The organism is Streptomyces sp. NPDC039423 (assembly GCF_055598725.1).
The window spans coordinates 225,518-281,152 of record NZ_JBVKAH010000004.1 but is presented as its reverse complement, the minus strand read 5'-3'; the positions used below and the strand labels follow the sequence as shown (position 1 = coordinate 281,152).

52 protein-coding genes, 1 pseudogene and 1 riboswitch (2 of these 54 only partly in view) are annotated in these 55,635 nt (G+C 74.6%); of the genes and pseudogenes, 19 read left to right on the top strand and 34 right to left on the bottom strand.

The genetic code is table 11. The features are described 5' to 3' along the window. Positions 1-3 carry the 5' end (the start) of a DeoR/GlpR family DNA-binding transcription regulator gene (locus tag ACZ7LK_RS15475; protein WP_392273620.1) on the bottom strand. Its footprint begins 780 nt before the window's first position, so only the first 3 of its 783 coding nucleotides appear in the window; its start codon is at positions 1-3; its stop codon lies off the left edge, out of view. A gap of 249 nt (positions 4-252) precedes the next feature. On the opposite strand from ACZ7LK_RS15475, the gene ACZ7LK_RS15470 reads away from it, so the two are divergent. Genes ACZ7LK_RS15470 through ACZ7LK_RS15455 form a run of 4 tightly spaced genes read left to right on the top strand, consistent with a single transcriptional unit; the run spans position 253 to position 4,919 of the window. Beyond that, a complete protein-coding gene (locus ACZ7LK_RS15470; RefSeq protein WP_471141025.1) occupies positions 253-1,764 on the top strand; it encodes an FGGY family carbohydrate kinase in 1,512 nt (503 codons plus the stop codon). Further along, positions 1,757-3,241, top strand: a complete 1,485-nt coding sequence (locus ACZ7LK_RS15465) for an FGGY-family carbohydrate kinase (protein ID WP_471141022.1) — start codon at positions 1,757-1,759, stop codon at positions 3,239-3,241. The genes ACZ7LK_RS15470 and ACZ7LK_RS15465 overlap by 8 nt, the downstream gene beginning before the upstream one ends. Next, a complete protein-coding gene (locus ACZ7LK_RS15460) occupies positions 3,238-3,858 on the top strand; it encodes a histidine phosphatase family protein (RefSeq protein ID WP_469464380.1) in 621 nt (206 codons plus the stop codon). The genes ACZ7LK_RS15465 and ACZ7LK_RS15460 overlap by 4 nt, the downstream gene beginning before the upstream one ends. Before the next feature lie 17 nt (positions 3,859-3,875). Continuing rightward, positions 3,876-4,919: a 2-hydroxyacid dehydrogenase gene (locus ACZ7LK_RS15455; protein ID WP_469464381.1), complete on the top strand. Its 1,044-nt coding sequence runs from the start codon at positions 3,876-3,878 to the stop codon at positions 4,917-4,919. Between the two features lie 41 nt (positions 4,920-4,960). On the opposite strand, the gene ACZ7LK_RS15450 is transcribed toward ACZ7LK_RS15455, so the two are convergent. Beyond that, positions 4,961-5,752, bottom strand: coding sequence for an SDR family NAD(P)-dependent oxidoreductase (locus ACZ7LK_RS15450; protein ID WP_471141017.1), 792 nt, complete (start codon positions 5,750-5,752; stop codon positions 4,961-4,963). A gap of 87 nt (positions 5,753-5,839) precedes the next feature. On the opposite strand from ACZ7LK_RS15450, the gene ACZ7LK_RS15445 reads away from it, so the two are divergent. From ACZ7LK_RS15445 to ACZ7LK_RS15430, 4 genes are all read left to right on the top strand, one after another. Beyond that, positions 5,840-7,390 carry an MFS transporter gene (locus tag ACZ7LK_RS15445; RefSeq protein WP_471141014.1) on the top strand — a complete coding sequence of 517 codons (1,551 nt, stop codon included), beginning with the start codon at positions 5,840-5,842 and terminating at the stop codon, positions 7,388-7,390. 332 nt (positions 7,391-7,722) lie between these two features. Further along, positions 7,723-8,136, top strand: a complete 414-nt coding sequence (locus tag ACZ7LK_RS15440; protein WP_392273627.1) for an SRPBCC family protein — start codon at positions 7,723-7,725, stop codon at positions 8,134-8,136. Between the two features lie 7 nt (positions 8,137-8,143). Next, positions 8,144-8,452 carry a hypothetical protein gene (locus ACZ7LK_RS15435; RefSeq protein WP_392273628.1) on the top strand — a complete coding sequence of 103 codons (309 nt, stop codon included), beginning with the start codon at positions 8,144-8,146 and terminating at the stop codon, positions 8,450-8,452. A gap of 98 nt (positions 8,453-8,550) precedes the next feature. Beyond that, complete coding sequence (locus ACZ7LK_RS15430) at positions 8,551-10,017, top strand: aminotransferase class I/II-fold pyridoxal phosphate-dependent enzyme (protein ID WP_471141011.1); 1,467 nt, start codon at positions 8,551-8,553, stop codon at positions 10,015-10,017. A 138-nt stretch (positions 10,018-10,155) separates the two neighbouring features. Here ACZ7LK_RS15430 and ACZ7LK_RS15425 read toward each other — a convergent pair whose 3' ends face one another. Both ACZ7LK_RS15425 and ACZ7LK_RS15420 read right to left on the bottom strand, forming a co-directional pair. After that, positions 10,156-11,349 (bottom strand): amidohydrolase, encoded by a 1,194-nt coding sequence (locus ACZ7LK_RS15425; protein WP_469464385.1) that lies wholly within the window; start codon positions 11,347-11,349, stop codon positions 10,156-10,158. Positions 11,350-11,471: 122 nt separating this feature from the next. Next, entirely contained in the window at positions 11,472-12,710 is a 1,239-nt protein-coding gene (locus tag ACZ7LK_RS15420; RefSeq protein ID WP_392273859.1) for an FUSC family protein, read from the bottom strand. Positions 12,711-12,859: 149 nt separating this feature from the next. Between ACZ7LK_RS15420 and ACZ7LK_RS15415 the strand changes: the two genes are divergently transcribed. Next, positions 12,860-13,669, top strand: coding sequence for an SDR family oxidoreductase (locus tag ACZ7LK_RS15415; RefSeq protein WP_392273631.1), 810 nt, complete (start codon positions 12,860-12,862; stop codon positions 13,667-13,669). Positions 13,670-14,007: 338 nt separating this feature from the next. Here the strand turns inward: ACZ7LK_RS15415 and ACZ7LK_RS15410 are convergent, their stop codons facing one another. The 5 genes and pseudogenes from ACZ7LK_RS15410 to ACZ7LK_RS15390 form a co-directional block, all read right to left on the bottom strand. Next, positions 14,008-15,666, bottom strand: coding sequence for a catalase (locus ACZ7LK_RS15410; RefSeq protein ID WP_471141007.1), 1,659 nt, complete (start codon positions 15,664-15,666; stop codon positions 14,008-14,010). 147 nt (positions 15,667-15,813) lie between these two features. Beyond that, entirely contained in the window at positions 15,814-16,602 is a 789-nt protein-coding gene (locus tag ACZ7LK_RS15405) for a metallophosphoesterase family protein (RefSeq protein ID WP_392273633.1), read from the bottom strand. Then, positions 16,599-16,853: a hypothetical protein gene (locus tag ACZ7LK_RS15400; RefSeq protein WP_392273634.1), complete on the bottom strand. Its 255-nt coding sequence runs from the start codon at positions 16,851-16,853 to the stop codon at positions 16,599-16,601. The genes ACZ7LK_RS15405 and ACZ7LK_RS15400 overlap by 4 nt, the downstream gene beginning before the upstream one ends. Continuing rightward, positions 16,850-17,419, bottom strand: a pseudogene (locus tag ACZ7LK_RS15395) (nucleotidyltransferase family protein); the annotation flags it as partial. The gene ACZ7LK_RS15400 and the pseudogene ACZ7LK_RS15395, both read right to left, overlap by 4 nt. A gap of 440 nt (positions 17,420-17,859) precedes the next feature. Continuing rightward, positions 17,860-19,614, bottom strand: a complete 1,755-nt coding sequence (locus tag ACZ7LK_RS15390; RefSeq protein WP_471141005.1) for a collagen-binding domain-containing protein — start codon at positions 19,612-19,614, stop codon at positions 17,860-17,862. Positions 19,615-19,749: 135 nt separating this feature from the next. Between ACZ7LK_RS15390 and ACZ7LK_RS15385 the strand changes: the two genes are divergently transcribed. After that, positions 19,750-21,690, top strand: a complete 1,941-nt coding sequence (locus ACZ7LK_RS15385) for an ABC transporter ATP-binding protein (protein ID WP_471141002.1) — start codon at positions 19,750-19,752, stop codon at positions 21,688-21,690. A gap of 1 nt (position 21,691) precedes the next feature. On the opposite strand, the gene ACZ7LK_RS15380 is transcribed toward ACZ7LK_RS15385, so the two are convergent. Next, positions 21,692-22,543, bottom strand: a complete 852-nt coding sequence (locus ACZ7LK_RS15380) for a GNAT family N-acetyltransferase (RefSeq protein ID WP_471141000.1) — start codon at positions 22,541-22,543, stop codon at positions 21,692-21,694. A gap of 48 nt (positions 22,544-22,591) precedes the next feature. On the opposite strand from ACZ7LK_RS15380, the gene ACZ7LK_RS15375 reads away from it, so the two are divergent. Next, entirely contained in the window at positions 22,592-23,206 is a 615-nt protein-coding gene (locus ACZ7LK_RS15375) for a DUF6629 family protein (protein WP_469464389.1), read from the top strand. Here ACZ7LK_RS15375 and ACZ7LK_RS15370 read toward each other — a convergent pair. The 5 genes from ACZ7LK_RS15370 to ACZ7LK_RS15350 form a co-directional block, all read right to left on the bottom strand. Beyond that, the gene (locus ACZ7LK_RS15370; RefSeq protein WP_392273639.1) at positions 23,203-23,979 is read right to left on the bottom strand and encodes an amino acid ABC transporter ATP-binding protein; all 777 of its coding nucleotides are present in this window, start codon (positions 23,977-23,979) and stop codon (positions 23,203-23,205) included. The two genes, ACZ7LK_RS15375 and ACZ7LK_RS15370, sit on opposite strands and share 4 nt — an antisense overlap. 8 nt (positions 23,980-23,987) lie before the next feature. Then, entirely contained in the window at positions 23,988-24,788 is an 801-nt protein-coding gene (locus ACZ7LK_RS15365) for an amino acid ABC transporter permease (RefSeq protein WP_392273640.1), read from the bottom strand. Further along, the gene (locus tag ACZ7LK_RS15360) at positions 24,785-25,633 is read right to left on the bottom strand and encodes an ABC transporter substrate-binding protein (protein ID WP_471140995.1); all 849 of its coding nucleotides are present in this window, start codon (positions 25,631-25,633) and stop codon (positions 24,785-24,787) included. The genes ACZ7LK_RS15365 and ACZ7LK_RS15360 overlap by 4 nt, the downstream gene beginning before the upstream one ends. 274 nt (positions 25,634-25,907) lie before the next feature. Then, complete coding sequence (locus ACZ7LK_RS15355; RefSeq protein WP_471140992.1) at positions 25,908-26,417, bottom strand: GNAT family N-acetyltransferase; 510 nt, start codon at positions 26,415-26,417, stop codon at positions 25,908-25,910. A 1-nt stretch (position 26,418) separates the two neighbouring features. Beyond that, the gene (locus ACZ7LK_RS15350) at positions 26,419-27,357 is read right to left on the bottom strand and encodes a LysR family transcriptional regulator (protein WP_471140990.1); all 939 of its coding nucleotides are present in this window, start codon (positions 27,355-27,357) and stop codon (positions 26,419-26,421) included. 199 nt (positions 27,358-27,556) lie between these two features. Between ACZ7LK_RS15350 and ACZ7LK_RS15345 the strand changes: the two genes are divergently transcribed. From ACZ7LK_RS15345 to ACZ7LK_RS15335, 3 genes are all read left to right on the top strand, one after another. Then, positions 27,557-27,979 (top strand): DUF4345 domain-containing protein, encoded by a 423-nt coding sequence (locus tag ACZ7LK_RS15345; protein WP_471140987.1) that lies wholly within the window; start codon positions 27,557-27,559, stop codon positions 27,977-27,979. An 82-nt stretch (positions 27,980-28,061) separates the two neighbouring features. Continuing rightward, on the top strand, positions 28,062-28,472 hold the full coding sequence (locus ACZ7LK_RS15340) for a cold-shock protein (protein ID WP_471140985.1): 411 nt from the start codon (positions 28,062-28,064) through the stop codon (positions 28,470-28,472). A 117-nt stretch (positions 28,473-28,589) separates the two neighbouring features. Further along, positions 28,590-29,843, top strand: a complete 1,254-nt coding sequence (locus ACZ7LK_RS15335; protein WP_471140982.1) for a cytochrome P450 family protein — start codon at positions 28,590-28,592, stop codon at positions 29,841-29,843. On the opposite strand, the gene ACZ7LK_RS15330 is transcribed toward ACZ7LK_RS15335, so the two are convergent. Then, the gene (locus tag ACZ7LK_RS15330) at positions 29,817-30,056 is read right to left on the bottom strand and encodes a hypothetical protein (protein ID WP_392273647.1); all 240 of its coding nucleotides are present in this window, start codon (positions 30,054-30,056) and stop codon (positions 29,817-29,819) included. The two genes, ACZ7LK_RS15335 and ACZ7LK_RS15330, sit on opposite strands and share 27 nt — an antisense overlap. Positions 30,057-30,121: 65 nt before the next feature. Continuing rightward, a complete protein-coding gene (locus tag ACZ7LK_RS15325) occupies positions 30,122-30,601 on the bottom strand; it encodes an NUDIX hydrolase (RefSeq protein WP_392273648.1) in 480 nt (159 codons plus the stop codon). A gap of 80 nt (positions 30,602-30,681) precedes the next feature. Between ACZ7LK_RS15325 and ACZ7LK_RS15320 the strand changes: the two genes are divergently transcribed. Further along, a complete protein-coding gene (locus tag ACZ7LK_RS15320; protein ID WP_471140978.1) occupies positions 30,682-31,461 on the top strand; it encodes a uracil-DNA glycosylase in 780 nt (259 codons plus the stop codon). Here the strand turns inward: ACZ7LK_RS15320 and ACZ7LK_RS15315 are convergent. Genes ACZ7LK_RS15315 through ACZ7LK_RS15305 form a run of 3 tightly spaced genes read right to left on the bottom strand, consistent with a single transcriptional unit; the run spans position 31,448 to position 35,453 of the window. Next, entirely contained in the window at positions 31,448-32,617 is a 1,170-nt protein-coding gene (locus ACZ7LK_RS15315) for an FAD-dependent oxidoreductase (protein ID WP_392273860.1), read from the bottom strand. The genes ACZ7LK_RS15320 and ACZ7LK_RS15315 overlap by 14 nt on opposite strands. A gap of 20 nt (positions 32,618-32,637) precedes the next feature. Beyond that, entirely contained in the window at positions 32,638-34,020 is a 1,383-nt protein-coding gene (locus tag ACZ7LK_RS15310; RefSeq protein WP_471140975.1) for an FAD-dependent oxidoreductase, read from the bottom strand. Then, a complete protein-coding gene (locus tag ACZ7LK_RS15305) occupies positions 34,017-35,453 on the bottom strand; it encodes an FGGY family carbohydrate kinase (RefSeq protein ID WP_469464395.1) in 1,437 nt (478 codons plus the stop codon). The genes ACZ7LK_RS15310 and ACZ7LK_RS15305 overlap by 4 nt, the downstream gene beginning before the upstream one ends. A 420-nt stretch (positions 35,454-35,873) precedes the next feature. Between ACZ7LK_RS15305 and ACZ7LK_RS15300 the strand changes: the two genes are divergently transcribed. Both ACZ7LK_RS15300 and ACZ7LK_RS15295 read left to right on the top strand, forming a co-directional pair. Further along, positions 35,874-36,869 (top strand): hypothetical protein, encoded by a 996-nt coding sequence (locus tag ACZ7LK_RS15300; protein WP_469464396.1) that lies wholly within the window; start codon positions 35,874-35,876, stop codon positions 36,867-36,869. Between the two features lie 38 nt (positions 36,870-36,907). After that, complete coding sequence (locus tag ACZ7LK_RS15295) at positions 36,908-38,443, top strand: amino acid permease (protein WP_471140971.1); 1,536 nt, start codon at positions 36,908-36,910, stop codon at positions 38,441-38,443. An 11-nt stretch (positions 38,444-38,454) separates the two neighbouring features. Here ACZ7LK_RS15295 and ACZ7LK_RS15290 read toward each other — a convergent pair whose 3' ends face one another. Beyond that, complete coding sequence (locus tag ACZ7LK_RS15290) at positions 38,455-39,204, bottom strand: GntR family transcriptional regulator (protein WP_471140968.1); 750 nt, start codon at positions 39,202-39,204, stop codon at positions 38,455-38,457. A 195-nt stretch (positions 39,205-39,399) separates the two neighbouring features. On the opposite strand from ACZ7LK_RS15290, the gene ACZ7LK_RS15285 reads away from it, so the two are divergent. Further along, a complete protein-coding gene (locus ACZ7LK_RS15285) occupies positions 39,400-40,590 on the top strand; it encodes a zinc-dependent alcohol dehydrogenase (protein ID WP_392273655.1) in 1,191 nt (396 codons plus the stop codon). A gap of 30 nt (positions 40,591-40,620) precedes the next feature. On the opposite strand, the gene ACZ7LK_RS15280 is transcribed toward ACZ7LK_RS15285, so the two are convergent. Next, positions 40,621-42,027, bottom strand: coding sequence for an FAD-dependent oxidoreductase (locus ACZ7LK_RS15280; RefSeq protein ID WP_471140965.1), 1,407 nt, complete (start codon positions 42,025-42,027; stop codon positions 40,621-40,623). Between the two features lie 23 nt (positions 42,028-42,050). Further along, a complete protein-coding gene (locus tag ACZ7LK_RS15275) occupies positions 42,051-42,428 on the bottom strand; it encodes an ArsR/SmtB family transcription factor (RefSeq protein ID WP_469464400.1) in 378 nt (125 codons plus the stop codon). A 103-nt stretch (positions 42,429-42,531) separates the two neighbouring features. Between ACZ7LK_RS15275 and ACZ7LK_RS15270 the strand changes: the two genes are divergently transcribed. Beyond that, positions 42,532-44,544, top strand: a complete 2,013-nt coding sequence (locus tag ACZ7LK_RS15270; protein ID WP_471140961.1) for a heavy metal translocating P-type ATPase — start codon at positions 42,532-42,534, stop codon at positions 44,542-44,544. Positions 44,545-44,664: 120 nt separating this feature from the next. Here ACZ7LK_RS15270 and ACZ7LK_RS15265 read toward each other — a convergent pair whose 3' ends face one another. The 11 genes from ACZ7LK_RS15265 to ACZ7LK_RS15215 form a co-directional block, all read right to left on the bottom strand. Beyond that, positions 44,665-45,201, bottom strand: coding sequence for a PadR family transcriptional regulator (locus ACZ7LK_RS15265; RefSeq protein ID WP_392273659.1), 537 nt, complete (start codon positions 45,199-45,201; stop codon positions 44,665-44,667). A gap of 26 nt (positions 45,202-45,227) precedes the next feature. Beyond that, entirely contained in the window at positions 45,228-47,261 is a 2,034-nt protein-coding gene (locus tag ACZ7LK_RS15260) for an NADPH-dependent 2,4-dienoyl-CoA reductase (protein WP_471140958.1), read from the bottom strand. A gap of 142 nt (positions 47,262-47,403) precedes the next feature. Then, positions 47,404-48,255, bottom strand: coding sequence for an energy-coupling factor ABC transporter ATP-binding protein (locus tag ACZ7LK_RS15255; RefSeq protein ID WP_392273661.1), 852 nt, complete (start codon positions 48,253-48,255; stop codon positions 47,404-47,406). Further along, on the bottom strand, positions 48,252-49,001 hold the full coding sequence (gene cbiQ / locus ACZ7LK_RS15250; RefSeq protein ID WP_471140956.1) for a cobalt ECF transporter T component CbiQ: 750 nt from the start codon (positions 48,999-49,001) through the stop codon (positions 48,252-48,254). Before cbiQ ends, ACZ7LK_RS15255 begins: the two co-directional genes overlap by 4 nt. Before the next feature lie 6 nt (positions 49,002-49,007). Further along, positions 49,008-49,460 (bottom strand): energy-coupling factor ABC transporter substrate-binding protein, encoded by a 453-nt coding sequence (locus ACZ7LK_RS15245; RefSeq protein WP_392273663.1) that lies wholly within the window; start codon positions 49,458-49,460, stop codon positions 49,008-49,010. Beyond that, positions 49,457-50,140, bottom strand: a complete 684-nt coding sequence (locus ACZ7LK_RS15240; RefSeq protein ID WP_392273861.1) for an energy-coupling factor ABC transporter permease — start codon at positions 50,138-50,140, stop codon at positions 49,457-49,459. Before ACZ7LK_RS15240 ends, ACZ7LK_RS15245 begins: the two co-directional genes overlap by 4 nt. 30 nt (positions 50,141-50,170) lie before the next feature. Then, positions 50,171-50,375, bottom strand: a riboswitch (cobalamin riboswitch). Between the two features lie 67 nt (positions 50,376-50,442). Beyond that, entirely contained in the window at positions 50,443-50,844 is a 402-nt protein-coding gene (gene dhaM / locus ACZ7LK_RS15235) for a dihydroxyacetone kinase phosphoryl donor subunit DhaM (protein ID WP_392273664.1), read from the bottom strand. Beyond that, positions 50,841-51,464, bottom strand: coding sequence for a dihydroxyacetone kinase subunit DhaL (gene dhaL / locus ACZ7LK_RS15230; RefSeq protein WP_392273665.1), 624 nt, complete (start codon positions 51,462-51,464; stop codon positions 50,841-50,843). The genes dhaM and dhaL overlap by 4 nt, the downstream gene beginning before the upstream one ends. 5 nt (positions 51,465-51,469) lie before the next feature. Continuing rightward, positions 51,470-52,456, bottom strand: a complete 987-nt coding sequence (gene dhaK / locus ACZ7LK_RS15225) for a dihydroxyacetone kinase subunit DhaK (protein WP_392273666.1) — start codon at positions 52,454-52,456, stop codon at positions 51,470-51,472. Between the two features lie 257 nt (positions 52,457-52,713). Then, positions 52,714-53,223, bottom strand: a complete 510-nt coding sequence (locus tag ACZ7LK_RS15220) for a mycothiol transferase (protein ID WP_392273862.1) — start codon at positions 53,221-53,223, stop codon at positions 52,714-52,716. A 15-nt stretch (positions 53,224-53,238) separates the two neighbouring features. Next, positions 53,239-55,635, bottom strand: partial view of a SpoIIE family protein phosphatase gene (locus ACZ7LK_RS15215; protein ID WP_469464420.1) — the 3' portion only. It continues 369 nt past the right edge of the window; the window shows 2,397 of its 2,766 coding nt (coding positions 370-2,766); its start codon lies off the right edge, out of view; it ends in the stop codon at positions 53,239-53,241.

Below are 55,635 nucleotides of genomic sequence, written 5' to 3'. Positions count from 1 at the left end.
CACGGCGTCCGGCTCCTTCCCGGTTCGCCCCGTCCGCGGGTGGGAACGTCTCCAGCGGTGTGCCGCAACCGTGTGCGAACCTCACGCGAACTTAACACGACCGTGGCCCGCCGCCGCCCGGCGGAGCGGCGCAGCGCCGTGTCCTCACACGGCGCCCGCCGCCCGCCGCGGGATAATCCCGGGGCCGATTGACGCCCGGTCCGGCCGCACGTTTACCTGGCGACCGCGAGTGAAGGGGCAGGTATTCCAGTCATGGCGGTTCTCACCATCGACGTCGGCACGTCCGTCATCAAATCCGTCGTCTTCGACGACGAGGGGCAGGAAACAGCGCTTTCCCGCATCGGCACCGAAGTGCTCCGGCCCCGTCACGGCTGGGCCGAACAGGACATGGACGCCGTGTGGAACGGGGTTGTCCGCACCGTCCGCAGCGCGCTGTCCCAGCTCGGCCCCGGCCACGAGCCCGTCCGGCTGGTGAGCTTCACCGCCCAGGGCGACGGCTGCTGGCTCGTCGACGCCGAGGGCCGCCCCACCGGGCCCGCCGTCCTCTGGTCCGACGGCCGCGCCGGTGACCTGCTCACCCGGTGGGCGGCCGACGGCGTCCTGGAGGAGGCCTACCGCCGCAACGGCTCCCTCACGTGCAGCGGGATGCCCAACGCGGTGATCGGCTGGCTCGCCGCCCACGACCCCGGGCGCCTGGCGCGCTCCCGTACCGCGCTGACGGCGGCCGGCTGGCTGTTCCTCAAGTTCACCGGTGTGACGGCCATCGACGAGTCCGACGCCTCCGCCCCGTTCCTCGACCACACCACCGGTGACTACGACCCCGGCATCATCGACCTGTTCGGCTTCGGCCCGCACGCCCGGCTCCTGCCGAGGGTGCTCGGCGAGGACGAGCGCATCGCCGGGATCACCCACCGCACCGCCGGCGAACTGGGCCTGCCTGCCGGGCTCCCCGTCGTCATGGCCCCCTACGACATCGCGGCCACCGCCCGCGGCGCCGGCGTCGTCGAGCCCGGCCAGGCGTGCGCCATCCTCGGGACGACCCTGTGCACCGAGATCGTCACCCGCCGGGTGGACGCCTCGGGCGAACCGTGCGGCATCAGCATCGCCTACGGCGCCCGGGACCGCGTGCTGCGCGCCTTCCCCACCCTGTCCGGCACCGAGGTCCTCGACTGGGCCGCCCGCCTCCTCGCCGTCGACGGGCCCGCCGCCCTCGGCGATCTGGCGTTCTCCACCGCACCCGAACCGGGCGGACCGGCGTTCCTCCCGTACCTCTCGCCCGCCGGGGAACGCGCGCCCTTCCTCGACCCGCGCGCCCGCGGCGCCTTCTGGGGCCTGTCCCTCGACCACACCCCCGCCCAGGTGGCGCGCGCCGTCTTCGAGGGGCTGTCCCTCGTCTTCCGCGACTGCCTCCGGGCGTCCGGCACCGACGTCCACGAACTGCGCCTGTGCGGCGGCGGCTCCGCCAGCGACGCCTGGTGCCGGCTCATCGCCGACGTCACCGGCGTCCCCACCGCCCGCAGCGCCGACACCGAACTCGGCGCCAAGGGCGCCTTCCTCACCGGACTCGTCCTCAGCGGCGCCGAGAAGAGCATGCGCGACGCCGCCGCGAAGTACGTCCGCATGCGCACCCGCTGGGAGCCCGACCCCGGACGCGGCGCGTTCTACGACGGGCTCCACGAGTCGTTCCTGACCTGGCGCGCCGCCGCCCGCTCCCTGGGCTGGTCGCCCGCCGCCACCGACGTACGGGAAGCACCCCATGTCTGACGCCCTGACCACCGACGCCGTCCACCTCGGCCTCGACCTCGGCACCCAGAGCGCCCGGGCCGTCGCCGTCGACGGCACCGGCCGACTGCTCGCCGCCGCGTCCCGCCCGCTCACCGGCCGGCGCGACGGCGTACGCCACGAACAGGACCCCGCGCAGTGGTGGTCCGCCCTCGCCGCGGCCTGCCGCGAAGCGCTCACCGGGATCGCGCCCGAGCGGATCAGAGGGCTGGCCGTCGACGCCACCTCCGGCACCGTCCTGCTGGCCGACCCGCAGGGCCACCCCCTGACACCCGGCCTCATGTACGACGACGGGCGCGCACGCGCCTACACCGCCCGCGCCAACCGGGCGGGCGGCGAGGTGTGGCGGGAGCTCGGCTACCGCGCGATGCAGCCCACCTGGGCCCTGCCCAAGCTCCTGTGGCTGCTGGACAACACCGACTTCCCCGACGCCCGGCTGCTGCACCAGGCCGACCTGATCACCTGGCGACTGGCCGGCCACCAGGTCGCCGCCGACACCGGACACGCTCTCAAGACCGGCTACGACCTGGTCCACGAGCGCTGGCCGGACGCCGAACTCGCCAGGATGGGCGTCCCGGCCGGACTGCTGCCCGACGTCGTCCGGCCCGGCACCGTCCTCGGCACGGTGTGCGCCGACGCCGCCGACGCCACGTCCGTCCCCGCCGGCACCCCGATCGTCGCGGGCATGACCGACGGCTGCGCCGCGCAGATCGGCGCCGGGGCCCTGACACCCGGCGCCTGGAACTCCGTCCTCGGCACCACCCTCGTCCTCAAGGGCGCCAGCCCCCACCTCGTACGCGACCCCGGGGGAGTGGTCTACTGCCACCGCGGCCCCGGCGGCACCTGGCTGCCCGGCGGTGCGTCCAGCAGCGGCGCCGGTGCCGTCGCCCGGCGCTTCCCCGGCGCCGACCTGGACGCCCTCACCGCCCGGGCCCAGGCCACCGGCTCCACCGCCGTCGCCTACCCCCTCACCGGCGGGGGCGGCGAACGCTTCCCCTTCCGGGCCCCCGACGCCACCCCCTTCGTCCTCGGCGACCCACGCGGCGACGCCGAGGAGTTCCACGCCCTGCTGCTCGGCACCGCCTGCGTCGAGCGGCTCTGCTTCGACTACCTCGACCACCTCGGCGCCCCCGTCGACGGCCCGCTCACCCTCACCGGCGGCGGCGCCCGCAACCGCTACTGGTCCCGGCTGCGCGCCGACGTCCTGGGCCGTCCGGTGACCCTGCCCGAGCACGCCGAGAGCGCCACCGGCATGGCGGTCCTCGCCGCGACCGCGTCCGGCGTCACGCTGGAGGAGGCGGCCGCGGCCATGGTGCGGACCGGTGAACGCCTGGACCCCGACCCGTCCCGCACGGCCCGGCTGACGCCCGTGTACCTCGACTTCGTCGACGAACTGACCCGGCGCGGCTGGCTGGAGCCCGCCGTGGCGACGCACGCCCGCGGGAAGGCCGAGCAGTGACCGACTTCATCCTCGTCCGCCACGGCGAGACCGCCTGGCACGCGGACAACCGCTACGCCGGCCGCAGCGACGTGCCGCTCACCGCGCTCGGCCACGAGCAGGCCGCCGCGCTCGGCGCGTGGGCCGCGAAGCAGCGCCTCGACGCCGTCCTGTGCTCGCCGCTGTCCCGCGCCCGCCTCACCGCCGCGCCCGCCGCGGCCGCGCTCGGCCTCACCCCGCGCGTCGACGAGCGGCTGTACGAGGTGGACTTCGGGCGCGGCGACGGCCTGACGCGCGCCGAGATGGCCGAACGGTTCCCCGAGGAGCTGGCCGCCTTCCTCGACGACCCGGTGGCCCATCACCTGCCCGGCGGCGAGGACCCGGTGAAGGCGGCCGGCCGGGGGGTGGCCTGTCTGGAGGAGGCCGCCCGGGAACTCCCCGACGGCCGCGTCCTGGTGGTCGCCCACTCCACCCTCGTACGCCTGGTGCTGTGCGAGCTCCTCGGCATCCCGCTCGCCCGCTACCGCCGGGTCTTCCCCGCGCTGGAGAACGGCGCCCTGACCGAACTACGGCTCCTGCCCGGCGGGCAGGCCTCCCTGCTGCGGCTGAACGCCCCCACCGTCCCCACCACCCACTGACCCCCGGGAGCACCCCCGTGACCCTCACCGTCCTCGCCGCCGGCGACCACTTCGTCCTGCCCCGGCTCCTCCACGAGGAGCTGCGCGCCGCCGCACCCGACGGGGCCGCGCTGGACGTACGGGAGATCCGGCTGCCCTGGCCGCACACCCCCTTCGGCCCGGTCGCCGAGGTCGACGAGGCCTCCGGCACCGAGGACGAGCTGATCGAGGCACTGCGCGGCGCACGCGTCTGCCTCACCCAGCTCGCCCCGCTCACCGAACGGGTCCTCAAGGCCTGTCCCGACCTGGAGCTGTTCTGCGTCAGCCGGGGCGGACCGGTCAACGCCAACCTGGCGGCCGCGACCCGGCACGGCGTCGCCGTCGCCTACGCCCCCGGCCGCAACGCGGTGGCCACCGCCGAGCACACCCTGGCGATGATCCTCGCCGCCGCCCGCCGGATCGGCGACGTGCACTACGACCTCCGGCACGCCGTCTGGCGCGGCGACTACTACGACTACGACAACTGCGGCTTCGAGATCGAGGGTTCGGTCGTCGGCCTGGTCGGCTTCGGCGCGATCGGCTCCCGCGTGGCGCGGGTGCTGGCCGCCATGGGCGCCGAGGTGCTGGTGCACGACCCGTACGTGAAGCCCGAGGCGGTGGAGGGCGTCGCCGAACTGGTCCCGCTGGAGGTGCTGCTGGGCCGGTCCCGGATCGTGTCGCTGCACGCGCGCGTGACCGAGGAGACCACCGGCATGATCGGCGCCGACCGGATCGCGGCGATGCCCCCCGGCTCGGTGCTCGTCAATTGCGCGCGCGGCGCCCTCGTCGACTACGACGCCGTGTGCGACGCCCTGGACTCCGGGCACCTCGCGGGCGCCGCCTTCGACGTGTTCCCGGCCGAACCGGTCCCCGCCGGGGCGAGGCTGCTGTCCACGCCCGGTGTCGTCCTCACCCCGCACATCGCGGGCGCCAGCCGGGAAGTGGCCCACAAGGCGGCCCGCATCGTGGCGGCCGAGGCGGCCCGCTTCCTGCGCGGCGAACCCCTCGCCCACTGCGCCAACCCGGAAGTCCTGGGGCGCTGAGGCAAGTCCTGGGGCGCTGAGGCGAGTCCTGGGGCACCGTCCTAGCCGCCGGGGCGCGGCTCCGACAGGAAGCGCTGCCCGAGGGCCTTCAGGCGGTCGGGCAGCAGCATGGTGGCCGCGCCCAGGGCCTTGCTGGGCACCGAACCGGCGGCCACCCGGCCCCGGCCGCGCATGAGGGCGTCGAACGCGTCCCGGGCCACCTTCGCGGGGTCGTCCTTCCGCATCCGGCCCAGACGGGTGTCGCCCATGCCGGCGCGGCGGAAGAAGTCCGTCTCCGTGGCGCCCGGCATCAGCGCCGTCACCGTCACCCCGGTGCCCCGCAGCTCCTCCCGCAGCGCCTGGGCGAAGGACTGGAGGAACGACTTGGAGGCGTTGTACACGGACTGGAAGGAGCCCGGTGCCGTCGACGCCACCGAGGAGGTGACCAGGAGCCGCCCCTCACCGGCCGCGACCATGGCCGGCAGCAGCCGGTGCGCGAGGTGGACCGTCGAGCTGACGTTGAGGTCGATGACCCGGGCGTGGTCCGCGAGAGCGACCTCGGTGAACGCCCCGCCCGCGCCCACCCCGGCGTTCAGCGCGGCGGCCGCGACCGGGCGACCGGTGGCGAGCACCTCGGCGTACAGCCGCTCGACCCCGTCGTACATGGCCAGGTCGGCCCGGACGGCCACGACGTCGGCGCCCCGGCCGCGCAGCTCCTCCGCGGCGGTGGTCACCGCGGCGTCCTCGGCGCAGACCACCAGGTCGAACCCGTGGCCGGCGAACTCCCGGGCCAGCGCCAGCCCGATGCCGCGGGAGGCGCCGGTGACGACGGCGAGGCGCTTTCCGTTTCCCATGGCCCGGCGGGTACCACGGACCGGCCCCGTTTCACCGGATCGAGCGTGGGGTACCCGCCCGCCCTGTTCACGCCTCGGAGGTGATCCATGACTGAGCCGGAGCTCGGGAAAGCGTCCACCGGGTCCGGGACCGGGACCCGAACCGGGACCGGAACCGTGACGACCCAGGTGCCGGCGCGACTGGACAGATTGCCGTGGTCGCGCTGGCACTGGATGGTCGTCATCGGGCTCGGCACCGTCTGGATCCTCGACGGTCTCGAGGTCACCATCGTCGGCAGCATGGCCGGCCGGCTCTCCGAGGAGGGCAGCGGACTCGCCATCAGCAGCGCCCAGGTCACCGGCATCGCCGCCGCGTTGTATGTCGCCGGGGCGTGCGCGGGAGCGTTGTTCTTCGGCTGGCTCACGGACCGCTTCGGCCGCAAGAAGCTGTTCCTCATCACCCTGGCGGTCTACCTCGCGGCGACCGCGCTGACGGCGCTGTCCTTCTCCTCGTGGTGGTTCTTCGTCTTCCGCTTCCTGACCGGCTTCGGCATCGGCGGCGAATACGCCGCCATCAACTCCGCCATCGACGAGCTGATCCCGAGCAAGTACCGCGGCCGGGTGGACCTGATCATCAACGGCAGCTTCTGGCTCGGGGCCATGGGTGGCGCCCTGCTGTCGGTCGTCGCCCTCGACACCGACATCCTCCCCAAGGACCTGGGCTGGCGGATCTCCTTCGGTCTGGGCGTCGTCCTGGGCCTGGTCATCCTGCTCGTCCGCCGTCATGTGCCCGAGAGCCCCCGCTGGATGTTCATCCACGGCCGTGAGGAGGGGGCCGAGCGCCTGGTGGCGGACATCGAGCGCGAGGTGGAGGCGGAGACGGGCCGGCCGCTGCCCGAGCCGGCCGGGGCGATCACCATCAAGCAGCGGCACAGCGTCGGCTTCGTCGAGATCGCCCGTACGCTCTGCCGCGCCTATCCCCGGCGGGCGGTGCTGGGCCTGGCCCTGTTCATCGGCCAGGCCTTCCTCTACAACGCCATCACCTTCGGGTTCGGATCGATCCTGGTGACGTTCTTCGACGTCGGTACCGGCTCGACCGGCTACTTCTTCGCGGTCATCGCCTTCGGCAACTTCCTCGGCCCGCTGCTGCTCGGCCACCTGTTCGACACCTGGGGCCGGCGTCCGATGATCGCCGGCACGTACCTGCTGTCCGGGGCGCTGCTGTTCGTCACGGCCTGGATGTTCTCCCACGGCTGGCTGACGGCCCTGACCATGACCCTCAGTTGGTGCGTGGTCCTGTTCTTCGCCTCCGCCGGGGCGAGTTCCGCCTACCTGACGGTGAGCGAGATCTTCCCGATGGAGACCCGCGCCATGGCCATCGCGTTCTTCTATGCCGTGGGCACGGCCGCCGGTGGCATCTCCGGGCCGCTTATCTTCGCCAAGCTCACGGAGAGCGGTGTGGTGGCCGACACGGTGCTCGCGTTCTGCATCGGCGCCACGCTGATGGTGCTGGGCGGACTGGTGGCGCTGTTCTTCGCGGTGGCGGCCGAGCAGAAGTCGCTGGAGGACATCGCGACCCCGCTGTCCGCGGAGGCGGCCGCCGCGTCCGGCACTCCGGTCGGGCCGGGCGAAGCGGCGACCGCTTCCACGGCGACCTGAGCCGCGGCAGCCGGTCTCCGGGCCTCCGGTCCGGCCGCCGCGGGGCGCCGGTCGCCTCGCGTCGCATCGCACGGCGGCCGATTGGATCGAACGCCGCTCAATGGTTTATCGTTCATTCAGTCGGGTTGTGAAGACGCCTTCACGACCCCCACACACTGCCCCGGCTGGTTCCCCCGTCCAGCCGGGGCTTTCCCGTTCCCGCCCGGCTTCGAATCCGCCGGCCCGGGCACTCGTCCTCCCGGTGGACCGGAGCGGACGGCCCCGAAGGACCTGACGGCCCCGAAGGACCTGACGGACCCGACGGACCCCGACGGACAAGGAACGGTAGAGCGATGACCGAGTACGAGCGTTCCCGTACCATGCCGGCGCTGCCCGAACACGTCTTCGACCAGGCCGCGAACATCGACCAGCTCGACAACTGGCTGCCGGAGGCCCTGCACGTGCGCCCGGAAGGGCTGCCCGCCGTCACCGTGCACGAGGACCGCACCGACGAGGACACCTCGGCGCTGCTGCGCGCCGAGAAGGACCAGATGCGCCTCGAATGGGGCACCAGGGAACAGGGGTCCTACGCGGGATGGCTCCAGGTCGCCGGCATCGGCAGCGGGGCCAGCGAGGTCACGGTGCACCTGTCGTTCTTCGACGAGAGCCACGACCCCGGTGAGGCCCCCGTGCACGACGCCCTCGACCACAGCCTCCAGCGCCTGGAGGACCAGGTCCGTCTGCGCGTCGACAACGCCGCGGGCTGACCGGCCCATGGCCTCGGCGCAGCGGTACGCGGTCGCCGCCTCCGGGCAGTGGACAGACGAGGACGAGGGCCGCCGGCGGCTCCCGGCCGGGGAGGTCCACGCCTGGCGACCCGGCATGAACCAGACCGTCTGCGGACTCTCCCTCAGCAGATCCCGGCTCGGCCGCTTCCCGCACGTCCCGTGGCAGGACGCGCTGCCCGAGTCCGGCGGTGCCGCCGACCGCGTCCGGCGCGTCTGCCCGCGCTGCGCCTCCGTCGCCGGCCGCCGGGGCGCCGACGCCCGGCCCCGCTGGCAGCGCGTCGACCCCCGGCCGTGATCCCGGACACGGCCGGGGCCGCCCAGCCACCCCGGGGCCGCCCAGCCACCCCGGGGCCGGGCTCGTTTTTGTCCCGTTTCGCGGGGCACTGGGGTGCCATGGACCACTCACAGGCACCCGTGCTCGACGCGCTCGCCGCGTACCACTCCGAGAACCAGACGCCCTTCACCCCGCCCGGCCACAAGCAGGGCCGCGGCGCCGACCCCCGTGTACGGGCCGTCCTCGGTGACGCCGTCTTCCGGTCGGACGTGCTGGCCACCAGCGGGCTGGACGACCGGACCTCCTCCCACGGCGTCATCGCCAGGGCCCAGGAGCTGATGGCCGACGCGGTCGGGGCCGAGCACACCTTCTTCTCCACCTGCGGCAGCTCCCTGTCGATCAAGGCGGCCATGCTGTCCGTCGCCGGGCCGCACGAGAAGCTGCTGGTCGGGCGGGACGCGCACAAGGCGGTCGTGTCCGGGCTCGTGCTGGCCGGGATCGTGCCGATCTGGGTGGACCCCCAGTGGGACGCCGAACGCCACCTGGCCCACCCCCCGTCGGCCGACGCCTTCCGCGCCGCCCTCGCCGAACACCCCGACGCCCGGGGCGCCCTGGTGACGACCCCGACCCCGTACGGCACCTGCTCCGACCTGCCCGCCATCGCCGAGGCGTGCCACGAGCACGGCGTACCGCTCATCGTCGACGAGGCGTGGGGCGCGCACCTGCCGTTCCACCCCGACCTGCCCACCTGGGCCATGGACGCGGGGGCCGACGTCTGCGTGACCTCGGTGCACAAGATGGGCTCCGGCCTGGAGCAGAGCTCGGTCTTCCACCTCCAGGGCGACCTGATCGAACCGGAGGTCCTCAAGAACCGCGAGGACCTCCTCGGCACCACCAGCCCCTCCGTCCTCGTGTACGCCGCCCTCGACGGCTGGCGCCGCCAGATGGTCCAGCACGGCCACGCCCTCTACGACGACGCGCTCGCCCTGGCCAAGACGGTACGGGCGCGGATCGCCGAGATCGACGGCATGCGGGTGCACGGACGCGACGACTTCTGCGGGCCCGGCCGCGCCGCCGACCTGGACCCGCTCCAGGTCATCGTGGACATCACCGGACTCGGCACCACCGGGTACCGCATCGCCGACTGGATCCGCGAGCACCACCACATCAACCTGCACCTGTCCGACCACCGCCGCACCAGCGCCCAGCTCACCCACGCCGACGACGAACGCAGCGCCCACGCCCTGCTGACCGCCTTCCGCGACGTCGCCGCCCACGCGGACGAGCTGCGCCCGGCCCGCCGGGTGGAGGTCCCCGACCCCGCCGCCCTGCGGCTGGAGCAGGTCATGCTGCCGCGCGACGCGTTCTTCGGCCGGGTCGAGCAGGTGCCGTGGGACAAGGCGGCCGGCCGCGTCAGCGCCGAGATGCTCACGCCCTACCCGCCCGGCATCCCCGCCGCGCTCCCCGGCGAGAAGCTCACCTCCGAGGTCCTGCACTACCTCCGCAGCGGCGTGGAGGCCGGCATGGTCGTCCCGGACGCCGCCGACACGGAGGTCAAGACGGTACGGGTCAGCACCGAGGACTGACCGGCCCCGGCGCGCCCCGCCCCCGCTGCCCCCGCCCCCTTCCCCGGCGCGCACCAGGGCCCCGCTGCCCCGCTGCCCCCGGGCACGCGACCGGGGCCGTACCGGCGGTACGGCCCCGGCTCGGGGGACGCATCGGGGTCAGAGGCCGGCCGCGGCCTTCTCCCGGTGGGAGGTCCAGGCGCGTTCGGGGACATCGGTGCGCAGCAGGACGTCGGCCGCCGTGCAGGCCAGGGCCTCCGCCGCGGCCAGCATCACCTGCCGTCCGCGCGGGCCCGCCGCGGCCTCGGCGAACTCGGGGGTGTGGTCGGACGCCTCCGGGCCCATGATCGCGACGAACGGGTGGATCGCCGGCACCCTGGTGCTCACGTTGCCGATGTCGGACGACCCCAGGTACACCCCCGGGAGCGGCTCCGACAGGGTGATCCCCGCCCGGTCGAGATGGTGGGCGAACAGCCCGGACAGCACGTCGTTGTCGCGGAAGTGCTCGTACCGCCCGCCCACGCCCGTCACCTCCACGCGGGTGCGCGTGGCGAGCGCCACCCCCTGGGCGCACGAGCGCAGCTCCTCCACCAGGTCCTCCAGCGCGGCCGTGGTGCCCCCGCGCAGCCCGAACAGGCCCTCCGCGTAGTCCGGGACGATATTGGTGGCCCGTCCGCCCTCCGTGATGATGCCCTGCACGTGCGACCCGGCCGGCAGCCGCCGGTCCAGGACGCCCAAGGTGTTGAAGAGCTGGATCAGCGCGCCGAGCGCGTCGACGCCCTCCGTCGGGTTGCCCGTCGGGTGCGCGGCCCGCCCGTGGAACGCCACCCGGATCTGCGCGCTGGCCGTCAGCGGGGCCCGCGCCCAGCCGTAGACGCCCGGGTGGAACATCAGCGCCGCGTCGACCCCGTCGAACAGCCCCGCCTCCACCTCCACGACCTTGCCGCCGCCGCGCTCCTCCGCGGGGGTGCCGACCGCCAGCAGGGAGCCCGGCACCTCGCCGAGCGCCCCCCGCACCGCGAGCGCCGCGCCGAGACCGGCCGCCGCGATCAGGTTGTGCCCGCACGCGTGCCCGATCAGCGGCAGCGCGTCGTACTCCATCAGCAGCGCCACGCACGACCCGTCGCCGCTGCCGGTCCGGCCGGTGAACGCGGTCGGCAGGCCCGCCACACCCCGCTCCACCGCGAATCCCTCCCGCTCCAGCTCGCCGCTCAGCAGCCGCGCCGCCTCCCGCTCCTCGAACGCCGTCTCCGGCGCGCGGTGCAGCGCGAGGCTCACCTCCCACAGCCGCTCCGCCCGCGCGGCGACCTCCTCCCTGATCCGGTCGTACACGGGCTCCGGGCTCTCCGACAACGTGGGCCTCCTTCGTCGGTGGACGGGACACTGGCACGTGTTCCACGCCCCCGACAGCCGATGCGTACGGAAGACGTACCGGGTGAAGGCGTCCGGTTGCAGGCGGTACCGGGTACCGGGGCTCAGGCCTCCACGCCCGGCCGCCGCTCGGTACCGCCCTCGCCGCGCAGCCGGCGGCGCAGCTCCGCCAGCCGGGGGTGGCGCTCGCTGAGCTCCGCCGAGCGGCGGTCCAGCTCCTGCATCAGGCGTTCGCTGCGCTTGTCGAGGTCCAGCTCGTCGAGGATCCGGTCGATCTCGGCGAGCAGCGCGCCGTGGAGCTGCCACTGCCGGGGGTGCTCCTGCACGTCCTCCAGCAGCATGTCGGCCACCCGGTCGCGGGTGGCGCGGCTCGCGGCCAGCGCGGCGGTCAGCCGCTCCTCCGCCTCCTCCGCGTTGGCGGCCACCTGGGTGGTGATCAGCAGCGCGAAGCTCTCGATGGCGTCGGCCATCTGGTCGAAGAGCTCCTTGAGCCCGGCCGAGACGTCGTCGGGGAACAGCGACTCCTCCGTACGGAACTTGGCCAGATCGGTCATGCTCCGGGTCAGCACCCGGAGCACCACCGCGCAGATCTCCAGGGTGTCCAGCCCCGTCCGCAGCACCACGCGGGACAGCAGGCCCTCCCGCACGCGCGGGTTCATCCGGAGGCTCTCCTCGGCCTGCCGCAGCGAGGCGTCGACCTCGACGATGTCATGGTCCAGCCGCCGCGCCTCGTGCAGCCGGGCGGCCGCGTGCGGGAACGGGATGTGGCCCTCGGCGATCTCGGCGCCCATGCTGCGGAACATCCGGCCCATCCCGCGCGCCAGCCCGTCGATCGACGCCCCCGCCGACTGGGTCCACACCGGCGGAGCGAACAGCAGGTTGAACAGCAGCCCCACTCCGGCACCGATCAGTGTCTCCAGCACCCGGTGCCACGCGGCCGACGCCGCCTGCGAGACGCCCAGGACCAGCATGGCGCTGATCGCCACCTCGGGGACGAACTCGTCCACCCGTACGTAGCGGCCGATGATCAGCGAGGTGAAGATCGTCAGACCGAGACTCCACCACGTCAGCCCCACCAGGGCGGTGAAGCCGATGGCGATGAGGACGCCGACCACCACCGAGTTGACACGCCGGATCCCGGTGGTGAGCGTCGCGTACAGCGTCACCTGCACCACCAGCAGGGCGGTCAGGGGGGCGGTCAGCGGGGCGGGTTGTGCGGGCAGGACCATCAGGGCGACGACGAAGGAGATGACGGCGGCGGCCGTGGAGCGCAGCGTCTGCGCCGCGACGGGTTCGGTGGTCCGCCGCACCAGTTTGATCACGGGTGCTGATACGTCGGGCATCCCCTTCACGTGCCCGATCATGAGCCACTCAGCACACTTCAGTCCCAGGAACCCCTCGTACGCCGTTTTGCCTCACCCGTCACGTGGTACCGCCAAAGTCCCCGATGACGTTCCGACCGGACGGCCGATCCGTCCGCCGAGGAGGCACGATGAACCCGCCCGTGGACCGGGGTACCCCCGTCGCCGTCGTCACCGGCTCCGACTCCGGCATCGGCCGCGCCACCGCGGTCCGGCTCGCCGAACGGGGCATGGACGTCGGCATCACGTGGCACACCGACGAGGAGGGCGCCCGGCGCACCGCCGAGGAGGTCCGCGGCCACGGCCGCCGCGCGGCCGTCGCCCACCTCGATCTGACCCGGCTGCCGGACGCCGCGGGCGTCGTCGACGACCTTGCCGGCGAACTGGGCCGCATCGACGTCCTGGTGAACAACGCCGGCACCGGCACCGCCACGCCCTTCCTGGACCTGTCGTACGACACCGTCCGGGACGTGCTGGACGTCGACCTCGTCGGGCCGTTCCTCTGCTCCCAGATCGCCGCCCGCCGCATGATCGAGCAGGGCGACGGCGGGCGGATCGTCAACGTGACGTCCGTGCACGAGCACCAGCCCCGCGTCGGGGCGGCGCCCTACTGCGCGGCCAAGGGCGGGCTCGGGCTGCTCACCCAGGTCATGGCGCTGGAGCTGGCCGAGTACGGCATCACCGTGAACGCCGTCGCACCCGGTGAGATCGCCACCCCGATGACCGGCCAGGAAGACGAGGACGTGCGCAAGCAGTCCCGGCCGGGCGTGCCGCTGGGACGGCCGGGCGACGCCCGTGAGGTCGCGTCCGTCATCGCGTTCCTGGCGGGGGAGGAGGCCTCGTACGTCACGGGCGCCTCGTGGGTGGTGGACGGCGGCATGCTCCGCATGGGTCCGCAGGCCGGCTCCCACCTGGAGAGCGACGCCTGGCGCCGCCCCTGAACGGGCGCGCGAGTGAGCCGAAGGGGCGCGACGGTGTCGAAAGGGAGAACGCGCGGAGGCCCCGAGGAACGAGGGGTCGAGCACGATCGACCGTCGACACCGGCTGAGGCGCCCCGGAGGCGAACCGAGCCCCGGAAAAGCGGTCGAGCACGATCGACCGTCGACACTGGCTGAAGCGCCCCGGAGGCGAACCGAGCCCCGGAAAAGCGGTCGAGCACGATCGACCGTCGACACTGGCTGAAGCGCCCCGGAGGCGAACCGAGCCCCAAGAAGAGACGCGGGAAGGCCCCCGCCCGGCCGGGCGGGGGCCTTCCCGCGTGCGTCCTCGCGCGACGGCCTCAGCGCGTCACGACGTGCCGCTCGTCGGGCACGCAGTGCGTCATCGTCAGCCCCTCGACGTCCCGGGGCGGGTTCTCCCCGAGGTTGGCCAGCCGCTTGCGGTCCTCCTCGGTGAGGTCCTGGCTCGCCAGGGGTTCGAGGTGGGCCACGTCCCGCGGGCTGATGCCCAGACCCTCGCCGACGCGCAGGCCCAGGTCGTTCTCGACCAGCAGGAAGTGCCAGACCATGCGCTCCTGCACCGGCCGGTCGCACTGCCCGAGCAGGTGGACGAAGTTGTGCACCAGGTCGTCCCGCTCCCACTGCTCCATCAGGAGGTAGCGCTGGCCGGCCTGGAGGTAGTCGTTGGTGCGGGGGATCCGCTTGCGGGTGAGCCTGCCCCGGATCTCCGGGCCCTGCTCGTCGTGCGTGGGGTACTCGCCCTCGCGCAGCCCGCCCCGGATCGACGGCTCGTAGTTGACGTCCGGGTTCTCGCCGTGGCCGTCCTGGTGGTACGTCATGAACCCGTCGCGCTGGTTGGTCCGCACGTCCGCGTTCTTCGCCTGGTTGACCGGGAGCTGGAGGTAGTTCGGCCCGACCCGGTAGCGCTGGGTGTCGCTGTACGAGAAGGTCCGGCCCACCAGCATCTTGTCGTCCGAGAAGTCCAGGCCGTCCACCAGCACGCCGGTGCCGAAGGAGATCTGCTCGTTCTCGGCGAAGAAGTTCTCCGGCATCCGGTCGAGCACCATCCTGCCGACCGGCTTGGGCGGGAAGTCCTGCTCCGGCCAGGTCTTGGTGTCGTCCAGCGGATCGAAGTCCAGCTCCGGGTGGTCGTGGTCGTCCATCATCTGGACCAGCAGTTCCCACTCGGGGTGGTCGCCGCGCGCGACCGCCTCGTACAGATCCTTGGTGGCGTGGCCCAGACCCTGGGCCTGCACGTTCGCCGCGTCCTCCTCGGTCATGCTCCGCACGCCCTGCTTGGGCATCCAGTGGTACTTGACCAGCTTGGTCTCGCCCTGGGCGTTCACCCACTTGTACGTGTTGACGCCGAAGCCCTGCATGTGGCGGTAGTCGGCCGGGATGCCGCGCGGGCTGAACAGGTTGACCAGCATGTGCATCGCCTCGGGGGTCTGCGACATGAAGTCGAAGATCCGGCGCGGCTGCTGCTCGAAGGTGACCGGGTTCGGCTTGAGCGCGTGGATCACGTCGGGGAACTTGATCGCGTCCCGGATGAAGAACACGCCCAGGTTGTTCCCGACGAGGTCCCAGTTGCCGTCCTCGGTGTAGAACTTCACCGCGAACCCGCGCGGGTCGCGCGCCGCCTCGGAGGAGTCACGCCCGCCGATCACCGTGGAGAACCGCACGGCCAGGTCGGTGCGCTTGCCGCGCTTCTGGAAGAGCTTGGCACGGGTGTAGCGGCTGATCGGTTCGTCGCCCCACGCCCCGTACGCCTCGAAGTAGCCGTAGGCCGTCACCCCGCGGGCGTGGACGACCCGCTCGGGGATGCGCTCCCGGTCGAAGTGGCTGATCTTCTCCAGGAACTGGTAGTTCTCCAGCGTCGCCGGGCCCCGGGCCCCGACCGTGCGCTGGTTCTGGTTGTCGTAGACAGGGTGGCCCTGCCGGTTGGTGAGTACCTTCCGGTCGTCGCCGGGTGCGGGACCCTGGCTCGAAACGTCCGTCACGATCCTCGACTCCTCTGCTGTGTCTTGCTGGTGTATGTCCTACTTCGTCCCTATGTGTCGCAGTATGCCCCGTTACGCGCCTCGCGGGGATGCCCAAGCGCCCCGGCCGTCCACCGGACCGCCGGGGCGTGACTGTCCGGACACTCCCTAGTGGGCCGCCACCCTGCCGGCCCCGGCGGCCACCCCGCCGTCGCCCACCGCCGCGCCGCCGGCGTGCACGGCCAGGTGGTAGACGGCGAAGGCCCGGCCGATCACCGGCTGGGCGACATTGCGCACCCGTACGCCCCCGCTGGTCATCCCGTGCTCGGTGCCCATGTGCGCGTGGCCGTGCACCGCGAGATCGGCGCCGCCCTCGTCGACCGCCTCCGCCAGCAGGTAGCTGCCCAGGAACGGATAGATCTCCAGGGGCTCGCCCGCCAGCGTGTCCGGCACGGGCGCGTAGTGCGTCAGCGCGATCCGTACGGCGCAGTCCGCGTCGCCCAGCATGGACAGCGACCCGCGCAGCCCCTCCGCGCAGCGGCGGGTGTAGCGGATGAAGTCCTTCATCTCCGGCTCGCCGAACTCACCCCCGCTGCGCCCCGCGAAACCGCCGCCGAACCCCTTCGTGCCGGCGACGCCCACCCGGACGCCGCCGATGTTCAGCACCGTGCCCTCGCCCTCCAGCACGGTCACTCCGGCCCGGTCGAGCGCGGCCGACACCTCGGCCTCCTGGTCGCTCTGGTAGTCGTGGTTGCCCAGGACGGCCACCACGGGCACGCCGAGGCCGGCCACCTCACCGGCCACGATCTCGCCCTCCTCGGCCGTGCCGTGCCGGGTCAGGTCACCGGCGAGCAGCAGCAGGTCCGCCTGCTCGTGGAGGGTCTCGAAGGCGGGCCGCAAGGTGCCCGCGCTGCCCGGGCCCAGATGGATGTCACCGACCGCTGCTACTCGGATCACGTCAGCTCCTCGGGGTGGTCGGGGGCGTCCGCGCAGACGACGACCAGGTCCTCGCGCAGCGGGAGCCCCGCCAGTTCCTCCTGGGCGATGCGCAGGATCTCGGCCCGGCAGTCGGCGCTGGCGACGGTGCCGTACAGCATCACGCCGGTCCCGCGCTGCTCGATCCGGATGCCCAGTTCGGCGATGTCCTCGCTCGCCAGCCGGTCGCGCAGGTGGGCGATGCGGTACTCGGCGGTGTCGGCGGCGCTCATGGCGTTGCCTCCCGTGGTTCGATCACGTTCAGGCGCTCCAGCAGGTACAGGAACGCCTCGGGCATCGGTGAGCCTTCGTTCTCCCGGCGCAGCAGGTCCCAGTCGATCTTCTCCCGCAGGGTGCGGGCGATCGGCAGGACCGCGCCGAAGTCGCAGTGGTGCTCCGAGAAGGCCGCCAGCAGGCTGCCCACCAGATCGGTCGGCGCCAGCACCGGCATCCGCACCGAGTCCACCGGCAGGATGTGGGCCCGGTCCAGCAGGTCATGGGTCACCGGGTGCCGGGCCAGCTCGAAGATCAGGTCGATCTCCTCGCCATGGCTCCGCGCCTTGATCAGCCAGTCCTCCGGCGGCACCCGCACCGGGATGCCGGCGGCCTCCAGGTCCCGGGTGATCGCCTCGGCGTCCTCGCGGAGGATGGCGAAGTCCGTGTCGTGCTGGAGGCTCTGCGGCACCCCGTGCGCGTACGCCGCCACGCTCCCGGCCAGCGCGAACGGGTGCCCGGCGCCCTTCAGCAGCGCGGCCACCTGCTTGGTCGCCTCCAGGATGGCCTGCGTACGGTCCGGGGGATGCGTGCCGCCGGGCCCGCCGGGCCCGCCGGGCCCCCCGGGTCCCTCGGGGTGACCCGCCGGGCCGCGTCCCTCGGGGTGACCCGCCGGGCCGCCGGTGCCGCCCGGGCCGCCCGCGGTGCCGCCGTGCGGGCCGGGGGCGCCGGGCGTACCGGAGTCGTCGTGGCCGCCGTGAGCACCGGCCGGCGCCCCGCCGTCGGTGGGCGCGCCGGGGAGCGGTCCCTTCGGGTCGCCCTCCACGGCTCTGCCCCCGGCCAGCCGCAAGCCGGCCGGCACGGTCGGCGTCGGCTCGGTCGGTTCGGCGGGGCCAAGCGGCCCGCCGGGCTGGGTGGCGTCTTGCGAGTGGTTCCTCACGGGTGCTCAGCCCTCCTCGTCGGCCTGCGGGAGGCGGTTCGGGTACCCGGGGCCGTTCCCTTTATGGCTGGGTCCGCCGGGCGCGTTCACTCCCCGGCGTCCCGGCGGCCGCGGCGGGACGCCCTGGTCAGGGCGGTGCCGACCACGACGAGCAGGGCGGCGCAGGTACCGAGCGGCCACAGCCGCGGTCCGGCGCCGGTCTCGGCCATGCCGGCGGCCGACTCGCCGTCCTCCACGACGGGTTCCTCCGCGTCCTCCGGTCCGGCTTCCGTCTCCGGTCCGGCTTCCGTCTCCGGTCCGGCTTCCGTCTCCGGGTGGGCCTCCGGCTCGGGCGCGGGCCCGGTCCCGGGCGAGGGGTCGGGCTCGCGCCCCGGGGCCGGTCCCGGCTCCGCGTCGGAGACGGCTTCCTCTTCGGCCGCGGTGGCGGCCCTGCCCTCGGGCGCGTCGACCGCGGCCGTCACCGCGGCCTCGCCCCCGGCACCGGCGGCCGGGGACGGCGGGGACGACGTGGACGGCAGGGACGAAGCACGGGCGGGAGCCGCCGGGGCGTGGGCGCACGACGGAGCCGCCGCGAACGGGGCACCGCGGATCGCGCCCGCGCGGGGGCCGGCCTCCAGGGACCGGACGACGACGTCGCCCTCGATGTCGGCCGCGCTCCGGTCCGTCAGCTTCGCGCGGGGCGCGAAGACCGACCCCCGCAAGGTGTCGCCCGCCGTAAGGGCCAGTTCCGCCGTGTCGGCGAAGGCCCACATGATGTACGGGGAGTCCCCGGTGCCGACACCGGTCATCCGTGGCGTACGCCAGGACAGCTCGCCGCCGTCGGCCGTCGTGTCGACGGCGATCACCAGTGGCGCCGCCGCCGTGGGGCGGTTCTCGAACGCGAGGGTCCGTACGGCGGTGAGCTGCGCGCCGGTCAGCCGGAGCACGTTCGTGCGGTCGGCGGCGAGCCGGACCCGCACCGTGGCGCCGGGGGTGAGCCGGGCGGGGAGCGCCACCGTGCCCGGGCAGCGGGCCAGGCCGTCGGCGCGCCGCCGGTGGTCCGCGAAGAGCGCGTCGAAGTCGACCAGGCCCCGCGCGGGCCCCACCGACGCCTCGGGCTGGGCGGTGGTCAGCTCCACGCGCGGGGTCGTGCCGTACCCCGCGCCGGACCCGACCAGCCGGGTCTTGACCGGCGCGCCGTCCATGCCGGTGGCCCGGGTGGCGCTGCCGGACAGGTCGCCGATCTTGACAAAGGCGTCGCCCGTGACCCGCAGGACCCCGTCCGCCGCGCTGTCGGCGAAGTCGACGGCAGCGCCGACCAGGAGCGCGGTGGGCCGGGCGTCGCCGGGTGCGGTGAAGCCGCCCGCGCGGCCGGGGACGATGGAGTACCGCGACCCGAACGCCAGGTCGCCGCCCACCGCGACGGCGGTCTCGGCCTTGGTGCCGGCCAGCAGCGCGTCGCGCCGCGTCACCACCCCGAACCCGAGGTTCCCGGCCATGGGGTTGCCCACCCCGTCGGCCGCACGCCCACCGGCCCCGCCCGACGGGCTCCCGGCGAGCGCGGCAGAACCCCCGGCCCCGTCCGGCGAACCGCCGGCCGACGCTGCGGGGCTGCCGGCCCCTGCCGGGGGACTCCCGGCCGGGGCGCCCGAACCACCGGCCCCGGCGGACGGACCACCGGTCCGGGCCGGGGGTTCGGCGGCCGGTGGTGGGACCTGCCGGGCGTCCGGGGCGTGCCGGGCGCCCCGGGCCTCCAGGGCGGCCGTCGCTCCGGCACGCGCCGTCGGCACGGCGGCGGGCGGGGCCATCGCGCAGAGCCCGCACACCACCGCCGGGATCACGGCCAGTCCAGTCATTCGCATAAGGTCGAAAATAGGATCATCCGATCCCCGCCGGTCGCGACGCGCCCACCCCTCACGGCGACGTTTCACCCGGTCGGCGGTGGGGGAGCGGTTGCAGCGACGGCAATGGCGCCGCGGCGGCCGGGGGTGGGGATCGTGCGTCCGAAGAAGCTGTTCCGACGAACCGGTGAGGCCGAGCCCCGGGTGTCCCGCAGCGAGCGCGAACTCTTCGGCGGCGCCCTGCGCTACGACTTCGGCTGGGTGACCCACGAGTACGCCCTGCTCGACCTCAAGGCCCTCGCCGCCGTCCGCGCCCTGCCCCGTCTCATCGGCGGCACCCTGCGCCTCGCCCGGGAGTCCGACCGCCGTGCCCTGCTCACCGTCGGCCTCACCGAGACCGGCCAGGGCCTCGCCCAGGCGGGGGGCCTGCTCCTGACCAACCAGGTGCTCCACGCCCTGTTCGCCACCGGCACCACCCCCGAGCGCCTCCGGGCCGCCCTGCCCGCACTGATCGCCGCCGCCGTCCTCGCCGTCCTGAACGCGGTGTTCGCCAGCCTGTCCACCGCCGCCACCGGCCGGCTGGAACCCAAGGTCGAACGGCTCGCCACCGAGAAGTACCTGCACCGCGCGGCGGCCGTGGAGCTGGAGGCCATCGAGGACGGGGCCTTCCGCAAACTGCTGGACTCCGCCCAGTTCGGCGCCCTGGCCGCGCGGAACATGATCGGCGCCTGCGTCGGCGCCCTCAACGGCGTCTTCACCATCGTCGCCGCCGCCGGCGTCCTCACCGTGCTGCACCCCGCGCTCCTGCCCCTGCTGGTGCTCATCACCGTGCCGCGCGGCTGGGGGGCCATGCACGTGGCGCAGCGCCGCTACGCATCCCGTATGAACTGGATCGAGCATGAACGCGCCGCCCGTCTGGTCAACAACCTCATCACCAGCCGGGAGTCGGCCCAGGAGGTCCGGGTCCACCAGGTGGGCCGCTACCTCCTGGACAAGTTCCACGACATGGCCGAGACGTCCGAGGCCGAACAGACCCGGCTGGCCGACGGGCGCGCTGCCACCGAGCTGCTCGCCGCCGCGTTCTCCGGCGCCGCCGCCCTCCTCACGTACGCCGCCCTCGGCGTCCTGCTGCTCACCGGCCGCATGGACATCGCCATGGCGGGCACCGCCGCCCTCGCCGTCCGCACCGGCTCCGCCAGCCTCGGCGCCCTGGTCACCCACATCAACGGGCTGCACGAGGAGTCCCTGTACGTACGGGACCTGGACCGCTTCACGGCCGCGGCGGAGGCCCGGGCCATCCCCGCCGGCGGCACGCCCGTCCCCGACTTCCCCGAGAAGATCACCTTCGAGAACGTCGGCTTCCGCTACCCCGACCGGGACGAACCCGCCCTGCGCGGGGTGTCGCTGACCATCGCCGCCGGATCGGTCGTCGCCCTCGTCGGCGCCAACGGGTCCGGCAAGTCCACCCTCGTCAAGCTCCTCTCCGGCCTCTACCAGCCCGCCGACGGCCGGGTGCTGTGGGGCGACACCGACCTCGCCGACGCCGACCGGCTCGATGTCTTCGGCCATGTCGCCGTACTCGACCAGGACTTCCAGCGCTGGCCCTTCACGCTGGGCACCAACATCCGCATCGGCCAGCCCGACCGGGCGCCCCACGACGGCCTCGTCGAGAGCGCCGCCGCCCACTCCGGCGCCGACAAGCTCGCCGCCGGCCTGCCGCGCGGCTACGACACCCTCCTCGCCCGCCAGTTCCGGCACGGATCCGAGCTCTCGGGCGGCCAGTGGCAGACGGTGGGCCAGGCCCGCTTCCGCTACCGCGAGGCGAACCTGGTCATCGCCGACGAGCCGACCTCCGCCCTGGACCCGGAGGCGGAGATCGAGTCCTTCCGCCGCATCCGTGCCCTCACCGACGAGGGCAGGACCGTCGTCCTGGTCAGCCATCGCATGGCCGGCATCCAGTCCGCCGACGTCATCCACGTCCTGCACGAGGGCAGGCTGGTGGAGTCGGGCTCCCACCGGGAACTGATGGACCGGCCCGGTTCCCGCTACCGCCGCATGTACCTGCTCCAGGCCGACCAGTACGGCCCGGGCGCCTGAGTCACCCCAGTTCCAGGGTGGTGATGCCGAACACCCGCTCCCGGGCGAACGGGCGCACCGGCCCGGTGTACATGCGCGCCGTCGCGAACGTCGGCACCAGGCCCCGCGCCTGGGCCAGCCGCACCGCGGCCGCGTTCGACTCCGGTACGTCGACGGCGATCCGGTCCGCCCCGGAGGCCGCCACGAGCGCGTCCAGCAGCACCTCGGCGTCCTGCGCCGAGTCCGCGAACAGCGGCCCCACCCTGGCCTCCGCGTGCGCCGGGCGGATCACCCCGTACCCCGTCACCCGGCCGTCCACGACCCGCGCCAGCGCACGGTGCCCGGGCGCGTCGAGCCACCGCTCCAGGAACCTGGGCCGCGCCGCCGGGTGGCAGCCGCCGTCGTACGCGGCGATCGCGGCCGCCCCCACCTCGGCGGCCGGTACCACGTCCCGCCCCGGCCCCGGAGCGCCCCCCGTCACCGGCCCCGCGTAGCGCGCCGAGCGGTGCTCCAGGACGAAGCCCGACCTGCGGTAGTTGTCCTGCTGGGCGGGCACCCCGTCCAGGCCCACCGTGCGGTCGCCCGCGTGCTCCAGCGCCGCCCGCCAGGTGGCCAGGCCGTACCCGAGGCCGCGCCGGTTGGGGCGCACCAGATAGAAGCCCAGGAAGGCGTACGTGTCGTCGTACCTCACCACGGAGACGGCCGACACCGGCTCCCGCTCGCCGTCGAGCCGGCCCAGGAAGAACCCGTCCGGATCCTGCGCGAAGAAGCTCGCCGCGTCCCCGAGGCCGGGGTTCCAGCCCTCCGCCACGGCCCACTCCCGTACCAGGGACCAGTCCTGAAGCGTCGCCCGCGACACCTGAAGCGCTGACAAGGGATCTCCTCCCGGCCGTCCTGCGGTTGCCCCCGTACGCTACCCACCATGTGCTGGAACGCGACGGCCGATCTCGCGGCCGGCACCGTCATCGCCGCCGTCGGCGCCGTCTGCGTGGCCCGCACCCGCGACGTCCGGGAACTGCCGCTCGCCGCACTGCCGTTGCTGCTCGGGGCGCACCAGATCGTGGAGTCGGCCGTCTGGGACACCGGCGGCGGCAGCGGCCCCGCGACCCTGGCCTGGGCCGTCATCGCACTGCCGCTGCTGCCGCTCTGGGTGCCGCTCGGCGTCCTGCTCGTCACCCCCGCCCCGGCCCGGGCCCGGCTCGCCGTACCGGCCGCCGCCGGGCTCGTCACGGCCGCCGCGCTCGCCCACGCCCTGGCGACCCGGCCCGTCACGGCACACGTCCGGGGCCGCACCATCGGCTACGTGCTCGACCTGCCGTACGCCCCGCCCCTGCTGGCCGGCTACCTCCTGGCCACCGTCGGGGCCCTGCTCCTGGCGGCCGACCCGCTGCTGAGGCTGCTCGGCGCCGTGGTCGCCGCCGGGGCGGCGCTCTGCGTGGTGCTGTGGCGCACCGAGTTCCTCTCCACCTGGTGCGCCTTCGCCGCCGTCGGCTCGCTCGTCCTCCTCGCCCGGACCCGCCGGCCGGACACGACCTAACGCGTGTCCTCCGGGCCGGGCTGTTCGGCGGCGGCCGGGTCGAGGATGCGGGTCAGGAAGTGACGGGTGCGCTCGTGCTGCGGATCGCCCACCACCCGGGCGGCCGGACCCTGCTCGACGATCCGGCCGTCGTCCATGAACACCACCCGGTCGGCGACCTCCCGGGCGAAGCTCATCTCGTGCGTCACGACCATCATGGTCATGCCCTCGGCCGCCAGCATCCGCATCACGGCCAGCACGTCGCCCACCAGCTCCGGGTCGAGCGCCGACGTCGGCTCGTCGAACAGCATCACCTCCGGGCCCATCGCCAGGGCCCGCGCGATGGCCACCCGCTGCTGCTGCCCGCCCGACAACTGCGCCGGATAGGCGTCCGCCTTGTCGGCCAGCCCGACCCGGTCCAGGTTCTGCCGGGCGACCTCCGCCGCGTGCTCCTTGCCCCGGCCCAGCACCCGCCGCTGCGGCAGGGTGAGATTCTCCGTGACCGTGACGTGCGGGAAGAGGTTGAACTGCTGGAACACCATGCCGATCCGGCGGCGTACGGCGTCGATGTCGACGTCCGGGTCCGTCACCTCCGTACCGCCCACGAACACCTGGCCTTTGGTCGGCTCCTCCAGCAGGTTGACGCAGCGCAGCAGCGTCGACTTGCCGGAGCCGGACGGCCCGATGACGCACACCACCTCCCCGGCGGCGACGTCCAGGTCGATGCCGCGCAGCACCTCGTTGTCGCCGAACGACTTGTACAGGCCGCGGATCTCGATCTCGTCGCGTGACATCGGCTTCCTCACCTGGCCCTGGCGGCACGGGCCTCCAGGCGGCGCACCACGAAGCTCAGCGGAATCGTCACCAGCAGGTAGCACAGGCCGGCGACGAGGATGGGCGTGGAGTTGGCGGTCTGGCTGGCGAGGTCCCGGCCGAACTTGGTGAGTTCCCGTTCCTCCAGCGTCACGCCGAGGAACAGCACCAGCGAGGAGTCCTTGAACAGCAGCACCAGTTCGTTGGTGAGCGGCGGGATGATGATCCGGTAGGCCTGGGGGAGGATCACCGACACCATGGCCCGCGCGTGCGAGAAGCCCAGCGAGCGTGCCGCCTCCATCTGCCCCTTGGGCACGGCCTGGATGCCCGCGCGGATCGTCTCCGCCATGTACGCCGCGGCCACCAGCCCCAGGCCCAGGGCGACCTTGCCGTACGTACCGCCGGGGATCTCCGTACCGGGGAAGGCCAGGGGCACGGCCACCCCGACGAAGATGAAGATCAGCAGGGCGGGCAGGCCCCGGAAGATCTCGATGTAGACGCTCGCCGCCCACCGGTAGGGCGCCACCGACGACAGCCGCATCAGGGCGATGACCAGGCCCAGGACGAGCCCGAACACGAACCCGGACACGGTGTAGACCACCGTGTTGCGCAGCGCGGTGGTGATGATGTCGGGAAAGAGCCGCTCCGCCAGGTCCGCCTGCGCGAACTGGTTCTGGAGCCGGTCCCAGTCGGCCAGGACGGCGATCAGGACGACGACGGCGACGAAGACCGCGTACTGGATGCCCTGCGAGATCCGCCGCCGCTGGCGCCGCGTCAGCCGAGAGGTCACGACTGGCCCTTGGGCAGCGGGCCGATCCACTGCTGGTAGAGCTTGTCGTACGTGCCGTCCGCCCTGGCGTCCTTGATCGCCTTGTCGACCGCGGCGCGCAGCTTGTCGTTGCCCTTCTTCACCGAGAACCCGTACTGCTCACCGGTCTCGATGTTCTGTCCCAGGGCGAAGGCGTCGGCGTTCGCCTTGTCCTTGAGCCAGCCCTGCACCACCGGGTAGTCGATGACCACGGCGTCGACCTGCCCGGTGCGCAGGCCGTTCAGCACCGCGTCGGAGCTCTCGAAGGCCACCGGGTCGAAGCCCTGGCTCTTGGCGTAGCTCTCGCCGGTGGTCTCGGCCTGGGCGCCGAGCTTCAGCTTCTTCTCCTTGACCTCGGCGAGGGTGGTGACGCCGCTCTTCTTGCTCGCCAGCAGCGCCTGGGTGGCGTCGAAGTAGGGGACGGAGAAGTCGACGTTCTTCTTGCGGTCGGGGGTGATGGTCATGCCGGCGGCGGCCAGGTCGCATTCCCCGGAGTTGAGGAACGCGCCGGTCTTGAAGTTCTCGAACGGCGTGTCGAGGATCTTCTGTTCGACCTTCAGGTCCTCGGCCACCAGGTCGACCAGCGCCACGTCGAAGCCGACGATCTCGCCGTCCTGCTCGAACTGGAAGGGCGGGTACGGCAGATGGGTGCAGGTCGTCAGCTTGCCCTTCTCGACCACGGGCACCCCGCCCGCCGCCTCACCGGGCCCCTCGTCGCCGTTCCCGCATCCGGCGGCGGCGAACAGCAGCACGGCCGCCGAGGCGCCGGCGGTGAAGACGGTACGGGTGCGGTGGGCGCGTCGCTTGCCGCCGGCAGTCCTCGTCACGGTTGACCTCCATGGGCGCGTGGGCGGCCTCGGACGGCGCCGGGGGTGACGCCGGGTGACGCAGCCGCCGGGCGTGATCGTATGACACCAGGGGCGCGCCGTCGCGGAGATCCGCCATGCGGACGCGGGGCACCCGCTCCCCGCGCGCCGGAGCGGACCGTCGCACACGCGCCCCCCGGCCGTCCGGGGGTCGGCCGGACCCCGGGACGCCCGCGTGCCCCGGCCCGCGTGCCCAGGCGCGCGGGCCCGGCGGTCCGTGGGACGCCGCCCCGCCTCACTCCCGGCCCGGACCGATCCTCCGGCGGAGGCACACCCGGTCCTGGCCCGGCCCGTCGTGGTCGCGGTGCACCGCCACCCCCGCCACCTCGTGGTCCCCCGGTACCACCGCGAATCCCAGGGCCCGGTGGAACGCGATCGCCCCCGCCTCCGCCGGGGCCGTCACCGCCCGCACCTCCCGCCGCCCCGCCTCGGCGGCACGCTCGAAGAAAGCCGTGTACAGGCCCCGGGCCAGCCCCCGCCCCCGCAGCGCGGGTTCCACGCCCACGAAGTGGACGTAGGCGCCCTCCTCGTCGTCGGCGGAATGGAAGCCGATCAGGAACGCCTTCACCCCCGTACTGTCCTCGGCGACCAGGCTCGTCCCCGCGAAGTGCTGGAGGAACAGCCTCGGCAGCAGCAGCGACGGCTCCCGGCCTCCGGCGGGCGCGTCCGGCCCGCCGCACCACCGGTGCACGCACTCCACCAGCGTGCGGTGGTCGGACAGGCGCGCCCGGCGCATCATCGGCATGTCATACCCCTTCGGACTCGGTGTGCCCGGTCTGCCACCAGCGAGGGTTCGGGTCGGTCCCTCCCCTCCCCACCATGCCGCCCGCCGCGCGGCGCAGCGCGGCGACCTCCGGTGTGTCGCGGCGTGCGGAGGACCAGGCGAGCACCGCCGTGCACAGGGGCGCGTCCGCGACGTCGACGTACCGGACGCCCGGACGGGGGAACAGCTCACGGCAGGCGGCCGACACGAAACGGATGCCGCACCGCTGGGCGACCGCCGAGATCCCCGCCTCGAACGTCCTCGTCCCGTGCCCGGTGTACGTGACCGGCGTGCCGTCCGGGCGGGGATCGGCCGCCCAGAAGTCCCGCCACACCGGCGCCACCAGGGGCGACGAACCGACGACGGGCAGGCCCGCCAGCTCCGCCAGCGACACGGACGGCCGCCCCGCCAGCGGATGTCCCTCCCACAGGCACACCACCTGCCGCTCCGTCGCCAGGGTGAGCGCCTGGACGCCGGCCGGCACCGGGGCGTACGCCAGGACGGCGTCCACCCGGCCGTCCAGCAGGGCGGCGGTCTGCTCCACCAGGTCGACCTCCCGCAGCACGACCTCCAGGCCGGGGCGCGCCGCCCGCACCCGTTCCGCCAGGGCGGTGACCACGGGCAGGGCGGTGACGTAGCACCCGAGGACCACCCGGCCCCCGAGCGTCCGCGCCCGCACCCGTGCCTCCGCGCGCAGTTCGTCGGCGGCCGTCACCAGGGACCGGACCCGGGGGAGCAGCGCCTCCCCGGCCCCGGTCAGCCGCACGCGCCGGGTGGAGCGCTCCAGCAGCACCACGCCCAGGTCGTCCTCCAGCCGGCGGATCGCGCGGCTCAGCGCCGGCTGGCTGATGTGGAGCCGCGCGGCCGCCCGGCCGAAGTGCAGCTCCTCGGCGAGGACCAGCAGGCACCGCGACTGACGCACGCTCGGATCGGTTCCGCCCGCCCCACCATCCATACCCTGGACGGTATCAATCCGGGTCCGGGACGCATCACCGGACGCTTCCCGCCGGCCGCGGCCCGGGCCGAGGATGAGGACGGGCCACCCGGGGCGTCCCCGGGCGGCAACGGAACGGCCGGAGCGGTCAGTGGCGCCGGCCACGTCGGGAAGCGGGGAACGGTTCATGTCGGCACATCAGGGTTTCCGGTGGGTGCTCGTCCTGCTCGCGTCCTTCGTGACGGCCACCGGCCTGCTGGAGATCGCCGTCGGGCCCGCGCTGCTGCCGGGCAGCCCCGAGGTGCCGCCCACGGTCGACAGCAACTACCGCTTCTTCGCCGGGGTCTGGTGCGCCCTCGGGATCGTCATGCTGCGCACCGCCCTGCGCCCCGGGGACCACGCCGCCACGCTGCGGGCCGTCTTCGGCGCGGTGTTCCTCGGCGGCCTGGCGCGGGGCGTCTCGTACCTCGACGCGGGCGCGCCGCACCCGGTGCACGCCGCGTTCATCGGCGTCGAGCTCCTGCTGCCGCCCCTGATGCTCCTCTGGTACACCCGGACGCACCCGGCGGTCCCCGCCGGTCCGCTGCGGGGCGCGGGCGAACGCCTGTAGATTCACCGCCGGGCCGGGCGGCCCAGGGCGGCGGGCCCGGGCGGAACAGCAGTGGTGTGGGCGTGGAGGTACGGCTGTGCTGATGGTGGGCAAGATCCTTCGGTTCGACGAGGTCCGGGGGTACGGCTTCATCGTCCCCAGGGAAGGGGGCGAGGACGTCTTCATGCACGCGAACGACCTCGTCGACGACAAATACCTGTACCAGGCGGGCCGCGAGGTCGAGTTCTACCTGGAGATGGGCGACAAGGGCCCCAAGGCGTCGGAGATCCGGCTGGTCCACCAGCCCGCCCGCCGCACGGTGCCCGAGCCCGTACCGGTGCCGAGGGACGACCCGGACGACGACACCCTCGACGTGCTGTCCGCGGCCGAGTTCCAGGCCGAGCTGACCGAACTCCTCGTCGAGGCGGACGGCACCCTGACCACCGCCCAGCTCAAGCGGGTTCGCACCCGGGTGGTCGAACTGGCACGCTCGCACGGCTGGGTGGAAGGCTGACGCCCCGCCCGCGCACCGGACGGGGCGCCGGCGCGCGGCGCCGGCACACATCCGTACGGCACCGGCACCGGCACACGGCACACGGCAGACGACGGCGCGACCGGGAGGAGCCCGATCATGACGGCCGGCGAACCGCACCGCATGGACCCCGCGGGTGGCTGTCCGCACGCGGACAACGCACGTCTCCTCGCCCGGGGCGCCGTCACGCCCGTCGTCCTCCCCGACGGCGTACCGGGAATGGCCGTCCTCAGCCACGAGGCGCTCAGGGAGTTCCTCACCCATCCCGACGTCGCCAAGGGCCCCCAGCACTTCCCGGCCCTCCGGGACGGGCGGGTACCCGCCGGCTGGCCGTTGCGCACCTTCACCACCGTCCCCGGCATGACCACCGCCGACGGCGCCGACCACCGGCGGCTGCGCGCGCTCGCCGGCCAGGCGTTCACCGCCCGGCGGGTGGAGGCGCTCCGGCCCCGCGTCGACGCCCTCACCGCCCGCCTCCTCGACGCGACCGAGGAGGCGGCCGCCTCCGGGGGCGGTGTCGCCGACCTGCGCCGCCACTTCGCGCTGCCCCTGCCCATGGGCGTCATCTGCGAACTGCTCGGCGTGGACGCCGAACACCATGACCGGCTCCACCACCTCTCCAGCCAGGTGGTCTCCACCGACATCGGGCCCGAGCGCGCGGTGGCCGCCAACCGGGAGATGCTCCGGACCCTCCAGGCCGTCGTGGCCGCCCGCCGCGCCGCACCCGGCCACGACCTCACCAGCGCCCTGATCGCCGCCCGCGACGAGGACGGCGACCGGCTCACCGAACCGGAACTGATCGGCACCCTGCTCCTGATGGTCGTCGCCGGGCACGAGACCACGCTGAACCTCATCACCAACGCCGTCCGCGCCCTGTGCGCCCACCGCGACCAACTGCGCCTGGTCCTCGACGGCCGGGCCGCCTGGGCCGACGTCGTCGAGGAGACCCTGCGCTGGGACAGCCCCGTCAGCCAGTTCCCCTTCCGCTACCCCGTCCGCGACCTCACCCTCGGCGGCACCCCCATCCCCCGGGGCACCCCGGTCCTGGCCGGCTACTCGGCCGCCGGCCGGGACACCGCCGCCCATGGCCCCGACGCGGGCCGGTTCGACATCACCCGCGCCGCACGCGGCACCGCGAGCCGCCACCTGTCCCTCGGCCATGGCCCGCACTACTGCCTGGGCGCCCCCCTCGCCCGGCTGGAGGCCACCGTCGCCCTGGAACGGCTCTTCACCCGATTCCCCGGACTGGACCTCGCCGTCCCCGAGTCCCGGCTGCCCCGCGTCCCCAGCTTCGTCGGCAACAGCGTGCGGACCCTGCCCGTACGCCTACGGGGCGGCGCCGTCACCCGCTGACCGGAGCGCGGACACCAGCCGCAGCAGCCGCGCCTCGTTGCCCGTCAGGCCGGCGCGCCGCAGCGCCTCGTCCGCCTCCGCCATCGGCGACGACAGGTACACCCCGGCCATCGGAGCCAGCTCGGGGTCCCCGAGCACGGCCCGCGCCGTCTCCATCAGCCGCAGGTACGCCTGGGCCGCGGCGCGCTCGCGCAGGGTCAGGGTGGTGGTCATCTCTCGCTCCCCGTCGACCGGTTGGTGCCGTCCATACCGTCCACTCTGTCGTACGGCACTGACAATCAGCTTCCGTCCCGCTCGCGCACGTACGCCGCCAGCCGCTCCAGGAACACCTGCTGCCCCGACACGAGCAGCGGCGCCGCCTCCTCCGGGGTCATCCACGCCACCCGGTCGACCTCCGGGAACTCCCGCGTCCGCCCCGAGCCGCGCGGCCACTCCATGGTGAACGTGCCCGGCACCACCGCGGCCGGGTCCAGATCGGCCTCCAGCGCCCAGGCGGTGACGACCTTTCCGCTCGCCTGCCGCGTCTCGCCGAGCGGCACCGGCTCCCCGTCCGGCACCGGGAGACCCAGTTCCTCCACGAACTCGCGCCGCGCGGCCGCCTCGGGCGTCTCGTCCGCCGTGTACTCGCCCTTGGGCAGCGACCACGCGCCGGTGTGCCGCGACGCCCACAGGGGACCGCCCATATGGGCGATGAGCACCTCCAGGACACCGCCCGAGGTACGGAACAGCAGCAGGCCCGCGCTTCGCTTCACCGTCATGCCGGAAAGTCTGCCCGCCACCCGCCGGGTTAGCGTCGGCAGTCGGAACGATCACCCCGAGCGAGGGAGCGAGAGCGCACATGTCCGTCTCCGAAGGGTTCGGCGGCCACGCCGAAGAGCCGGACTTCCCCGAACGCCAGGCCGCCGGCGCCCCCTCCGTCCCCGCGCTCGACGAGCGCGTCACCCACTGCCGGGCCTGCCCGCGCCTGGTCGCCTGGCGGGAACGGGTCGGCCGCGAGGGCCGCCGCGCCTACGCGGGCTGGGACTACTGGGCCAGGCCCGTACCCGGCTTCGGCCCCGACGACGCGAGGCTCCTGGTCATCGGCCTCGCCCCGGCCGCCCACGGCGGCAACCGCACCGGGCGCATGTTCACCGGCGACCGCTCCGGCGACGTCCTCTACGCCGCCCTGCACGAGATCGGGCTCACCAACCGGCCGGACGCCACTCACGCCGGCGACGGGCTGCGCCTGTACGGGGTACGGGTCACCGCCCCCGTCCACTGCGCCCCGCCCGCCAACAAGCCCACACCGCTGGAGCGCGACACCTGCCGTCCCTGGCTGGCCGGTGAACTGCGGCTGCTGCGCCCCACCGTGCGGGCCGTCGTCGTCCTCGGCGCTTTCGGCTGGCGGGCCGCGCTGCCCGCCCTCGCCGCGGGCGGCTGGTCGGTGCCCCGGCCCCGGCCCGCCTTCGCGCACGGTACGCGGGTCACCCTGGCCGCCACCGACGGCGGCCCGGATCTGGAACTCTTCGGCTGCTACCACGTCAGCCAGCGCAACACCTTCACCGGCCGCCTCACCCCGGCCATGCTCATCGACGTGCTCGGCCGCGCGGCGGACGCGGCCGGACTCACACCACCCTGATCCGGACCGGCCCGCCGGCCGGATCGACCCGTGCCGCCCAGGCCGCCGGCAGGGGTGCCGACCGGTGGGGCACGAGCGTGCCGCGCACCCGCTGCCGGTGCAGCGTGACGCCGTCCTGGCCCACCTCCAGCACCGGCCGCGCCAGCGGCCGCTCCGCACGCACCAGGAAGCGGTCACCGGCCGCCCCCAGCCGGTTCGGCGTCACCCACCGCAGCGGCGCCTCCGCCACCACCGCGACGCCCCGCCCCGGCCACGGCGCCGCACCCGCCAGGAACTCCCGTACCGGCTCCGCCACCGCCCGCCCCTCCACGGCCGCCGTACCGGCCGGCTCGCCCCCATGGAGCAGCCCGCCCACCGCGAACACGCCCGCCATCGACGTACGGAACGCCCCGTCCACCGCCGGCCCGCGCGTCGCCGGGTCCAGGGCCGCGCCACCCGCCCGCGCGAGCTCGTGCTCCGGCACCCAGTCGCCGGCGAAGACCACCGTGTCGCACGCCACGGTCGCCTCCCGCCCGTCCCGGTACCGCACCCGCACGCCCGACAGCCGCCCCCGGCCCAGGAGCCCGGCGACCTCCGTCCCGGCCGGTCGCGCGGTCCGCCCGGGCACGGCCCCCGGCCGGTGCCACCGCCGCTCCGTGACGACCGCGGCCACCGCCACGCCCGCACCGCGCAGCGCCCGGACCGCGCCGGCGGCGTCCGGCCCGTCCCCGACGACCACCGCCCGGGTGCCGATGTCCAGCCCGGCGGCGACGGACCGCCGCAGCCCGGCCGACGTCAGCACCCCGGCGGGCCGGGTCCCCGGCACCAGCCGGGCGGCGCGGGAGCGTTCCCGGGCGCCGGTGGCCAGCACGACCGCCCGGGCGGCGATCCGCTCGCGGCCGGCCGGGCCCGTCGCGTCGAGCACCAGGGGGCCGGACCAGCCGGTGACCATGACACCCGTGCGGAGCGCCGCCCCGGCCCGTACCGCCACCCGGACCGCCCCGGCCCGCACCGCCTCCTGGGCCGCCGTGCCCCGGGCCCGGCCGGGACCGGCGCCCGGCTCCCGCTCCAGCACCTCGACCGTGCCCGCGCCGGTGGCGGCCAGCCGGGTCGCGGCGGCGAGCCCGGCCGGGCCGGCCCCGACGACCAGCACGTCGACCGTGCGCGTCACCGGCATCGCCACCGTCACCGGAAGCGTCACCGTGCCTCCTCGAACAGGGCCCGTACCGCCGCCCCGCAGTACGAGCCCTGGCAGCGCCCGGCGCCCGCCCGTGTCCGGCGCCGCAGCCCGGCCGTCGAGGCGGGCGGCACCACCGAGGCGAGCGCGTCGCGGATCTCCCCGCGCGTCACCCGCTCGCAGGCGCAGACGATGTCGCCGTACGCGGGGTCGGCGGCGATGCGCCGGGCGTCCGCGTACGGCCGGGGGAAGGCCTCGCCCAGGTTCGGCATCCGCACGGCCGGCAGCTCCCGTGCGGTGCCCGGCTCCAGCCCGGCGTCCGCGAGCAGCCCGACCACGTGCGCGGCGATCGCCATCGACGCCGTCAGCCCCGTGGAGCGGATGCCGCCGACCGTGACGTACCGCCGCTCGGGGTGGCAGGCGATCCGGTAGTCGACCTCCCCGGTCGCCGCCCGCAGCCCCGCGTACACGGCGGTGACCTCCTCGTCCAGCAGGGCGGGCAGGATCCGCCGGCCCTGCTCCCGCAGGTACGCCAGCCCCTCGGCGGTGGACCCGGTGGCCGTCTTGTCGTCGAGGTCCTCGGCGGTCGGGCCCAGCAGCACCTTGCCGTGCACCGTGGGGGAGACCAGGACGCCCTTGCCGAGCGCGGTCGGCACCGGCAGCAGCACGTGCCGGACCAGCCGCCGGGCGAAGGAGTCGAACACCAAGAGCTGGCCGCGCCGGGGCGTCACCGTGAAGTCCCGGACACCCAGCCGCCGGTCGAAGGCGTCGGCGTGCAGCCCGGCCGCGTTGACCAGGTACCGGGTGCGCAGGACGCCCCGGCCGGTCAGCAGCTCGTGCGCCCCGTCCCGCTCGGTGACCTCCTCGACCCGGCACTCCAGCAGCAGGTCCACCCCGGCGAGCACGGCCTGGGTGGCGTAGGCCAGGGTGGTCGTCCAGGGGCAGACGACGCTCTCGCCCGGTACGTGCAGGGCCCCGAGCGCGCCCGGGCCGAGGTGCGGTTCGCGGGCGCGCAGCTCGCCGGGGCCGAGGGGGCGCGCCTCCCGGTAGCCGTTGCGCTCCGCCTTGCGCGCCAGGTGCGGGAGCGCGGCGAGCTGGTCCTCGTCCCAGGCGACCAGCAGGGCGCCGGTCCGCTCCAGCGGGATGCCCACCTCACCGGCGTAGGCGGTCAGCCGCCGGTGCCCCTCCCGCACGAGCCGGGCCTCCAGGGTCCCGGGCACGGCGTCGAAACCGGTGTGCAGGATCGCGGTGTTGGCCTTCGACGTGCCCTCACCGACGTCGCCGGCCGCGTCCACCAGGGCCGTGCGCAGCGGGAAGCGGGCCAGCTCGCGGGCGACGGCCGAGCCGACCACCCCCGCGCCCACCACGACGACGTCGTACGGCTCCTCACCGGCGGCGGTCATCGCGCGCGGGCCGTCAGCGCGGCCACGGCCCCCCGGAAGGCCTCCATCCGCTCGGCGGCCTCGCCGGCGCCGATCCGTGGTTCGTACACGGCCGAGGGCCGCCACCGGGGGACCGCCTCCGCGAGGGACAGGCGCGGGTCGAGCCCGAGGCGGGCGAGGGCGCCGGCGCCCAGCGCGGTGGCGTCCGGCAGCGCCGACACCTCCACGGGGGCCTGGAGCAGGTCGGCCTGGGTCTGCATGAGCAGTGCCGAGCGGGTCAGGCCGCCGTCGACGCGCAGCGGGCCGAGCGGTGCTCCCAGGTCGTCCCCGGCCGCCCGGGCCAGCTCCACCACCTGGGCGGCGATGCCCTCGCACAGCGCCCGCACCAGGTGGCCGGCGGTGGTGTCCAGCCCCAGTCCGGTGAGCGATCCGCGGACGTCCCCGCGCCACCAGGGGGCGGCGAGCCCGGCCAGTGCGGGCACGAAGGTGACGCCGCCCGCGTCCGGCTCCGAGGCCCCCACCCGGTCGAGGTCGGCGGCGCCGCCGATCACCCCGAGGCCGGTGAGCCAGCGCACGGCGGAGGCGGCGGTGTAGACCTGGCCGTCCAGGCAGTAGGCGGTCCGTCCGGCGAGCCGCCACGCCACGCAGCTCACCAGCCCCGAGCCGCCGCGCCGGGGCCGGTCGCCGGTCTGCGCGAGCAGGAACGCGCCCGTCCCGTAGGTGCACTTGGCGTCGCCGGGCCCGGTGGCGCCCTGCGCCAGCAGCGCGGCCTGCTGGTCGACGAGGAGCCCGGTCAGCGGCAGCCGGGGACCGAACGCGTCCGTGTCGCCCACCGGCCCCGCGGCGTCCACGACGCGCGGCAGCCGCTCGCCGGCCAGTCCGAAGACGTCCAGCGCCTCCGGTGACCAGGCGACCTCGTCCAGGTCGAGGAGCTGGGTGCGCCCGGCGGTCGCCGCGTCGGTGACGAACGCGCCGGTCAGCCGCCGCACCAGCCAGGCGTCGCTGGTGGTCACCACACCCTCGCGGGTCAGGTGGCGGCGTATCCAGGCCATCTTGGGGGCGGCGAAGTACGGGTCGAGGGGGAGACCGGTCGTCTCGCGCAACCGGTCGGCGTGCGGGGCGAGTTCGGCGCAGATGTCCTCGGCGCGCTTGTCGTGCCAGACGATCGCGTCCGTCAGGGGCGTGCCGGTGGCGGGGTCCCAGGCGAGGACCGTCTCGCCCTGGTTGGCCAGGCCCACGGCGGCGACCGGTTCCCCGGCGTCGGCCAGGGCCCGGCGCCCGGCGTCGACGACCGAGGCGAGCAGTTCGTGCGGGTCGGTCTCCGCCCGGCCACCCGGCAGGTGGCGGGGGCGCACCGGCGCGGTGCCGGAGCCGATCACGCCCCGGTCGGGGCAGAGCACCAGGGCCTTGGTGCCCGACGTGCCCTGGTCGACGGCCAGTACGGGGCCCGTCATCGCCCCTCCCGTTTCCGCTCTCGTGCCCGCGCGGGTCGTTCCGTGATCGTCGGAGCGTGATCGCGGAGGATCGTGGAAGACCGGTGGCGGACCGTTGAAGATCGTCGCTCGAAGCGTGGTCCAGCCGGGCTCCGGCGTCAAGACCTGTCCGTGATCACGCGGACACGAGGTGGCATCGACCGGGAGTATGGATGGTACTGATGGATCATCAATGTCCTTTGATGAGCGGGATGTTGCGCCGACTGCGCAAAAGTGGACCAGGATCGTCCATCGAGGCCTATAGTGATCGCCGATCAACGGCCGGTAGTCGAGGAGCAGTCCGACCGCTCTCCTCGGCGTGCCCGCCCGACCCCCCACCGCGCCCAGAGGACCCATGACCGTCACACCGATACCGGCCTGCCCACCGACGGGGACGGGGTGATGCCCGGCCAGGACTTCCGGCCGGTGTACCACCCGGCGGGCCACGACAACGCCCTGCGCGGGGTGCTCCAGGACCTGCGCACCGGGCGCTGGCTGTCGATGGCCGAGCTCCTGGCGGACACCGCCAGGAGCGCCGACCGGTCCCTGTGGACCCGGCGTACCCAGGTGCTGGCCACCGTCGCCGCCGGCTCCGACGTCGTCCAGGCCTGGCTCACCGAGCAGCCGCACAGCATCGCGGCGGCCGTCATGCGCGCCAGGGTCGCCGTGGAGCGCGCCCTGCGCGCCCACCGCGACGGACACGCCCGCACCGCCGAACTGTGGCGGCTGGCGCGCGAGGCGTGCGGGGACGCCGCCCGGGTGGCCCCCGCCGACCCGGTGCCCTGGGTGTGCCTGCTGGCCCTCGCCGTAGTGGACGACGAACAGCGCATGCGGGAGCACCGGGTGGGGCCGCCCGGGCCGATGCTCCCGCCCGGGCCCTGGGGCCTGCTCGCGGAGGCCGACAAGCGCGACCCGCACAACCGCGAGGCGTACCACCGGATGCTCCAGTTCCTGTACGCCCGACAGCCGGGCAGCGCGTCCCTGTCGGAAGCCGTCAACTTCGTGCAGTGGGCGGCGGCCTCGGCGCCCCCCGGCTCCCCGCTGCACGCCCTGCCCCTGTACGCCAGGGTCGAGCGCTACCGCCGCGACCGGGGCCAGGAGCGGGCCCTGGACCTGCACTGGGTCGCCGAGGACGCGATCCGCGACGCCGACCGGGCCCTGGACGCCTGGTTCGACCGCACCGACCCCGCGCACGAGTCGCTCCTCGACCTCTGCCACCTGGCGCACGCCCTGTGGGGGGCCCTCCGGTTCGACGCCGCCGCCCGGGTCTTCACCGCGCTCGGCCCGTACTGGACGCCCCAGCCCTGGGCGTACCGCACCCGCGACCCGGCGGACCGGGCCCTGGCCGAGGAGCTGTTCACCCGCGCCCGCTCCCGCTGCCTGCACGCCCCCCGCTGAACCCACCCCACCCCACCCCACCACCCGGAGGTAGTGCCATGTCCCGCACCCTGTGGGCCGGCCAGGAGCGGCCGGCCCCCGCCACGGACGCCACGGACGAGGAGCAGCGGCTGAGGGAACTCGGTTACCAGCCGGTCCTGGCCCGCCGGATGGGAGGCTTCGGCAACTTCGCCATCAGCTTCTCCGTCATCTCCGTGCTGTCCGGCTGCATGACCCTCTACGGCTTCGGCCTCGGCACCGGCGGCCCGGCCGTGATGATGTGGGGCTGGGTCGGCGTCGGCCTGTTCGTGCTGTGCGTCGGCCTGGCGCTGGCCGAGGTGACCAGCGCGTACCCGACCTCCGGGGCCCTCTACTACATGGCCGACCGGCTCGGCGGGCGCCGCTGGGGCTGGTACACGGGCTGGCTGAACCTGCTCGGTCTGCTCGGGGCCATCGCCGGGATCGACTACGGCGCCGCGCTGTTCACCGGCGCCTTCCTCAACCTCCAGTGGGGCTTCGAGCCCACCCCCGGCTCCACCTTCGTGATCTTCCTGTGCATCCTGCTGCTGCACGCCGTGCTGAACCTCTTCGGCGTCCGCCTCGTCAGCCTCCTCAACTCCGTCAGCGTCTGGTGGCACCTGGCCGGCGTGGCGGTCATCGTCGGAGCGCTCGCCATCGTCCCCGACCAGCACCGCTCCGCCGGGTTCGTCTTCATCGAGTTCGTCAACGACACCGGCTGGGCCAACCCCTTCTACGTGGCGGCCGTCGGCCTGCTGCTCGCCCAGTACACCTTCTCCGGGTACGACGCCTCCGCCCACCTCTCCGAGGAGACGGCCAACGCGTCCGTCTCGGCGGCCAAGGGCATCGTCCGCGCCATCTGGGTCTCCTGGCTCGCCGGCTTCGCGCTGCTCGCCGGGCTGACCTTCGCCATCCAGGACTACGCCGCCACGCAGAACAGCGCCACCGGCGTGCCGCCCGCGCAGATCTTCCTCGACGCGCTGGGCTCCGGCGGCGCCTCCGCCCTGCTCCTGGTGGTGATCGTGGCGCAGCTCTTCTGCGGCAACGCCGAGGTGGCCGCCGCGAGCCGCATGGTGTTCGCGTTCAGCCGCGACAACGCGCTGCCCGGCTCGGCGCTCTGGCGCAAGGTCAGCGCCCGCACCCAGACGCCCGTCCCCGCCGTGTGGCTGTCGGTCGGCGTGGCGGCCGCGCTCGCCCTGCCCTCGCTGTACTCGGCCACCGCCTACGGGGCGGTCACCGCCATTAACGTCATCGGCATCACGCCCGCGTACGCGATCCCCGTCCTGCTGCGGCTGCGCGCCGGCAACCGGTTCCGGCCCGGCCCGTGGTCGCTGGGCCGCTGGAGCAAGCCGATCGGCTGGACGGCCGTCGTCTGGGTGGGGCTGGTGACGGTCCTGTTCTGCCTGCCGCAGAAGTCACCGGTCACCGTCGACTCGATGAACTACGCCGTGATCGCGCTCGTGGTGGTGCTCGTGCTGGCCACCGCCTGGTGGTACGTGGCACGCCGCTCGTACGGCACCCCGGCGGCGTACGGCAACGCCAAGGAACAGGCGGAGATCGCCGAGGGCATCGTCTGACGGGTGCCCGCTCAGCCGGTGAACTCGTACGTCCAGGAGGCCGCTTCCGGCGCGAACCGGATGTCGGTGACCTCCAGCACGTGGCCGTGCTGGTCGCTCACCACGCGGTGCACGGTCAGGCACGTCGTGGCGACCGGGCCGTGCCCCACGCCGATCGACTCCCGGCGCGTCAGCCGCAGCCCCGCGCGGTGCATCCAGTGGTACAGCAGGCGCAGGTCGGGCCGCACCGGCCAGTCCTCGGGCCGCCGGTAGCGGGCGAGTTCGGGCACCTCGTCGAGCGCGTGCCGGGAGAACCGGGACAGCGCCTCCTGCACGGGCGCCTCGCCGGTGCCGGGCACCTGGTGGCGGTGCACCAGCGACGGTTCGCCGGGCGGCAGGCCCAGTTGCCCGGCGAGCACCGTCGGGGCGGGCTCCCAGGCGAGCCGGGTCACCGCGGACGCGTCCGGCGTCCCGCTGCCGCACGGGAACCGCAGCAGCCCGGGCGCGAGCACCGGGCCCGCCTCCTCGGGGGCCACGCTCGCGGCGAACGTACCGCGCCGCTCGGTCACCACCAGCCGCTCCTCGCGCAGCAGTTGGAGCGCGTTGCGCACGGTGTGCCGGTTGACCCGGAAACGATGGACCAGTGAGCGCTCGGACGGCAGCCGGGCGCCGGGGGCGATGCGCCGCTGGGTGAGGTCGTCGCGCAGCGCGGCGGCGACCCGGAGGTAGAGCGGAAGTCCCGCGGGGGTCCGGAGTCCCGCGGGGGTCTGGGGCTCAGCCATGTTCAACCCTCAATTTCCTTCGCTCACAGTAGTCGAGCGTGCCGTATGGGTGATCAATCACTATCATTGGTCTAAACCTCTAGGGAAGGGGGTCGCCCGCATTCGTCCGCACTCTGGCCGGATCGGATTCACCGGCGCGGCCCCCGGGTACCCGGCCCGCGCCCCCGCAGGAGAATCCGGTGAAGGGAAGCGACGATGAGGGCCGTCACATGGCAGGGAAAGCGCGACGTCCGGGTCGAGACGGTGCCGGACCCGAAGATCGAGGAGCCGACCGACGCGGTCATCAAGGTCACCTCCACCGGCCTGTGCGGCTCGGACCTGCACCTCTACGAGGTCCTCACGCCGTTCATGACTCCGGGCGACATCCTGGGCCACGAGCCCATGGGCATCGTCGAGGAGGTCGGCCCCGGCGTCCCGGACCTCAAGCCGGGGGACCGCGTGGTCGTGCCCTTCCAGATAGCCTGCGGGCGCTGCTGGATGTGCACCTCGGGCCTGCCCACCCAGTGCGAGACCACCCAGGTCACCGAGGAGGGCATGGGCGCCGCCCTCTTCGGCTACACCAAGCTCTACGGCGCGGTCCCCGGCGGCCAGGCCGAGTACCTCCGCGTCCCGCAGGCCCACTACGGACCCATCAAGGTCCCCGAGGGCCCGGCGGACGACCGCTTCCTGTACCTCTCCGACGTCCTGCCGACCGCCTGGCAGGCCGTCCGGTACGCCGACGTCCCGCCCGGCGGCTCGGTCGCGGTCCTCGGACTCGGCCCGATCGGCGACATGTGCTGCCGCATCGCCCTGCACCAGGGCGCCGCCCAGGTCATCGGCGTGGACCTGGTGCCCGAACGGCTCCAGCGCGCCCGGGAGCAGGGCGTCGAGGTGTACGACCTGAGCGGGTTCGACGACCAGGACGAACTCGTCGAGGCCATCAAGGACCGCACGGCCGGCCGGGGCCCCGACGCCGTCATCGACGCCGTCGGCACCGAGGCCCACGGCAGCCCGGTCGCCCGCACCCAGCAGAACGCGGCCGGGCTGCTGCCCAAGGCGTGGGCGGCCCGCCTCCACCAGAAGATGGGCGCCGACCGGCTGGCCGCCCTGTACCTGGCGATCGCCCTGGTGCGCCGCGGCGGGACCATCTCGCTGAGCGGCGTCTACGGCGGCGCGGCGGACCCGCTGCCGATGCTGACGCTGTTCGACAAGCAGGTCCAGCTGCGCATGGGCCAGGCCAACGTCCGCCGCTGGGTCGACGACATCCTGCCGCTGCTGACGGACGCCGACCCGCTGGGCGTGGACGGGTTCGCCACCCACCACCTCCCGCTCGCCGACGCCCCGCACGCGTACAAGATGTTCCAGCAGAAGCAGGACGGGGCCGTCAAGGTCGTCATGCACCCTTAGGTTCCCGGGGCAGGGGCACCCGGTCGGCGGTCAGCCGGCGGAACCGTCCGCGCCCTCGGGTGACCGGGGCGGTTCCGCCGGCGTCGGCGGCACCGGCCGGAAGAGCACCTCGCGGGCCACCCGCGGCGCGAACAGCGCCGTGACCGGGTCCACCAGGGACAGCACGGAGCGGAAGGTCCGCCCCACCACCGGGTTGCCGGTGTACCGGGCCTGGACGCGGTCCAGGTACCAGGTGACCGGCCGGTCCACGGCACGTGACGCCACCGCGCTGCCCACCGCACCGGGCATGCCCTTGTCCGCCCCGGCGGAGATGTCCCACGCCTGCCGGGAGGCCTCGAACAGGGCGCGCTGCACCCGCCGTGTCGTGGGCGTCCGGCGGGGGTCCGCCAGCGCGTCGCGCAGCGCCACCGCGCCGATCGCCGCCACCGCCATCCCCTGGCCGTACACCGGGTTGAACGTGCACAGCGCGTCGCCGGTCGCCAGGAACCCGGCCGGGCGGCGGCCCGGACGGTCGTACCGGCGCCGTACGTTGGCCGTCCGGCGGAAGGCGCGCACGGCGGACTCGCCACGCGCCCGCGTCATCCACTCGTGCACGATCGGGTGGGGGAGCCGCTTGGCGAAGTCCTCGAACGCCTCGGGGTCCGTGGGCGATTCGTCCCCGCGTAGCCCCGACAGGGTGACGAGGTGGCAGCCGTCCTCCACGGGCATCACCACACCGCCCCGGGTCTGTCCGGGGCTGGGCACGACGAAGTAGCCGAGGCAGTCCGCCACCGCGCCCCCGGACCCGTCCCGGTACAGCCGCGTCGCGTAGGCGAGCCCGGTGTCGATGGTCTCCTCGTGCGGCGGCTCGGCGCCGATCGCGGAGAGCCAGCGCGGCGCCTGGGTGCCGCGCCCCGACGCGTCCACCACCAGGTCGGCACCGACCTCGCGGGTCTCCTGCCCGGCGTCCCGCTCGCGGAGGCGCACCCCGCGGACGCGGGTGGCGTCCCCGAGCAGGCCCACCACCTCGGCGCCCTGCGCCACGCCGATGCGCGGATCGGCCAGCACCCGGCGCCGGACGAGGTGCTCCAGGCGCGGCCGGGCCCCGGTGAGCAGGGACGCCGTGGTGGCGGTACGCCGGAACCACCGGCCCGCCTGCCAGGAGACGATGTCCTCCGGCAGGCCCACCCGGGGCGAGCCCTGCTCCCGCAGCTCGTCCACCACGCCCGGCAGCAGCCGCTCCAGGGCCAGTTGGCCGCCTTCCAGGAGCACGTGCAGATGGTGTCCCTGCGGTACGCCGGCCCGCGGTTCCGGTTCATCGGGGAAGTGGTCGCGCTCGACGATCGTGACCCGCTCCGCGTGCTCGGCGAGCACCCGGGCGGCGAGCAGTCCCGCGATGCTCCCGCCGATGACCACCGCGTGCCGTGTCGCGTCCTTGGTGCCCAACCGGTCGCCCATGCGCGCCCCTTCGCGTCGTCGGTCTACGACTGACCAGTATCCACGGGGGGTTGGGGCAGGTCCCGTGCGCCGAGCCGGAGATGCTCGATGTGGTAGACGGCTTCGTCGAGGAGCTGGGCCACGTGGTTGTCGTACAGGCTGTACTCGATGCGGCGGCCCTGTCGCACCCCGGTGACCAGGCTCAGGGCGCGCAGCAGCCGCAGTTGGTGGGAGACCGCGGACTGCTCCATGGCGACCGACTCGGCCAGCTCCGTCACCCCGCACGGCCCCTGGCGCAGGCGGGTGAGGATCATCAGCCGGGAGGGCGTGGCGAGGGCCTGGAGCGTGGCGGCGATGGTGGCCGCGGACTCCGCGTCCAGGCGTGCCGCCGGGGTCGTCTCGCCGTTCACTCCGTGTCCCATGGGGATCATCGTAGCCGCGTGTCCCACGTATGGATGAAGAGGTCTTCATGTATTCCGCTATGGTGGTGCCGTTCCCGCCGCCCCCGTGAAGAGGTGCACGCCCATGGCTTCCCCGGTGCTCGACGCCAGGCCCGCGGCCCCGTCCGTCCGTGCCGTCCCCCCGTCCCGCCGGACCAGGCTGTCCGCGCTGCCCGAGGTCCGCTGGGCCGCGCTGTCGGCCGTCGCGTTCCTGGCCGCGTTCCCGCTCGATCTCGCGGGGGCTCCGGCGTGGCTGTGGGGCCCGCTGTACGCCGTGTGCTACGCGGCCGGCGGCTGGGAGCCGGGCTGGGCCGGTCTCCGGGCCCTGCGCGACCGGTCCCTCGACGTCGACCTGCTGATGGTGGTCGCCGCCCTCGGCGCCGCCGCGATCGGGCAGTACCTGGACGGCGGGCTGCTCATCGTCATCTTCGCCGTCTCGGGGGCCCTGGAGGCCGTCGCCACCCGGCGCACCGCCGATTCGGTGCGCGGCCTGCTGGACCTGGCGCCCGCCCGGGCGGTGCGGCTGAAGAACGGGGGCGAGGAGCCGGTGGAGGTGGCGGACCTCCGGGTGGGCGACACCGTCCTCGTACGCCCGGGGGAGCGGCTGCCGGCGGACGGCACGGTGCTCGACGGCGCGAGCGACGTCGACCAGGCCACCATCACCGGCGAGCCGCTGCCCGTGCCCAAGCGGCCCGGCGACGACGTCTTCGCGGGCACCCTCAACGGCACCGGAGCGCTGCGCGTACGGGTCGGCAAGGACGCCTCCGAGTCCGTCATCGCCCGGATCGTGGCCATGGTGGAGGAGGCCAGCGCCACCAAGGCGCCCACGCAGCTCTTCATCGAGAAGGTCGAGCAGCGCTACTCGGTGGGCGTCGTCGTCGCGACCCTGGCGCTGTTCGCCGTGCCCCTCGCCCTCGGCGCGGACCTCACCGCGACGCTGCTGCGGGCCATGACCTTCATGATCGTGGCGTCGCCGTGCGCGGTGGTGCTCGCGACCATGCCGCCGCTGCTGTCCGCGATCGCCAACGCCGGCCGGCACGGCGTGCTCGTCAAGTCGGCCGTGGTGATGGAGCGGCTGGGCCGGGTGGACCGGGTCGCGCTCGACAAGACGGGCACCCTCACCGAGGGCGCGCCGAGGATCGCCGAGGTACGGCTGACCGCCACGGCGTCTGCGGAGTCCACGACCTCCGCGGCCTCCACAACCGCCACAACCGCCACGGCGTCCACGGGGTCCACGGGGTCCGCGGCCTTCACCGAGGAGGAGGTCCTCGCCCTGGCCGCCGGTGCCGAGCTGCCGAGCGAACACCCCCTGGCCCGGGCGGTGGTGGCCGCCGCCCGGGAGCGCGGTCTCACGGTGCCCCGCGCCACGGAGTTCTCGTCCGCCCCCGGCCGGGGCGTACGGGCCCTGGTCGACGGCCGGGAGGTCACCGTGGGGCGCCCGGCCGGCCCGTCGCCCGCCGCCCGGGAACTGGAGGCCGCGGGCCGGACCGCCGTCGAGGTGACCGTCGACGGCTCGCCCGTCGCCGTGCTCGGGGTCGCCGACCGGCTGCGCGAGGGCGCCCCGGCCGCCGTCGCCGCCCTCGCCCGCCTCAGCGGCACCACCCCGGTCCTGCTGACCGGCGACAACGAACCGGCGGCGCGCCGGGTCGCCGCCGACACCGGGATCACGGATGTCCGCGCCGGACTGCTGCCCGAGGACAAGGTCGCGGCGGTACGGGAGTGGGAGGACGCCGGCCTGCGCACCCTCGTCGTCGGCGACGGCGTCAACGACGCGCCCGCCCTCGCCGCCGCCCACAGCGGCATCGCGATGGGCCGGGCCGGTTCCGACCTGGCCCTGGAGACCGCCGACGCCGTCGTCGTCCGCGACGAACTGGCCACCGTCCCGGCCGTGGTGGCCCTCTCCCGGCGCGCCCGGGGACTGGTCGTGCAGAACCTGGTGATCGCCGGGGTGTGCATCGGCGCCCTGGTGGTGTGGGACCTGGCCGGGCACCTGCCGCTGCCGCTGGGCGTGGCCGGCCACGAGGGCTCCACGGTCCTGGTCGGCCTCAACGGCCTGCGCCTGCTGCGCGAAGCCGCCTGGCGGAAGGCCCTGTCGTAGCGCCTGGCGCAGGGGCCGGCGGTCGAAGCCGATCGGGCAGCGGGTGGTCGCGCGGCCCCGGACGCCCGGCCGGGGCGTGGCGGCGGGGGACGGGTGTGCGGCGGGCCCGGGCCGGGGCCGTCAGCGGTCGCGGTCGAACTCCGCCAGCGCCTCCGTCAGCCACGCCGTCCAGAACCGCTCCAGCTCGATCCCGCCGCGCAGCACCAGGTGCCGCAGCCGGTCCGCCTCGGAGTCGCGCTCCGGCGGGAACTGCCGCTCCTCCATGCCCAGGTAGTCCTCCAACTGGGCCCGGTGCAGGGCCAGGTGGCGGCGCAGCTCGTCCGCGAGGCCCTCCGTCCCCACCACCGCCGCGGCCCGCAGCCGCAGCAGCAGGGCGTCCCGGATCGGCTTGGGGTCCTCGGTGCGCCGTACCCAGTCCGTCAACTCCGCCCGGCCCGCGGGCAGCACCTCGTACTCCTTCTTCTGCCCCCGGGACACCACCGGGGCGGGCAGGGCCCGGATGTGCCCCGCCTGCTCCAGCTTCCCCAGCTCGCGGTAGATCTGCTGGTGCGTGGCCGACCAGAAGTAGCCGATCGACCGGTCGAAGCGGCGGGTCAGTTCCAGACCCGAGGACGGCTTCTCGAGCAGGGCGGTGAGGATCGCGTGCGGCAGTGACATGACCGCATCCTAAGGACGCGGCACCGTCACAGGGTCGCCGCCAGCCGCGTCCCCTGGTCGATGGCGCGCTTGGCGTCGAGCTCCGCCGCCACGTCCGCGCCGCCGATCAGGTGCACCGGCACCCCGGCCGCCGCCAGTTCGTCGAACAGCTCGCGCCTCGGCTCCTGCCCCGTGCAGAGCACCACCGTGTCGACCGGCACGGTACGGGACTCACCGTCCACGGTGATGTGCAGGCCCTCGTCGTCGATCCGGTCGTACGACGCGCCCGCGACCATGGTCACGCCCCGGTGCTTGAGCTCGGTGCGGTGGATCCACCCGGTCGTCTTGCCCAGCCCCGCGCCGACCTTGGACGTCTTGCGCTGGAGCAGGTGCACCGTGCGCGGCGGCTTCGGCCGCTCCGGCGCGCGCAGCCCGCCGCGCCCCGCGTACGCGGTGTCGACGCCCCACTGGCGGAAGTAGGTCTCGGCGTCCTGGCTCGCGCCCTCGCCGCCGTCCGTGAGGAACTCGGCCACGTCGAAACCGATGCCGCCCGCCCCGATGATCGCCACGTGCTCGCCGACCGGCGCCCCGTCCCGCAGGACGTCCAGGTAGCTGACCACGCTCGGGTGGTCCACGCCCTCGATGGCGGGCGTGCGCGGGGTGACGCCGGTCGCGACGACCACCTCGTCGTACCCGGCGAGCAGTTCGGCGGTGGCGTACGTGCCCAGCTTCACGTCCACGCCGCGCAGTTCGAGCTGCGTGCGGAAGTAGCGCAGCGTCTCGTCGAACTCCTCCTTGCCCGGCACCCGCTTGGCGATGTTGAGCTGTCCGCCGACCTCGTCCGCGGCGTCGAACAGCGTCACCTCGTGGCCGCGTTCGGCGGCCGCCACCGAGCAGGCGAGCCCGGCCGGCCCGGCGCCGACGACGGCGATCCGCTTGCGCAGCCGGGTGGGGGAGAGGACCAGCTCGGTCTCGTGGCAGGCGCGCGGGTTGACCAGGCAGGAGGTGATCTTCCCGCTGAAGGTGTGGTCCAGGCAGGCCTGGTTGCAGCCGATGCAGGTGTTGATGGTCTCCGGCCGCCCGTCCGCGGCCTTGGCCACGAACTCCGGGTCGGCGAGGAAGGGCCGGGCCATGGAGACCATGTCCGCGCGCCTCTCCGCCAGGATCCTCTCGGCGACCTCCGGGGTGTTGACGCGGTTGCTGGTGATCAGCGGGATGGACACCGAGCCCATCAGCTTCTTGGTGACCCAGGTGTACGCGCCGCGCGGCACCGAGGTCGCGATGGTGGGGATCCGGGCCTCGTGCCAGCCGATGCCCGTGTTGATCATCGTCGCACCGGCGGCCTCGATCTCCCGGGCGAGCGCGACGACCTCCTCCAGGGTCGAGCCGCCCGGCACCAGGTCCAGCATGGAGAGCCGGTAGATCAGGATGAAGTCCTCGCCGAGGCGCTCACGCGTGCGGCGGACGATCTCCAGCGGGAAGCGGACGCGGTTCTCGTACGACCCGCCCCAGCGGTCCTCGCGCCGGTTCGTCGCGGCGGCGATGAACTCGTTGATCAGGTAGCCCTCGGAGCCCATGATCTCGACGCCGTCGTACCCGGCCGACCTGGCGAGCTCCGCGGCCCGTACGTAGTCCTCGATCGTCCGCTCGACCTCGGCGTCGGTGAGCTCGTTCGGCACGAAGGGGCTGATCGGCGCCTGGAGGGCGCTCGGCGCGACCAGGTCGCGGTGGTAGGCGTACCGCCCGAAGTGCAGGATCTGCATCGCGATCCGCCCGCCGGCCGCGTGCACCGCGTCCGTCACGACCCGGTGCTGCGCGGCCTCCTCCTCGGTGGTGAGCCTGGCCCCGCCCTCGTACGGCCGGCCCGCGTCGTTGGGCGCGATGCCACCGGTGACGATCAGCCCGACGCCGCCGCGGGCGCGCTCGGCGTAGAAGGCGGCCATGCGGGCGAAGCCGTTCTCCGCCTCCTCCAGCCCGACGTGCATGGACCCCATGAGCACCCGGTTGGGCAGGGTGGTGAACCCCAGGTCCAGGGGGCTGAGCAGGTGCGGGTACGGGGCCGGGGCCGGGGTCGCAGTCATGGGGGCGCCTCCTCGCGCGATGTCGTCGCCCCAGTTGTAGACGACCCCGGGGGCCTTGTGCAACAAGTTGCATAAGGATCGGGGCGTGACCTCCGCTACGTACCGCCGCCTACGCGCCGCCCGCGCCGCCGGCCCCCGCCGCCTACGCGCCGCCCGGGACCGCGGCCGCCGCCCAGTCCTCCAGCTCCTCCGGGGTGCGCGGGCCCGGCTCCTGTGCCCCCAGCAGGCCCCGCTCCCGCAGCACCCGCGCCACCGCCATCCCCCACGGGCGGCGCAGCCGGGCCGCGTCCAGCAGGGCCTGGTCGGCCAGCAGCTCCGCCGCCGGACCGGTGCGCAGCCCGTCCGGGGTGAGGACCGCCGCGTCGTCGGCCCAGCGCAGCGCCAGGTCCACGTCGTGCGTCGCCATCACGACCGTGGTCCCGGAGGCGCGCAACCGGTCCAGGACGGCCAGCAGCCGCTCCTGGCCGTGCGGGTCCAGGCCGGCCGTCGGCTCGTCGAGGACCAGCACCCGGGGCCGCATGGCCACCGCGCCCGCGATCGCGGCCCGCTTGCGCTGCCCGTACGACAGCAGGTGCGTCGGCCGGTCCTCCAGCGCCGCGATGTCCAGCGCCTCCAGCGCCTCCCGCACCCGCTCGCGCACCTCCGCCTCCGGCACGCCCAGGTTCAGCGGCCCGAACGACACGTCCTGGCCCACGGACGCCGCGAACAACTGGTCGTCCGGGTCCTGCACCACGAGCTGCACCGTCGTCCGCAGCCGGGTCAGCCCCGCCCTGTCGTACGACACGTCGCGCCCCTCCAGGCGCAACCGGCCGCTCGCGCACCGCAGGCCACCGCTCAGCAGCCGCAGCATCGTCGTCTTGCCGCCCCCGTTGCGGCCCAGCAACGCGATGGAGCGCTTTTCCGGCACGGCGAAGTCGACGCCCTCGAGCACGGCGGGACCGTCCTCGTAGGCGTATCCCGCACCGACGAGTTCCACGACGGCGGGAGCATTCATGGCAGGAACCTCTCGAGTACGAAGGTGGCGACGACGAGCCCGGCGAGCAGCACGCCCGTCGCGGCGAGGAAGCGCCCGGACACCGCCGTGGGCGGCACCAGCACCCGCAGCGTGCCGTCGTAGCCCCGCCCGGCCAGCCCCGTCTGGAGCCGCGCCGCCCGGTCGAAGGCGCGCACGAACGCGGTCGCGCCCAGGCCCGCCAGGGAGCGCCAGGTGGCCGCCCGGCTCGTCAGCCCGAGCCGCGCCGCCTGCGCCTCCCGGATCCGCCGGACCGCGTCCAGCAGCAGGAAGCTGATCCGGTACATCACCAGCGCCACGTCGACGACCGGCGCCGGGACGCCCGCCCGGACCAGCCGGGGCAGCACGTCGGACACCGGGGTGGTGAACGCGAACAGCAGCACGCCCATCGAGGCCGCCGACGTGCGCAGCAGCAGGCGCCCGGCGTGCGCCGGCCCGTCGGGCGCGAGCGTGACGAACCCCTCCGCCCCGCCGACCTGGAACAGCAGGGGCAGCGCGCCCGTCACACAGAAGCCGAGCGGGACGCGCCACGCCCGCCACAGCCGGCGCGGCGGGACCCCGGCCGGGCCGAGCAGCACCACGAGGGTCGCGGAGGCGACCAGCGCGGCCCCCGGCCACGGCGGCAGGCACACGGCCAGCAGCGTCAGGCCGAAGCCCAGCGCGGCCTTCTCGCACGGATGGCGGCGGCGCCAGCGACTGCTGTGCGCCGCCGCGTCGATCGGCAGCACCGGCGGTTACGCCGGCGTCCGCGGCGCGTCGGCCCCGGAGCCACCCGCGCCGACCGCGTCGGCCGGTGCCGCGTCCGGGGTGCCGGGAGTGCCCGGGGTGTCCGGGGTACCCGGGGTGTCCGCCGCCGGGGCGTCCCCGCCGGGGGACCCCGCCCGTGCCCGGGCCTCGCCCTGCCGGCGGCCGCGCCGCAGACCGAAGTAGTAGGCCAGTACACCGGCGCCCAGGGCGGCCTGGAGCGAGAACAGCGCCGACTCGATCTCGCCGGACGGCGGCTCGTACAGCGGGGTGAACCACGGCTCGTAGTCCGGGTGGGACTCGGTGATCGCCGTCTCCGCCTGCCCGTCGGCGCCCGTGAACGGCTCCTCCTTGTGGTCGCCCATGCCCAGGGCCAGCGGCAGGACGGCCAGCGCGACCACGACGAGCAGCAGCAGCGAGTTGATCCTGGCGTTACGGCTCATCGGGCCACGGCCTCCTTGTTCGCGGACACGACGCCGAGCCGTGCCAGATCACCCTTGCTGGACTGCATCAGCAGCCGCATCACCAGCACGGTGAGCAGCCCCTCGCTGACCGCCAGCGGAACCTGAGTGATCGCGAAGATGCCGCCGAACTTGGCCAGCGCGCCGGCCACCCCGCTGCTGGGGTCCGGGAACGCCAGCGCGAGCTGCACGCTGGTGACGCAGTACGTGGACAGGTCGGCGACGAAGGCCCCGAAGAACACGCTCACCATCAGCGGCACCTCGAAACGGCGCAGCAGCCGGTACGTCCCGTAGCCGGCCCACGGACCGACGATCGCCATGGAGAACGCGTTGGCGCCCAGGGTCGTCAGGCCGCCGTGGGCCAGCAACAGCGCCTGGAACAGCAGCGTGATGGTGCCCAGCACCGCCATGATCGGCGGCCGGAACAGGATCGCGCCCAGCCCCGTGCCGGTCGGGTGGGAGCAACTGCCCGTCACGGAGGGCAGTTTCAGGGCGGACAGCACAAACGTGAAGGCGCCGGACGCACCGAGCAGAAGGGTCGATTCCGGATTGGCCTTGACCTCACGGGTCAGGGCCCTGACCCCGTGGACGACGAAGGGGGCGGCCGCGACGCTCCAGGCGGCCGCGTGCACGGGGGGCAGATAGCCCTCGGCGATATGCATATGGAAGGAGACCCTCTCCAGCACCTCGTGGATGGACAACGCGCCCTGGCCGGTCTCCTGGCTGACGGGTCATGCCGCCGCGGCTCCGCCTTCCCGGACGACGCGGTTCCCCGCGACGTTCCAGTGGCTTCCCGAGGTGGTCCCCCGGGAGTGGAGCCGGACTTCCCGATCACAGTGGCGAGGGCCGCACCGGTACCGCACCGGTTTCCCGTACACCAAGGCCCTGCGACAGTAGTGCGTTGACCAGGTACATCACAAGCCGCGCGTCGGCGCACGGCCCGGCTCCACCCGCGGGGCACACCTCATTCCTTGCGGTAGCCGTACGCCTCGGACGCCGCCGCCACCACCGCGTCCAGGTCACCGCCCGCCGACGCGGTGACCACCGCCGCCACGGCCCCCTCCACGAACGGCGCGTCCACCAGCCGGGTGCCCTCGGGCAGCTCGTCCCCCTCCGCGAGCAGGGCCTTCACCGTCAGGACGGCGCTTCCCAGGTCCACCAGGACGGCCACCCCCGCACCGCCGTCGACCGCCGTCGCCGCCCGCGTGATCAGCTCCGCGCTGGTGCCGAGCCCCCCGTCCGGGGTGCCGCCCGCGGCCGCCACCGGCGCGGTGCCGCCGCCGGCCAGGCCCCGCGCCAGCTCGGCCACGGAGGACGCCACCGCCGCGCTGTGCGAGACCAGGACCACACCCACCTGCCCGCTCACCGGCCGCCCCGCTCCGCCCCCGCCTCGGCGAGCGCCGCGAACAGCAGGGCGGAGGACGTCGCCCCCGGGTCCTGGTGCCCCTCGCTGCGCTCACCCAGGTAACTGGCCCTGCCCTTGCGGGCCCGCATCGGCACGGTCCCCAGGGCGCCCCGGTCCGCCGCCTCCGCCGCCGCCGGGAGCGACTCGCCGAGCGACTCGGCCAGTGCCTCGACGGCCGGCTCCAGCGCGTCCAGCATCGTCTTGTCCCCGGCCTTCGCCCCGCCGAGCTGCGCCACCGCCGCCACGCCCACCCGCAGCGCCTCGGCCAGTTGCACCGGCGCCACCTCGGCGGCGTCGCCCAGAGCCTTGCCCGTGCGCCGCAGCAGCGTCCCGTACAACGGCCCCGACGCGCCGCCGACCGTGGAGATGAGCTGCCGCCCGGCGAGGGTGAGCACGGCCCCCGGTGTCCCGGGCCGCTCGTCCTCCAGGGCCGTGACCACCGCGGCGAAACCGCGTCGCAGATTGGCGCCGTGGTCGGCGTCGCCGATCGCCGCGTCCAGCTCGGTGAGCCGGCCGGCCTCCCGGTCCACGGCGGCCGCCGCCCCGGTCAGCCAGCGCCGGAAGAAGTCCGCGTCGAGCACGCCCCTCACCGTCCCCAGCGGAGCGCGGCGGTCCGCACCGGCGCGTCCCACAGTCGCAGCAGTTCCTCGTCGGCCCGGCACAGGGTCACGGAGCACCCGGCCATGTCGAGCGAGGTCACGTAGTTGCCGACGAGCGTACGGGCCACGGGAACGCCCCGCTCGCCCAGCACGCGCTGGACCTCGGCGTTGAACCCGTACAGCTCCAGCAGCGGTGTCGCCCCCATGCCGTTGACCAGCACCAGCACCGGACCGCCGGGCCGCAGGTCCTCCAGGACGGCGTCGACCGCGAAGTCGGCGATCTCGCGGGAGGTCATCATGGGCCGCCGCTCCCGGCCCGGCTCGCCGTGGATGCCGATGCCCAGCTCCAGTTCGCCCGGCGGCAGGTCGAACGTGGGGCTGCCCTTCGCGGGGGTGGTGCAGGCGCTGAGCGCCACCCCGAAACTGCGCGCGCTCGCGTTCACCCGGCGGGCGATCGCCTCCACCCGCTCCAGCGGCGCACCCTCCTCGGCCGCCGCGCCGGCGATCTTCTCCACGAACAGCGTGGCCCCCGTCCCGCGCCGTCCGGCGGTGAACGTGCTGTCGGCGACGGCCACGTCGTCGTCCACGACGACCTTCGCCACCTGGACGCCCTCGTCCTCGGCGAGCTCGGCGGCCATCTCGAAGTTCAGCACGTCACCGGTGTAGTTCTTGACGACGAAGAGCACCCCGCGCCCACTGTCCACGGCCGCCGCCGCCCGTACCACCTGGTCCGGCACGGGGCTGGTGAACACCTCACCGGGGCAGGCGGCCGACAGCATCCCCGGCCCCACGAACCCGGCGTGCAGCGGCTCGTGACCGGACCCGCCCCCGGACACCAGCGCCACCTGCCCGGCGACCGGCGCGTCCCGCCGGACGACGACCCGGTGCTCCACGTCCACGGTGAGCTCCGGATGTGCGGCCGCGATCCCGCGCAACGCGTCGGCGACCACGGTCTCGGGTACGTTGATCAGCATTCTCAATGGTGCCTCCCAGCTTGGTGCGAGCAGGTGGTCCTGGCTGCCGGCCGCCCTCCCGGCACCCCGGTGACGGGCCGTCCGGCCCAGTATCGGGGCGGTGACGGCACGGCGGGGCGCATCGGACCGGATCGCGCCGGACACGGCCCCCGAGGCGTCCCCGCCGCGTCCCCGGGCACGGCCCCGACGCGTCCCCGGGCACGGCCCCCGACGCGTCCCCGTAGGCGTCGCTCCGGCGCCGGAGCGTGCGCGCGGCGTCAACGGCGCTCCAGGCAGCCCCGGAGGAACGCGGCCTGTCCCGCGTGCTGGAGGTCCTCCGCCACGACACTGACCAGGCGCACGCCCAGGGTGACCGGGGGCGACCAGGAGGTGTCCACGACGCGGTCCAGGTCGGCGTCACGGAGGGTCCGGACGAATCCGACGGTCCGTTCGTGGACGGCGTCGTAGTAATCCGGCAGGAGCGCCGGCGTCCGCACCCGTACCGACCCGACCTCCTCGGCGGTGTGCCCGTAGCCCGTCGCCGTCGCCGGGAACGGCAGGCCGAACCGGTCCGCCCATCCCTCCGACAGCCAGAGCTGCTCCTCGCCGGCGACGCCGGCCACGTGATCGTCCTGGATGCGGGTGAGGTGCCAGACGAGCCAGGCGATGGTGTTGGCCCCCGGGTCCAGCCGCGCGTGCAGCAGCTCCGGCGAGAGCCCCCCGACCGCGTCGTGCACGGCCTCCCGCACCCGCCCGAATCCGTCCACCAGCACACCCGCGCCGTTCATCGTGCGCACCGCCTTTCACCATGTGTCGTCGCTCCACTGGTCGAGCAGCTCGTCGCCGGTCGCCGCCGGGTCCGCGGCCGTCGCCTGGAGGGACTGCTCCGTCCAGATGACCTTGCCCTCCGGGGTGTACCGGGTACCCCAGCGCTCGGCGTACCGGGCGACCAGGAACAGGCCGCGGCCGCCCTCGTCGGTGGTCTTCGCACGGCGCAGGTGGGGCGAGGTGCTGCTGCCGTCGAAGACCTCGCAGATCAGGCTGCGGCCGCGGAGCAGCCGCACGCTGATCGGGTCGCCGCCGTAGCGGATGGCATTGGTGATCAGCTCGCTGAGGATCAGTTCGGTGTTGAAGCTGATGTCGCCCAGGCCCCAGTCCGCCAGGCGGCGGGCGCACGCGGCGCGCACCGGTGCCACCGCGGCCGGGTCCCGGGGGACGTCCCACCGGGCGAAGTCCGACGGGTCGAGGCGGTGGGTACGGGCCACCAGCAGCGCGATGTCGTCGCCGGGCTGGGCGGGCAGCATGGCCTCCACGACCGCGGCGCAGGTGTCCTCCGGGGTACGGCCGGTCGCCGCCAGCGCGCCGCGCAGCGCCTCCAGACCGGCGTCCAGGTCGCGGCCCCGCTCCTCGATCAGCCCGTCGGTGTAGAGCACCAGCGTCGACCCCTCGGGGAGGGACGCCTCGGCGGTCTCGAACGGCAGTCCGGCACCCAGGCCCAGCGGCGGTGAGACCGGGACGGGCAGGAAGGACACGTTCCCGTCCGGCAGGACCACCGCGGGCAGCGGATGGCCGGCCGTGGCGGCGGTGACCCGCCCGGACACCGGGTCGTAGATCGCGTACAGGCAGGTGGCGCCGGTGATGCCCTGGCCGTCCCGCTCCTCCTCGACGGCCTCGTTCGCGTCGATGTGGGTGACCAGCTCGTCCAGGTGCCCCAGCAGTTCGTCGGGCGGCTGGTCGAGGGTGGAGAAGTTGTGCACGGCGGTACGCAGCCGGCCCATGGTGGCGGCGGCGTGCAGGCCGTGGCCGACGACGTCGCCGACCACCAGCGCCACCCGGGCGCCGGACAGCGGGATCACGTCGAACCAGTCGCCCCCGACACCGGCCCGGGCGGGCAGGTAGCGGTAGGCCGCCTCCAGGGCGTCCTGGTCGGGCGTGCCGCGGGGCAGGAGGCTGCGCTGGAGGGCCACGGCCATGGCGTGCTCGCGCGTGTAGCGGCGGGCGTTGTCGATCGCGACCGCCGCCCGGGCGGCCAGTTCCTCGGCGAAGGACGTGTCGTCCTCGTCGAAGGGCGCGGAGGTGCCCGCCCGCCAGAAGTTCGCCACTCCCAGGAGCACCCCCCGCGCCCGGATCGGCACCGCGATCAGGGACCGCGGACCCGCGCCCGCGCCATCCGGCCCGGCGCCCGTGTCCGCACCGTCCGCCGGTTCGGAGCCGCCCGGTTCGGAGCCGTCCCGCTCCCGCTCCGGGCCCGGGTCCGGCTCCCGCTCCGGGTCCGGTCCCGCGGCGACGTCCCCGGCGGGGGCCGGACCGGCCGCCAGCACCGCGCGCCCGGTCGCCACCGCGCGGGCGACCGGCTCGTCGGGCTCGGGACGCACCGGCGCGCCGACGGGGAGGAGGGCGAGACCGTCCGCCCGGCCGCACGCGGCGGCCCGGCGCAGCTCGGTGTCCCGCCCGGGCGGCGGCTCCTCGCCCCGGAGGACCGGGTCCAGCAGCTCCACGGTCACGGCGTCCGCGAACCGGGGCACGGACACCTCCGCGAGCTCCTCGGCGGTGCGGGTCACGTCCAGCGTGGTGCCCGTCCGGGCACCGGCGTCGTACAGCAGCCGCAGCCGCTCCCGGGCGACCTCCGCCCGTCCGGTGACCGTCGCCAGCTCCGTGGTGTCCCGCAGGGTCACCACGGAGCCCGCCTGGCCCCCGTACGGAGCGGTGGGCCGCTTGTTCACCGCCAGCAACCGGTCGCCGGCCAGGCACACCGCGTCCGTGACCGGCTCGGCGGACCCCAGCAGCCGCGCCGCCTCCCCGTCCAGCCCCAGGTCCGCCACCCGGCGCCGCTCGGCGTCCGCCGGCAGGTCCAGCAGCCGCCGCGCCTCGTCGTTGGCCAGCAGCACCGTGCCGTCCGCCCCGACGATCAGCACGCCTTCCCGCACCGCGTGCAGGACGGCGTCGTGGTGCTCGTACATCCGGGTCATCTCCGCCGGGCCCATGCCGTGCGTCTGCCGCCGCAGCCGCCGGGACACCAGCGCCGCCCCGACGATGGACAGGGCGAGCGCCGCCGCACCGGCACCGAGGATGAGCGGGAGCTGCCGCTGCACCGGATCGCCGACGTTCTCCACGGTGATCCCGGCGGAGACCAGCCCGACGACCGCGCCGCCCGGGCCGAACACCGGCACCACGGCCTGCACCGCCGTTCCCGTCCCGCT

What these genes read in the sequence shown, in the direction of transcription:
- ACZ7LK_RS15470 (WP_471141025.1), top strand. Translation starts at nt 253, where the DNA reads ATGGCGGTTCTCACCATCGACGTCGGCACGTCCGTCATCAAATCCGTC.
- ACZ7LK_RS15465 (WP_471141022.1), top strand. Translation starts at nt 1,757, where the DNA reads ATGTCTGACGCCCTGACCACCGACGCCGTCCACCTCGGCCTCGACCTC.
- ACZ7LK_RS15450 (WP_471141017.1), bottom strand. Translation starts at nt 5,752, where the DNA reads ATGGGAAACGGAAAGCGCCTCGCCGTCGTCACCGGCGCCTCCCGCGGC.
- ACZ7LK_RS15445 (WP_471141014.1), top strand. Translation starts at nt 5,840, where the DNA reads ATGACTGAGCCGGAGCTCGGGAAAGCGTCCACCGGGTCCGGGACCGGG.
- ACZ7LK_RS15440 (WP_392273627.1), top strand. Translation starts at nt 7,723, where the DNA reads ATGACCGAGTACGAGCGTTCCCGTACCATGCCGGCGCTGCCCGAACAC.
- ACZ7LK_RS15435 (WP_392273628.1), top strand. Translation starts at nt 8,144, where the DNA reads ATGGCCTCGGCGCAGCGGTACGCGGTCGCCGCCTCCGGGCAGTGGACA.
- ACZ7LK_RS15430 (WP_471141011.1), top strand. Translation starts at nt 8,551, where the DNA reads ATGGACCACTCACAGGCACCCGTGCTCGACGCGCTCGCCGCGTACCAC.
- ACZ7LK_RS15420 (WP_392273859.1), bottom strand. Translation starts at nt 12,710, where the DNA reads ATGCCCGACGTATCAGCACCCGTGATCAAACTGGTGCGGCGGACCACC.
- ACZ7LK_RS15415 (WP_392273631.1), top strand. Translation starts at nt 12,860, where the DNA reads ATGAACCCGCCCGTGGACCGGGGTACCCCCGTCGCCGTCGTCACCGGC.
- ACZ7LK_RS15400 (WP_392273634.1), bottom strand. Translation starts at nt 16,853, where the DNA reads ATGAGCGCCGCCGACACCGCCGAGTACCGCATCGCCCACCTGCGCGAC.
- ACZ7LK_RS15390 (WP_471141005.1), bottom strand. Translation starts at nt 19,614, where the DNA reads ATGCGAATGACTGGACTGGCCGTGATCCCGGCGGTGGTGTGCGGGCTC.
- ACZ7LK_RS15375 (WP_469464389.1), top strand. Translation starts at nt 22,592, where the DNA reads ATGTGCTGGAACGCGACGGCCGATCTCGCGGCCGGCACCGTCATCGCC.
- ACZ7LK_RS15370 (WP_392273639.1), bottom strand. Translation starts at nt 23,979, where the DNA reads ATGTCACGCGACGAGATCGAGATCCGCGGCCTGTACAAGTCGTTCGGC.
- ACZ7LK_RS15355 (WP_471140992.1), bottom strand. Translation starts at nt 26,417, where the DNA reads ATGCCGATGATGCGCCGGGCGCGCCTGTCCGACCACCGCACGCTGGTG.
- ACZ7LK_RS15345 (WP_471140987.1), top strand. Translation starts at nt 27,557, where the DNA reads ATGTCGGCACATCAGGGTTTCCGGTGGGTGCTCGTCCTGCTCGCGTCC.
- ACZ7LK_RS15340 (WP_471140985.1), top strand. Translation starts at nt 28,062, where the DNA reads ATGGTGGGCAAGATCCTTCGGTTCGACGAGGTCCGGGGGTACGGCTTC.
- ACZ7LK_RS15335 (WP_471140982.1), top strand. Translation starts at nt 28,590, where the DNA reads ATGACGGCCGGCGAACCGCACCGCATGGACCCCGCGGGTGGCTGTCCG.
- ACZ7LK_RS15330 (WP_392273647.1), bottom strand. Translation starts at nt 30,056, where the DNA reads ATGACCACCACCCTGACCCTGCGCGAGCGCGCCGCGGCCCAGGCGTAC.
- ACZ7LK_RS15325 (WP_392273648.1), bottom strand. Translation starts at nt 30,601, where the DNA reads ATGACGGTGAAGCGAAGCGCGGGCCTGCTGCTGTTCCGTACCTCGGGC.
- ACZ7LK_RS15320 (WP_471140978.1), top strand. Translation starts at nt 30,682, where the DNA reads ATGTCCGTCTCCGAAGGGTTCGGCGGCCACGCCGAAGAGCCGGACTTC.
- ACZ7LK_RS15315 (WP_392273860.1), bottom strand. Translation starts at nt 32,617, where the DNA reads ATGCCGGTGACGCGCACGGTCGACGTGCTGGTCGTCGGGGCCGGCCCG.
- ACZ7LK_RS15310 (WP_471140975.1), bottom strand. Translation starts at nt 34,020, where the DNA reads ATGACCGCCGCCGGTGAGGAGCCGTACGACGTCGTCGTGGTGGGCGCG.
- ACZ7LK_RS15305 (WP_469464395.1), bottom strand. Translation starts at nt 35,453, where the DNA reads ATGACGGGCCCCGTACTGGCCGTCGACCAGGGCACGTCGGGCACCAAG.
- ACZ7LK_RS15300 (WP_469464396.1), top strand. Translation starts at nt 35,874, where the DNA reads ATGCCCGGCCAGGACTTCCGGCCGGTGTACCACCCGGCGGGCCACGAC.
- ACZ7LK_RS15295 (WP_471140971.1), top strand. Translation starts at nt 36,908, where the DNA reads ATGTCCCGCACCCTGTGGGCCGGCCAGGAGCGGCCGGCCCCCGCCACG.
- ACZ7LK_RS15290 (WP_471140968.1), bottom strand. Translation starts at nt 39,204, where the DNA reads ATGGCTGAGCCCCAGACCCCCGCGGGACTCCGGACCCCCGCGGGACTT.
- ACZ7LK_RS15285 (WP_392273655.1), top strand. Translation starts at nt 39,400, where the DNA reads ATGAGGGCCGTCACATGGCAGGGAAAGCGCGACGTCCGGGTCGAGACG.
- ACZ7LK_RS15280 (WP_471140965.1), bottom strand. Translation starts at nt 42,027, where the DNA reads ATGGGCGACCGGTTGGGCACCAAGGACGCGACACGGCACGCGGTGGTC.
- ACZ7LK_RS15275 (WP_469464400.1), bottom strand. Translation starts at nt 42,428, where the DNA reads ATGGGACACGGAGTGAACGGCGAGACGACCCCGGCGGCACGCCTGGAC.
- ACZ7LK_RS15270 (WP_471140961.1), top strand. Translation starts at nt 42,532, where the DNA reads ATGGCTTCCCCGGTGCTCGACGCCAGGCCCGCGGCCCCGTCCGTCCGT.
- ACZ7LK_RS15265 (WP_392273659.1), bottom strand. Translation starts at nt 45,201, where the DNA reads ATGTCACTGCCGCACGCGATCCTCACCGCCCTGCTCGAGAAGCCGTCC.
- ACZ7LK_RS15260 (WP_471140958.1), bottom strand. Translation starts at nt 47,261, where the DNA reads ATGACTGCGACCCCGGCCCCGGCCCCGTACCCGCACCTGCTCAGCCCC.
- ACZ7LK_RS15255 (WP_392273661.1), bottom strand. Translation starts at nt 48,255, where the DNA reads ATGAATGCTCCCGCCGTCGTGGAACTCGTCGGTGCGGGATACGCCTAC.
- ACZ7LK_RS15245 (WP_392273663.1), bottom strand. Translation starts at nt 49,460, where the DNA reads ATGAGCCGTAACGCCAGGATCAACTCGCTGCTGCTGCTCGTCGTGGTC.
- ACZ7LK_RS15240 (WP_392273861.1), bottom strand. Translation starts at nt 50,140, where the DNA reads ATGCATATCGCCGAGGGCTATCTGCCCCCCGTGCACGCGGCCGCCTGG.
- dhaK (WP_392273666.1), bottom strand. Translation starts at nt 52,456, where the DNA reads ATGCTGATCAACGTACCCGAGACCGTGGTCGCCGACGCGTTGCGCGGG.
- ACZ7LK_RS15220 (WP_392273862.1), bottom strand. Translation starts at nt 53,223, where the DNA reads ATGAACGGCGCGGGTGTGCTGGTGGACGGATTCGGGCGGGTGCGGGAG.